Origin of the sequence: Nonomuraea sp. JJY05 (assembly GCF_043496855.1) — a bacterium.
Classification (GTDB): Bacteria; Actinomycetota; Actinomycetes; order Streptosporangiales; family Streptosporangiaceae; genus Nonomuraea.
The window spans coordinates 1-57,671 of the sequence record NZ_JBIEIS010000003.1 but is presented as its reverse complement, the minus strand read 5'-3'; the positions used below and the strand labels follow the sequence as shown (position 1 = coordinate 57,671).

The window sequence follows — 57,671 nt, the reverse complement described above, 5'->3', positions numbered from 1 at the left end:
GCCTGCAGGGCCTGACCGAGCTGCGCGAGCTGTTCGCGCCGCTGGTCCAGGTGCCCGCCGGCCAGCTCGTCGTGGGCGGCAACTCCAGCCTGGCCCTGATGCACGACACGATCGTGCACGCGCTGCTGACCAAGGTGCCGGGCGCCGCGCGGCGGTGGGTGGAGGAGCCGGAGGTCACGTTCCTGTGCCCGGTCCCCGGATACGACCGGCACTTCACGATCACCGAGCGGTTCGGGATCAAGATGGTGCCCGTCCCGATGAACGCCGAGGGCCCCGACATGGACGTGGTCGAGCGCCTGGTGGCCGCCGACGCGAGCGTCAAGGGCATCTGGTGCGTGCCGAAGTACAGCAACCCGTCCGGCGTCACCTACAGCGACGAGACGGTCCGCCGGCTGGCCGCCATGCCGGCCGCCGCGCCCGACTTCCGCATCTTCTGGGACAACGCGTACGCGGTCCACCACCTCACCGACACCCCCGACGAGCTGGCCGACCTGCTGGCGCTCGCCGCCGGGCACGGCAACGCCGACCGGGTGTTCGTCTACGCCTCCACCTCCAAGGTGACGCTGGCGGGCTCCGGCGTGTCGTTCTTCGGCTCCTCGCCCGCGAACGTCGAGTGGTTCCTGCACAACACGGGCAAGCAGTCCATCGGCCCCGACAAGCTCAACCAGCTCCGCCACGTCGAGTTCCTGGGCGACCCGGCGGGCGTGGCCGCGCACATGCGGCGGCACGCGGAGCTGATCGGGCCGAAGTTCGAGCTGGTCGACAAGGTGCTGACCGAGCGGCTCGGCGACCTCGGCACGTGGACGAGCCCCGCGGGCGGCTACTTCATCAGCCTGGAGGTGCCGCACGCCGCCGAGGTGGTGGCCAGGGCCAAGGCCGCGGGCATCGCGCTGACGCCCGCGGGCGCGACGCACCCGTACGGCAAGGACGCCGCCGACCGCACCATCCGGATCGCCCCCACCTTCCCCGAGCTGGAGGAGCTGGAGCAGGCCATCGAGGGCCTGGCCGTCTGCGCCCGCGCGGTGGCGGAGGAGCTGGGCTGAACTAGCGGCCGTTCCTGAAGCCGAAGATGTACTCGCGCGTCTCGCTCGGATGGAACGAGACGCCGACCCCCGGCTCGAACACGACGTTGTCGCGCGCGCAGTAATAGAGGCCCTCCCACACGGCCAGGGCTTTCTCCCTGGCCGGGGCCTCGATGGTGTCGCGCTTCCTGGCGCCGTACGAGCCGAGCACGTTCAGCAGCCCGAGCCCCCAGAACAGGCCGGTCAGGCAGAACGGGGCGAGCAGCACCTCGCCCCACTTGGGGTCCTGGCCCATGGCGATGACCAGCGACACGACCAGGTGCACCAGGGCCGCCAGCAGGAGCAGGAGATAGCCCTGGTTCCTGGCCCACGGGGTGTAGTGGCGGCTGGGGAACGACAGCCAGACCGCGAGCTGCGTACGGCTCATGACGTGCTTCGACGCGCCCAGCGCAGCCGCCGTGGGCAGGTCGGCGACCTCGCGCACGCCGGGCAGCCGCACTCTGCCGATCTTGTACGTGGTCCCGGCGGCCACCGCTCCGGGGACCGCGACGACCTGGTCGGTCTCCGAACACACCGGGCACCTGACTTCCACCTGGGCAGTTTGGCCTTAAGTAACGACCTGCGCAAACCGGGAGGCGGAGCGTGTCCGCCCGGCCGGCTCGGCCGAGGGATCTGCACCTAAAGTGCATGGTGTGAAGCCGATTGATGCTTTGGTGAGCTCCCTGCCCGAAGGCCGCGTCCTGACCGACCCGGACGTGATCGACTCCTACGCCCGCGACCGGACGTTCGTGGCGCCGGGCAAGCCGCTCGGCGTGGTGCTGGCCGCCTCGCGCGACGACGTGGTCACCACGATGAGGTGGGCCACCGAGCACCGGGTGCCCGTGGTGCCGCGGGGCGGCGGCTCGGGCCTGGCGGGGGCCGCCGTCGCCGGCGACAGCTCGATCGTGCTGTCGCTGGCCAGGATGAACGCGATCAGGGAGCTCTCCCCAGCCGACGAGATCGCCGTCGTCGAGCCGGGCGTCATCACCGCCGACCTCGACAGGGCCGCCAGGGAGCACGGGCTCATGTACGCGCCGGATCCCTCGTCGTACGAGATCTCCACGATCGGCGGCAACCTGGCCACGAACGCGGGCGGGCTGCGGTGCGTGAAGTACGGCGTGACCAGGGACTCGGCGCTCGGGCTCGAGGTGGTGCTGGCCGACGGCCGCGTGATCGGCACCGGCCGGCGCACGATGAAGGGCGTCACGGGCTACGACCTGACCGGCCTGTTCGTCGGCTCCGAGGGCACGCTCGGCGTCATCACCGCGGCCACGGTCCGGCTCAGGCGGGCGCCCGCGGCGCCGCCGGCCACGTTCGCGGCGGAGTTCGGCTCGCTCCGGGACGCGGGCGCGGCGGTCTCGGCGATCATGGCGGCGGGCTGCCAGCCGTCCCTCATGGAGCTGATCGACCGCGCCTCCCTGGAGGCCCTGGACGACTGGCTCAACATCGGGCTCGAACCCGGAACGCAGGCCACGCTGATCGGCCAGTCCGACGCCACCGACAGCCAGGCCATGGTCGAGCGCATGGAGCGGCTGTGCCTGGAGAACGGCGCCTCGTTCGTGGCCGTGTCCTCGAGCCCGCAGGAGGCCGAGGAGCTGATCAGGCTGCGCCGGCTGGACTACCAGGCCAAGGAGCGGCTCGGGGCGTGCCTGGTGGAGGACGTGTGCGTGCCCCGGTCCCTGCTGCCCGACATGATCACCGCCATCGAGGAGACGTCCGCGCGGCACGGGGTGAAGATCCTCACGGTGGCGCACGCGGGGGACGGGAACCTGCACCCGGTCTTCATCTTCGACCGGGGCATGGCCGAGCCGCCGGCGGAGGTGTGGGCGGCGGCGGACGAGGTGTTCACGCGCGCGCTGGAGCTCGGGGGCACCCTGACCGGGGAGCACGGGGTGGGCCTGCTGAAGCGGCGCTGGCTCGACCTGGAGTCGGGGCCGGTGGTCACCGAGGTCCAGCAGGGCATCAAGGCGGTCTTCGACCCCCTGGGCATCCTCAACCCGGGCAAGGCGATCTAGCTCTGGCCTGGCGGATCTCGCACCGTGGGCACCTTGACCAAGCCGTGACATTGGGGCCGGATGCCCGTCCGACCTGCGAAGAAGGGCTGACAGCGGCCTGACTTTCCTCGTCAGAACATGAAACTTCTGACAGGTCCGGCAGACGTCCCAACCATCACGCTGGTAGCGTTTTGCCCCATCTAATGGCTTGTAATGGGGGTCCGACGTGAATCAGTTCCAGCCGCTGGCGGCGGACGATCCGCGGCGGCTGGGGGCGTATGAAATCGTCGCCCGGCTCGGCGAGGGCGGCCAGGGTGTTGTCTATCTGGGCAAGAGCGACTCCGGGGAACAGGTAGCGGTCAAGCTGCTGCACCACGCCCTGGTGGCCGACGCCGACGCCAGGACCAGGTTCCTGCGCGAGGTGGCGGTGGCGCAGCGGGTGGCCAGGTTCTGCACCGCCCCGGTGCTGCACGCCGACCTGGACGGGAGCCGGCCGTACATCGTGAGCGAGTACGTCCCGGGGCCGTCGCTGCGTGAGATGGTCATCAACGAGGGGCCGCGGCGGGGTGCGGCACTCGAACGGCTCGCGATCAGCACGGCCACGGCGCTGGCGGCCATCCACCGCGCCGGCATCCTGCACCGCGACTTCAAGCCCGCCAACGTGCTGATGGGGCCCGAGGGTCCCGTCGTGATCGACTTCGGCATCGCCCGCGCCCTGGACTCGCCCGGCGCGACGGCCACGGGGATGGCCATGGGCACGCCCTCGTACCTGGCACCCGAGCAGCTCAGCGGGGCGGCGGTGTCGGAGGCGGCCGACGTGTTCGCGTGGGGCGTCACGATGGTGTTCGCGGCGACGGGCAAGCCCGCCTTCGGCGCCGACTCCATCCCCGTGGTGATGAACCGGATCCTCAACGAGGAGCCGGAGCTCGGGCGGATGGAGGGCGAGCTCGGGGAGCTGGTCGGCCTCTGCCTCTCCAAGGACCCCACGCAGCGGCCCAGCGCGGACGAGCTCATCGTCCGCCTCACCGGCCAGCCGGCCCCGAAGTCCGCCATCGAGCCGGTGACGGGCCAGCAACTGATCGGCGGCGCCGCCGCCGCGGCCAATGCGGGCGTCGAGGCCGGCGCCTCCGCGCCGAAGGGCCAGGACATCTACCCGGGCCCCTGGACCCAGCCCACCGGCCCCGCGGCGCCTCCGCAGACGGGCCCGTACGGCCGTCCCGCGGCGGCCGGCCCCCAGGCCGCATCGCCCATGCCGGGCACCCAGCCCCAGGGCGGCCCGCAGCCGGGAATGCCCGGCGGCGGCGCGCAGGCGGGGACGCCTGGCAGCGGCCCGCAGGCAGGGACGCCTGGTATGCCGGGAATGCCCGCCGGACCTGCCGGCTCCCAGCCCGGGATGCCCGCCGGCCCCCAGCCGGGGATGCCCGGCGGCGGGCCGCAGGCGGGAGTGCCCCAGGGAGGCCCTCACGCGCCTCAGGGCGGCCTCCAGGGCGCCGCCGCGTCCGGAATGCCGCCGCACGGCCCCGGCACGCCTCAGGGCCGGCCACCCTTCCAGGCGGGTACTCCGGGCGGACCGGGCAGGCCCGGCACGCAGGGCGGCCCCGCCCGTCCCGGCGGACCGTCCCGCCCCGATGACGCCGCGCCCGCGAAGCAGCGCCGCACGCTGACGCTCGCCCTGTCCGGAGCCGCGGCCGCCGCACTCCTCGTGGTCGTCGGCGCCGTGGTGGTGCAGGCGAACTCCAAAGAGGTCCCGGTGGTGGCCGTCGGCAACTCCTCCAACAAGACCAACGGCGAAGGCTCGGGCGGAGGCCAGCCCGTCGACCCACCGCCCGGCGACCAGACCCCGCTGCCGCTGCCCACGGACACCTCGGTCTCGGTGCCGACGCTGAGCATCGAGCCGACGGAGAGCAAGAAGGCCAAGCACACCAAGCAGCCGGAACCCATCTCCCAGGTCCCGAACCCGGTCACCCAGGTACCCCAGCCCCAGACCACCACCAAGCGGCCGCAGCCCACGCCCAAGCCGTCCGAGACCAAGACGAAGAAGAAGTCGTCCGACATGGTCGACCCCGCGGTGGAGCCGTCGGTCAACGACTTGCCGGGCCAGCCGAGCACCGGCGCGACGGTCCCGACGCGTCCCAGCAGCAAGCCGACCAAGACCTACGGCCCGCGCAAGCCGAACACGTTCAACCCGGCGTCCGTGTGCGGTGCCGGCTACAAGGTCATCGACTCGCGCTCCTTCGCCGGCGGCAACGCCAAGGTCTACCTCCTGTACAACTCCGGTGCGGGCAAGAACTGCGTGGTCACGATGTCGGCGATGCTGTACCCGGAGAAGGTGCAGATGAACGCCATCCTCCAGGTGAAGGGCGGCTCCAGCGCCGGCAACCCGGGCAGCTTCACCGCGTACGCGGGCCCGGTCCGCCTGCCCGGAAAGCAGAAGTGCGTGATCTGGGGTGGCACGTGGGGCAGGCAGAGCTGGAAGTCCGGCTGGAGCCACTGCACCTGACCTGACGGCGACATCCGATGAAAAGGGCCCCTTGTACGGGGCCCTTTTTGCGTTAGCGTAGTTGACGTGATCGTCAGGTCTTCGGTGCCGACGTCCAGGGGCAGGCGGACGCGGGCCGCGCTCCTGCAGGCTGGGCGGGAGGCGTTCGAGGAGCACGGGTACGACGCCGTGCGGATCGACGACGTGTGCGGCCGGGCCCGGGTGTCCCATGGCACGTTCTACACCTACTTCGACTCCAAGGAAGCGCTGTTCGGCGAGGTCGCGGCGGCCGTGGTCGGGGAGATGTTCGCGGCCAGCGTGGTCGGCGCGGCGGCGGCCCCGGACGATCCGTACGCCCGGATCGAGGCGGCCAACCGGCTCTACCTGCGGGCCTGGGCGGCCAACTCGCGGCTGGTGCGGATGGTGGAGCAGGCGGCCACGTCCGAGGAGAGGTTCGGGCGGTTGCTGCTCGAGCTGCGGGAGGTGTTCGTGCGGCGGGGCGCGGAGGGGCTGAAGCGGCTGCAGGAGCAGGGGCTGGCCGATCCGGAGCTGGATCCGCGGCTGACCGCCGTCATGCTGGGCGGGATGGTGGAGCACTTCGCCCACGTGTGGCTGGATCTCGGGGAGCGGGCCGGCGAGCAGGTGGCGGTCGATCACCTGACGCGGCTGTGGGCCAGGGCCATCGGGTTGACGAGGGCGTCAGGTTCGCCGGAGGAGGGCGCGTGATCAGGAGCAGGCTCGACACCGGGGGCGACGACTACCGCGGGCGCCGCGAGGCCATGCTCGCCAAGCTGCGCGAGCTCGACGCCGAGCACGCCAAGGCGGTGGCCGGGGGCGGGGAGAAGTACGTCGAACGGCACCGCGGGCGCGGCAAGCTCCTGGCCAGGGAGCGGATCGAGCTGCTGGTCGACCCCGACTCCCCCTTCCTGGAGTTGTCGCCGCTGGCCGCCTGGGGCAGCGAGTTCCCGGTCGGGGCCGCCATGGTGTCGGGGATCGGGGTGATCGAGGGCGTCGAGTGCGTGATCACGGCCAACGACCCCACCGTCCGCGGCGGCGCGTCGAACCCCTGGACGCTGAAGAAGTCCCTCCGGGCGGCCGACATCGCGCTGCGCAACAGGCTCCCGTACGTGAACCTGGTCGAGAGCGGCGGCGCGGACCTGCCGACGCAGAAGGAGATCTTCATCCCGGGTGGCCAGATATTTCGTGACCTGACCCGGTTGTCGGCGGCGGGCGTTCCGACCATCGCGTTGGTGTTCGGTAACTCCACGGCAGGCGGCGCGTACGTGCCCGGCATGAGCGACTACGTGGTGATGGTGCGGGAACGAGCGAAAGTGTTCCTGGGCGGCCCGCCCCTCGTGAAGATGGCCACCGGGGAGGAATCCGACGACGAGTCCCTGGGCGGGGCCGAGATGCACGCCAGGACCAGCGGCCTCGCCGACTACCTGGCCCAGGACGAGCACGATGCGCTGCGGATCGGCCGGCGGATCGTCCGCTCCCTCGGCTGGCGCAAGCAGGGCATGAGCCCGCAGGCGGCGCGGGAACCCCGCTATCCGGCCGAGGAGCTGCTGGGGATCGTCCCCGAGGACCTGAAGGTGCCGTTCGACCCCCGCGAGGTGATCGCGCGGGTGGTGGACGGGAGCGAGTTCGAGGAGTTCAAGCCGCTGTACGGCGCCTCCCTCGTGACCGGCTGGGCGCGCATCCACGGCTACCCGGTGGGGGTGCTGGCGAACGCGCGGGGCGTGCTGTTCAGCGAGGAGTCGCAGAAGGCCACCCAGTTCATCCAGCTCGCGAACCAGTCGCGCACTCCGCTCCTGTTCCTCCAGAACACGACCGGTTACATGGTCGGCAAGGACTACGAGCAGGGCGGCATCATCAAGCACGGCGCCATGATGATCAACGCGGTGTCCAACTCGACCGTCCCCCACCTCACCGTCGTCATGGGCGCCTCGTACGGGGCGGGCAACTACGGCATGTGCGGGCGCGCGTACGAGCCTCGCTTCCTGTTCAGCTGGCCGAGCGCCAAGTCGGCGGTGATGGGTCCGGCGCAGCTCGCCGGGGTGCTGTCCATCGTGGGCCGCGCGTCCGCGCAGGCCAAGGGGCAGGTGTACGACGAGGAGGCCGACGCGGCGATGCGCGCGATGGTGGAGGCCCAGATCGAGGCGGAGTCGCTGCCGTTCTTCCTGTCGGGGCGCCTGTACGACGACGGGGTCATCGACCCGCGCGACACCCGCACCGTCCTGGGCCTGTGCCTGTCCGCCGTCAACAGCGCGCCGGTGCCCGAACCGGCGGGATTCGGGGTGTTCCGGCCATGATCACCCGTCTGCTCGTCGCGAACCGGGGCGAGATCGCCCGCCGCGTCTTCCGCACCTGCGGGCCGCTCGGCATCTCGACGGTCGCCGTCTTCTCCGACCCCGACGCGGACGCGCCGCACGTGGCCGAGGCCGACCTGGCCGTACGGCTGCCGGGCGCCCGCCCGTCCGACACGTACCTGGACATCGGCCGCATCCTGGACGCCTGCCGCGCCTCCGGTGCGGACGCCGTGCATCCCGGATACGGCTTCCTGTCCGAGAACGCGGAGTTCGCGCGGGCCGTGCTGGACGCCGGGCTGGTGTGGGTGGGGCCGCCGCCCGAGGCCGTCGCGGCCATGGGGTCCAAGGTCGAGGCGAAGCGGCTGATGGCGGAGGCGGGGGTGCCCGTGCTTCCCTCGCTCGACCCGGAGGCGCCCGGGGAGTTCCCGGTGCTGGTCAAGGCGTCCGCCGGTGGCGGCGGGCGCGGCATGCGGATCGTCCGCGAGGCCGGGGAGCTGGCGCGGGAGGTCGAGTCGGCGCGGCGCGAGTCGGCGGCGGCGTTCGGCGACGGGACCGTGTTCGTGGAGCCGCTGCTGGAGCACGCCCGGCACGTCGAGGTGCAGGTGCTGGCCGACCGGCACGGCACGGTGTGGACGCTGGGCGAGCGCGAGTGCAGCGTGCAGCGGCGGCACCAGAAGGTCGTCGAGGAGTGCCCGTCGCCGGGGATCTCGGCCGAGCTGCGGGAGCGGCTGTGCGCGGCTGCGGTCAGGGCCGCGCGGAAGATCGGCTATGTCGGGGCCGGGACCGTGGAGTTCCTGGTCAAGGGGGAACGGGTGGCGTTCCTGGAGATGAACACCCGGCTCCAGGTCGAGCATCCGGTCACCGAGCTGGTCTACGGGGTCGACCTCGTGCGGCTGCAGCTGGAGGTGGCCGAGGGGGCCGCCCTGCCCGCCACGCCGCCCGAACCTGCCGGGCATGCCGTGGAGGTGCGGCTTTATGCGGAGGACGGGGATTATCTGCCGCAGAGCGGGGTGTTGCGGCGGTTCGAGGTCTTCGGGGACGTGCGGGTGGATTCGGGGGTGGAGTCCGGGTCGGTGATCTCGCCGTACTACGACCCGATGCTGGCGAAGGTGATCGGGCACGGGCGGGTACGGGCGGAGGCGGTGCGGAAGCTGGTCACGGCACTGCGGAGGGCGAAGCTCCACGGACTCGCGACAAATCGCGATTTACTGGTAAAAATCCTGACGAATCCGGCTTTTGGGGCGGGCGACACCCACACCGGCTTCCTCGCGCCCGACGGCCCTCTTGACGGCAGCTCCCCGGACGGGCCTGGCGAGCTCCCGGTGCTGGCCGCCGCCCTCGCCATGGCCGCCGCCAACCGCCGCCGGGCGAAGGTGCTGGGGGACCTCCCGAGCGGCTGGCGCAACGTGCGCTCCCAGCCGCGCCGGGCGCGCTTCGAGGAGGCCGAGGTCGTCTACGACCCGCTCCCCCAAAGTGTGACCGTGATCAGCGCGGAGCCGTACGAGGTGATCCTGGAACGCGACGGCGTCCGGCACACCTTCCAGGTGGCCCGCTACGACGAGGACGGCAAGGTCTACGTCGACCACGTCGGCGGGTGCGCCGAGCTGACCCCGCTCCCCCACCTCCCCGAGCCGGTCGAGCACGTCGCCCCCGGCTCCCTGCTGGCCCCCATGCCGGGCAGCGTGCTCCGGGTCGAGGTGGAGCCCGGCGACCGGGTGGCGAAGGGGCAGCCGGTGCTGGTGCTGGAGGCGATGAAGATGGAGCATCGGATCGTGGCGCCGTCCGACGGCGTGGTGTCGGACGTACACGTCGAAAAGGGCCGGCAGGTCGAAGCGGGCGCGGTGCTGGCGATCATCCAGGAGGGGACTTCATGACGAGCCTGGTGCACAAGGACCTGGCGGGGGGCGTCGCCACCGTCACGCTGGACTCGCCGCCCAACCGCAATGCCCTGTCCGCACGGCTCCTCGCCGACCTGTCCGACCGGCTCCACTGGGCGCTGGCCGAGCCGGAGGCCAGGGTGATCGTGCTCACCGGCACCGGCAACGTGTTCTGCTCGGGCGCCGACCTCAAGGAGCAGAAGGCCTCGGGCGCGGCGGTGACGGCGTCGTTCCCCGACGTCCTCACGCTGATCTGGGAGAGCCCGAAGCCGGTCGTCTGCCGCCTGAACGGCACGGCGCGGGCGGGCGGGCTCGGCCTGGTGGCGGCATGCGACTTCGCCATCGCGCCGCTGACGGCGTCCTTCGCCTTCTCCGAGGTACGGCTCGGCGTCGTGCCCGCCATGATCTCGGTGCCCGTGCTGCGCCGGGTCGAGCCCCGGGCGGCGGCCGAGTACTTCCTGACCGGCGAGGTGTTCGACGCGGCCAGGGCTGCGGAGATCGGGCTGCTCACGCGGGCGGTGCCCGAGGACGAGCTGGACGCGACGGTCGCGCACTACGCCGAACTGCTGATCAAGGGCGGCCCCGAGGCGCTGGCCATCACGAAGCGGATGGTGCGGGAGGTGCCCGCGCTGTCGTTCGAGGAGGGGCTGCGGCGGATGACCGAGTTGTCCGCCGAGCGCTTCACCTCGGAGGAGGGGCAGGAGGGCATCGCGGCGTTCAGGGAGAAGCGGCCGCCCAAGTGGACCTCCCGATGACGCTGCGGATCGCGAACTGCAGCGGCTTCTACGGCGACCGCCTCTCGGCCGCCAGGGAGATGGTCGAGGGCGGGCCGATCGACGTGCTCACCGGCGACTGGCTGGCCGAGCTGACCATGCTCATCCTCGCCGGCAACCGCCTCAAGGGCCGCCCCGGGTACGCGCCGACGTTCCTCCGGCAGTTGGAGGACGTCCTGGGCCCTTGTCTCGATAAGTCCATCAAAATCGTGACCAACGCCGGCGGCCTGGATCCGGCCGGCTGCGCGGAGGCGGTCCACGACCTGGCCACCCGCCTCGGCCTGTCCCCCACGATCGCCCACATAACCGGCGACGACCTCACCGGCCGCCCCCTGGACCTGACCAACGCCGACACCGGCGAACCCCTCACGGCGACCCCCCTGACCGCGAACGCCTATCTCGGCGGCCGCCCGATCGCCACCGCCCTCGCGGCGGGCGCGGACGTGGTGGTGACCGGCCGCGTCACGGACGCCGCCCTGGTGACCGGCCCCGGCATCTGGCGCCACGGGTGGGGGCCCGAGGACCTGGACCAGCTCGCGGGCTCGGTGGTGGCGGGGCACGTCATCGAGTGCGGCTGCCAGGCGACCGGCGGGAACTACGCGTTCTTCCAGGACGTACCGGACCTGGCGCACTGCGGCTTCCCCATCGCCGAGCTGAACGCGGACGGCTCCGCCGTGATCACCAAGCATCCCGGCACCGGCGGGCTGGTCTCGGTCGGCACGGTCACGGCGCAGCTCGTGTACGAGCTCGGAGGCCCGCGCTACCTGGGACCTGACGCGGTGGCCCGCTTCGACACGATCACCCTCACGGACGACGGCCCCGACCGCGTCCTGATCTCGGGCGTCCGGGGAGAGCCGCCACCCGACACCCTCAAGGTGGCCGTCAACTACCTGGCGGGCTACCGCAACACGATGACCCTGGTGCTGACGGGCCTGGACGTGCCTGCCAAGGCCCGGGCCGCCGAGGACGCCCTCTGGGCCCGCGTCCCCCGGGACTCGTTCGACCGGGTGGACGTGGAGCTGACGGACTCGGGCCTGCTGCGGATCACCGTCATGGACGCCGACGAACGCCGGGCGGGGCGGGCGTTCTCCTCCGCCGTCGTGGAGACGGGGCTCGCCAGCTACCCGGGCTTCTACGCCCTCACCCCGCCGGGCAATGCCACGCCGTACGGGGTCTACTGGCCCGTCCTCGTCCCCGCCTCGGAGGTCCACCCCCAGATCTTCCTCAACGGCAACCCACTTCCTCCCGCCGCACCCGACGCGCCAGACCCGCAGCAGGCCGCCAATGCCATCACCCCGTACTCCGTCCCAGCACCGGAGGCGCCTCGCGCGACGGAAGCGCCTCCCGCGACGAAGGTGACCAGCGCAGCGGAGACGGCCCGCCCGACAGAGGCGACCGGCCCAGTGGAAACGGCCCGCCCGACGGAGACGCCCGGCCCAGCGGAAACGACCCGCGCGACGCGCGCGGCGGAGACGGCGGACGTAGCGCAAGCGATCGGCGCGGCGCAGGCGGTGAAGGCGGCAGGCGACGTAGCCGAAGCCGCCACGCCGCACCCCGCACCGGCCCTCCTCCCAGCGCCGGGTCGGCGGGAGGCGGCACGGAGCGGCTCGGCGCCCGCGAACGGCGATCAAGTGGCCGAACTTCCAACCGGAAACGACGGGCAAGGGGCCGAGCGCGGCGGTGAGGAACTCCGACCTCCAGGCGCAGGGCAGCCCTCCGTGGTCGGGCCTCGGGCGGGGGTGCGGGTGCCGTTGGGGTGGATTGCCGGGGCGCGGTCCGGGGACAAGGGCGGGAACGCGAACCTGGGCGTCTGGACCGACACCCGGGAGCGGTACGACTGGCTGGCCGCCCACCTCACCCCCGACACCCTCAAACGCCTCCTCCCGGTCCTGGCCCCGCACCGCGTCGACCGCTACGAACTCCCCAACATCAAGGCGCTCAACTTCGTCATCCACGGCCTCCTCGGCAGGGGGGTGGCGGCGAGCCCGAGGATGGACCCGCAGGCGAAGGCGTTGGGCGAGGAACTGCGGGCGAAGGAGGTGGACATACCCCCGCACCTACGTGACTGACCGCCAGCCCAGCAGCCCCGCCCCGAGGAGCCCGGCCCGGACGCCGAGGGTCGACGCCACCACCTCCGGCGCCCGCCGGAACGCCGGCCGCCCCGCCAGCCGTTCCCGCAGCGGCCCCAGCAGCGCGTCCCCCGCCTGAGAGACCCCGCCCCCGATGACGATGCGGGCCGGGTCGAGCAGCAGGGTGTACGTGGCCAGCGCCAGGGCGAGCGCGTCCACGGCCGACGACCACACCTCCGCCGCCCGCGCGTCCCCCTCGGCGGCCAGGCGCACCACGTCCGCGGCGGTGCCGGAGCCGTACCGTGCCGCGATGGCCCCGCCCGACGCGTACGCGGCCAGGCAGCCCCGCTGCCCGCACCCGCACGGCAGCCCGTCGGGCCGGACCGGGATGTGACCGATCTGCCCGGAGAATCCCCCGGCTCCCCCGTACAGCGAGCCCGACAGGACGACCGCGCCTGCGATACCCGTACCGATGGGGAGGAACAGGACGTCCTCCCCGCCTGCCCCGTAGGCCAGCTCGGCCTCCCCGGCCGAGCGGACGTCGTGACCGAGCGCCACCGGCAGGTCCACGTCCGCGAACGACGAGACGGGCACGTCCCGCCACCCGAAGGCCGCGGAGTAGACGGCGTGGGTGGGCGTGACCAGCCCCGGCACCGCAAGCCCCACGGCGAGCGGGCGGCGCCCGGCGCGCGGCCGCGCCAGGTCGGCGACGAAGCCGGAGACGGCCGCGATCACCTGATCGGCGCCACGAGGCGTCACACGCTGCTCGAAATGAAGAATTGTCCCGTCACGGGCGACAAATCCGCCTTTGAAGGTGGTACCGCCTACATCGACCGCAACGACGTAATCCATCGGGCCATCGTCCCCTAGGGTGCCACCATGACCATTCGCCGACTCACCCCAGAGGACCTGGACGACTGCGCCCGCCTGGCCAAGGACCGCGGCTGGCCTCCCGAGCGCCACAAGTGGCGCCTCCTGCTCGAGGCCGGCGAGGCGTACGGCATCGACGCCCCCGACGGCGACGGCCTGGCCGCCACGAACGTCCTGACCCTCTACGGCGACGACCTCGGCGTGGTCAGCATGGTCCTCACGGCGTCCAGGTACGCCAGGCAGGGGCTGGCCCGGCGGCTCATGGAGCACGTGATGGAGCGGGCCGGCGGCCGTACGGTCTCGCTCTTCGCCACCGACTACGGCCGCCCCCTGTACGAGCAGATGGGATTCCGGGTCGTCGGCGGGGTCGTCAAGCACACGGGCGTGTTCGAGGGCGAGCCGTCGGGCCGGACCCGCCCGGCCACTGAGGCCGACCTGGACGAGATCGTGAAGCTGGACGCTGAGCTGTTCGGGACGGACAGGTCGGCGCTGCTGCGGCGGATGTTCGACTTCGGCGAGCGGGTACGGATCGCGGACGGCGGCTTCGGCCACTGCTGGCGCAACGACGACAACACCGTGATCGGCCCGGTCGTCGCGCGGGACGAGGAGACCGCGCGGGCGCTGATCGGGGATCTGGCGCTGGACGTGGGCGGCGAGGTGCGGATGGACCTGGACGAGGCGATGACCGGCCTGGTCGCGTGGGCGGTCGCGCACGGCATGGGCAGCCCGTGGAGGACCGCGAGGATGGTGCACGGAGGCGACCTGCCGGGCGAGCGAGCCTGCCAGTTCCTGCCGTTCATGCAGGCGCTGGGCTGACCCGCACAGCGCCAGGCGCGGCGGCCCCACGATGTCGCCGTACGGTGCCGGGCTGACCGCACAGCGCCAGGCGACGGGAAGACGCCGGGCGGCCGCACGATGTCGCCGTACGGTGCCGGGTTGACCGGGTGTGCGGCGCTCTCGTAGGGTCGGGCGACCAGAATATGATTCTGCCGAAGGGCGATCATGACCTCCACCCACATCGACGTCAGCGCCATCGACCTCGCCGCGCTCGGCACGTGGATGGACGCCCAGGGCCTGCCCGGCGGCCCGATCACGGGCGTCACGCCGGTCCTGGGCGGCACGCAGAACGTCATGGTCCGCTTCGAGCGCGGCGGCCGCCCGTACATCCTGCGCCGCCCTCCCCTGCACGCCCGCAGCAGGAGCAACGAGGTGCTGCGCCGCGAGGCGCGGGTGCTGGCGGCGCTGCGCGGCACGCCCGTGCCCGCGCCCAGGCTGGTGGCCGCGCAGACCGAGCGGGAGCCGGTGTTCTACCTGATGGAGCCGGTCGACGGGTTCAACCCCTCGACGGGCCTGCCGGAGCCGCACGCCTCCGACGCCGCGATCAGGCACCGCATGGGGCTGGAGGCCGCCGCCGCGCTGGCCGAGCTGGGGCGGGTCGATCCGGGGGTGCTGCCGGGGTTCGGCAGGCCGGAGGGGTTCCTGGAGCGGCAGGTGCCGCGCTGGCTCAAGGAGCTCGACTCGTACGGCGAGCTGGACGGCTATCCGGGCCCCGACATTCCGGGGCTGCCCGAGACGGCCGACTGGCTGGCGCGCAACCTGCCCCGGACGTTCACCCCGGGGATCATGCACGGCGACTACCACTTCGCGAACCTGATGTTCGCCTGCGACGGCCCCCGCGTGGCCGCGATCGTGGACTGGGAGATGAGCACGATCGGCGACCCGCTGCTCGACCTCGGCTGGCTGCTGGCCACCTGGCCCAGCAACAACGACCACGTCCCCGGGCTGCCGGAGCCGCGCGAGCTCATCGAGTACTACGCGGCGCTGTCCGAGCGCGACCTGTCGGCCATCGGCTGGTACGCGGTGATGGCCTGCTTCAAGCTCGGCATCGTCCTGGAGGGCTCGCACGCGCGGGCGTTCGCGGGAAAGGCACCAAAGGACATAGGGGACGTACTACACGAAACCACCCTGCAACTGTTCGAACGGGCACATCAGTTTATGGACGGTGTTCTCGGCTGATTTCCGGAAAAACGATCACTTCTTAATCCCCGAGTCGTACAATTGCGCGCAATTGCACCTGTTATCGGGGAAGGATCGTCATGCGAATGCGGTTCCTCGGCTCCACCTCGGAGGCGGGCGCCTGTCCCACCCTGTACGAGACCGACCGCGGCACCATCGTCGTGCAAGGTCTGCAAGTCACCGACGCGGAGGCGCTCGCGGACCTCCGTGACGTGCTCGACGGCGAGACCGCGGTCGAGGTTCCGCGCGAGCTCATCACCGAAATCGCCCGGCGGGTCCTCCCCGACGGCTCGGCAACCGCTTTCCCGACCAGCGGAGGAACACCCTCGGCAACCGCTTGATCACAATTGCGACTGATGCTGGCATGATCGACGCAAGCAGGGCTAGCCTCTTGCGGCGTGACGTCGTTTCAGCAGGCGCGCATCGACCTGGGCGGCCAATTACGACAGTTGCGCGAGGCCGCGCACCTGTCGGGCAAGGAGCTGGCCCAGCGGCTGGGCTGGCAGCCGTCCAAGGTCTCCCGCCTGGAGAACGCCCGGCAGACCGCCACGGAGGATGACGTGGTCGTGTGGGCGCAGGCCGTACGCGCCTCGCCCGACACGACCGACGAGCTCATCCGGCAGGCCATCGCGCTGCTCGAACGGCACGACGACTGGAAGCAGCGCCACCGCAGCGGCCTGGCCGCCCTCCAGGAGGACATCCGCGACCTGGAGGCACGCACCAAGCTCTTCCGCGTGTTCGAGCCCGGCATCATCGTGGGCCTGCTGCAGACCTCCGAATACGCCAGGCACGTCTTCCGCAAGGTCAAGCGCCTCTACAGCGCGGCCGACCAGATCGACGCGGCGGTGCGGGTGCGGATGCAGCGCCAGGAGATCCTGTACGACCGGACGCGCACGTTCAGGTTCGTGGTGACGGAGGCGGCACTGCGCACCGCCCTCGCCCCGCCGGAGGTGATGCGCGGCCAGCTCGACCGATTACTCGCCGTCAGCACGCTGCCGAACGTCGAGTTCGGCGTGATCCCGTTCAGCTCGGAGCTGCCGTCGAGCCCGATCAACGGCTTCTGGATCTACAACGAGGCCATGGTCGCGGTGGCCACCATGACGAAGGACCTGATCCTTCGCGATCCCGATGACATCGCCTTCTACGTCCGGGCCTTCGATGACTACGCGAAGGTGGCGGAGTTCGACGAGCCGGGGCGGGAGGTCATCATCGGAATTCTTCACGATTACCGCAAACAAACGTCACATTAACCGCAGCAATTGCTTGCCTCCCTACCCAAGATCGTGCAATTCTGTCGCGAGACGTTGCGGAGGTGACGCATGATGCTTGATACCGCGCTCTGCCTCGAGCGATTCGCCTGGCACGCAGGTCGTCACGCTGACCTGACCGTCCAGAGCCTCGCCCTGTCGAGCGACCCGGCCTACGTGTCGGTCCGCAATCGCTTCTCGGCCACGCTGACGGAGACGGTGACGTGCTCGGACGAGGGCGCGTACATCACCTCGTGGGGCTACCGCCTGGGCACCGCCGAAGACGTCGAGTCAGCCGCCGCCCGCCTCGCCTTCCTCCTCGCCGCCCTCCCCGCCTGACCCGGCCGCCCCGCATCACGCCCGGCCCGCACGACGCCCGGCCCGCATCACGCCCGGCCCGAAACACGGCTTACGGCCCCCGGCACCGATTTTCGGCCCGCACGCCCTACATCCCTGCGACGGGCAGCCCTCACCGCCGCAGCACCGCCCGCCTCAGCATCGTCCCCCTCAGCACCCTCCGCCGCCGCAGCACCCCCCGGCCTCAGCGCCGAGCGGAGCGCCAGGGCGGTCAGCAGCCGGCCTTGTAGAGGACCTTCTGCACCTCCGGCTGGTCCACGTTCTGCGCGGTGACGATGGTGGCATCCGTCGGGATCGAGGGCGTGACCTGCTGCCCCTTGACCGCCGCGACCGCCTGCTCCACCCCCTTGGCCCCGATGTCCCCGGGCAGCTGGGCGATGAGCGCCTGTACGACGCCGTCCTTGAGCTGCTTCACCTGCGCGGGCCCCGCGTCGAAGCCCACCATCTTGACCTGCCCCAGCTTGCCCGCCTGCTGGAGGGCGGACCCGGCGCCGGTGGCGGAGTTGAGGTTCGCGGCGAAGATCCCGGTCAGGTCGGAATCCTTGGCCAGAGCGGCGTTGACGATCTTGGAAGCCTCGCCGACGTCGTTGTGCGAGTACTGCACGCCCAGGTACGTGATCCCGGGATGCGAAGCCTTGATCTCCTCCTCGAATCCCTTGACGCGCGCGTCAACGGTACTCACACCCGGATCCGTGGAGATGACCAGCACCTTGCCCTTGTCGTCGATCTGCTCCGCCAGCGCCTTGGCCGCCGCCGCCCCGCCCTTGACGTTGTCGGTGCTGATCCGTGACAGGCCGATGCCCGGGTCCTCGACCACCGTGTCCACCAAGATGATCTTGATGCCCTGCTGCTTGGCCTGGGTCAGCGGCGCGATCATGGCCTTGACGTCGGTCGGCGCGATGAGCATGGCGTCCGGCTTGCTCGCCACCACGGAGTTGACGATCGGCGTCTGCAACGTCGGGTCGAACTTCTGCGGCCCCTGGACGTCCAGCGCCACGCCCAGCTCCTTGGCCTTGGCCTTCGCCCCGCAGGCCATGGTCTCGTAGAACTCCTCGCCCGCCAGCCCCTGCACGAGCGTCACCCTGACCTGGCCGCCGCCTCCGCTCTGCCCGCCCTGCCCGCCGCAGGCGGCGATGGTCAACAGCAGCGTTCCCAGAGCTGCCACAGCCTTGCGCATCGTGGTGCCTCCTCCTACTGGTCCCGGGCCCTGCGCCTCCACTGGTCGACGTAGACGGCGGCGACGAGCACGGCGCCCACCACCACCTGCTGCCAGAACGGCCGCACGCCCAGGATCTGGAAGCCGTTCTGCAGCACGACCGGGATGAACACCCCGATGACCGTCCCGGCCACCGTCCCCACGCCACCGAACAGCGAGGTGCCGCCGATCACCACGGCGGCGATGGCCTGCAGGTTGTCGGTGGAGTGGGCGGACACGCCGGTGATGCCGTACTTGGCGAGCGACAGCTGCCCGGCCAGCCCGGCCAGCAGGCCCGCCAGGCCGTACACCTTGATCAGGTGCCGGCGCACGGCCACGCCGCCGCGCCGGGCGGCCTCGGCGTTGGACCCGATCGCGTACGTGTGCCGCCCGAAGCGGGTCCAGGCGAGCATGAGCGCGAGCGCGGCGGTGATGGCGGCGCAGATCCACACGATCAGCGGTACGCCCAGCCAGCGCGCCAGCCCCAGGCCGAGGTTCAGGTCCGTGGGGGCGCGCAGATCGACCCCGCCGGTGAGCAGCAGGGCCCCGCCGAGCGACATGCCGAGCGTCCCGAGCGTCACGATCAGCGCGGGGATGCGGCCCAGGGCGATCAGCACGCCGTTCAGCGCCCCCCACGCCAGCCCCGTCACCAGGGCGGCCAGGGTGCCGAGCGCGAGCGAGCCGGTGGCGTCCATGACCTCGGCGGCCGCCACGGCCGAGAACACCAGGACCCCGCCCACCGACAGGTCGATCCCCGCCGTGATGATCACATACGTCATGCCGGTGGCGAGCAGCAGCAGGATGGCCGCGTCGCTGACGAGGTTGAGCAGGTTGAACGAGGTCGGGAACGTGGTGGGCGCCAGGATCGAGAACGCCGCCAGCAACGCCGCCAGCACCAGGCCGATCCACACGACCTGCAGCTCACCCGGCCGCACACCCTTCACACGCCGCCCTCCCGCCCGTGCCCCCCGCCGTCCTCCTGGCCGTCCTCCTGGCCACAACCGGCGCCATCCCGCCCATCGGAATCCGCGCCCTCCCGCCCGCCGTCCTCCTGCGCTTCGAGCGCTCCGGTCATGGCCCCGACCAGCTCCTCCATCGAGACGCGCGCGGTCTCGAAGCGGGCCACCCGGCGTCCGAGCCGCAGCACCTCCACCCGGTCGGACACCGCCATCACGTCCTGCATGTTGTGGCTGATCAGCACCACGGACACGCCCGAGTCGCGCACGCCGCGGATGAGGTCGAGCACGCGCCGGGTCTGCACGACCCCGAGCGCGGCCGTGGGCTCGTCCATGAACACCGCCCGCCGCGCCCACGTCACCGCCCTGGCCACCGCCACGCCCTGCCGCTGACCGCCGGACAGCGCGGAGACCGGCGCGGTCTGGGACGCGAGCCGCACGCCGAGCCGTTCGCACGCCTCGCGCGCGGCCCGGCGCATGGCGGCGTTGTCCAGCACGCCCAGCAGGCCGAGGAGGCCGGGCCTGAGCAGCTCTCTGCCGAGGAAGAAGTTGGCCGCGGGGCTGAGGTCGGCGCAGAGCGCGAGATCCTGGTAGACGGTCTCGATCCCGGCGCCCCTGGCCTCCTCGGCGGAGCCGAACGCCACCGGTTCGCCGTCGACCTCGACCGTCCCGGCGTCCGGCCGTTCGACGCCCGAGAGGATCTTCGCGAGCGTGGACTTCCCCGCGCCGTTGTCGCCGATCAGCGCGACCACCTCGCCGGGCCGCAGGGTGAAGTCCGCGCCGCGCAGCGCCTCGACGTGGCCGTAGCTCTTCATGATCCCGCGGGCGGCGATCAGTGGTGCGGCCATAAGAACATCAAGAAGGCGATTGACATCGTTGTCAAGGCCGCGCGGCCGTCAGGGCACCCGAGACGCCCCCGCGAAGTCGTGGTACGCGTCCCACAACTCGCCCAGGAACAGCCGGCCGAACCGCACCATCCCCGCCGCCCCGTCGGGCCCCCACGTGCGGAACGTCGTCAGCTGGTGCATGAAGTCCGGCAGGTGGATCCGGATGATCCCCGCGGCGACCACCTCGGCCTCCGCGTCGTCCGCCGGGCGGGTGTGCCCGCGCAGCACCCGGACGTACAGGGTGGAGGTGTCGGACCACACGTCGGCCCCGGGGTCGTCGTGCACGTCCTTGAACCCGGTGAGCGTCAGCGGGGCGTCCCCGTCGCCGGTGAAGTGCAGGCGGTAGAGCATGCGCCGGCGCGCCGGCTCCTCGCCTGCCACGAACAGGTTGAACGACCCGTCCTCCACCCGCAGGCGGCCGCCGCCGAGCACGGGACAGCTCACCCATCCGGCGGCGGACGCCTCGTGCCCGGCGTCGGCCACGAACCGCTCGACGTCGCCGGCGGTGATGGTCAGGTGGACCGCCAGCGGGTGCCCGTTCGCGCGGCCGAGCCGCTCGCCCTCCTCCGGGTCGGCGGAGCCCGGCATGACGTGGCCGCGCATCTCCTCGGTGAAGCTCAGGCCCGACGGGACCGCGGCGTGCCGCGCCGTCCGGGGCGCGGTCTCCAGGACGTGCTCGCAGGCGCGGTCCGAGAGCGCGGCGATGGTCAGCGAGGGGTTGACGCCGACCGGGCCGGGCACGCACGCCCCGTCCAGCACGTACAGCCCCGGATGCCCGAACACCTCGCCGTACTCGTCCACGACGCCCTCCGCGGGGTGGCGGCCCATCGGGGCGCCGCCGACCGGGTGCACCGTGATCACCTTGCGGGCCAGCCACAGGGGGTTGTCGCGGTAGCCGGCCCGCAGGACCCGGGCCATGTCCCGCATGGCGGCGCGCATCGTGGTGAAGTACGGCATGGACGTGCTGGTCGTCCAGTCGACGTCGAGGTAGCCGCGGCGCAGGCGCATGACGCCGTCGGGGATGTCGCGGCCCATGCCGAGCAGGCCCAGCGACCCGTCGGACAGGTGCCCGTCGCCGAGCAGCGCGGCCAGTTCGGCGTTGATCCGGGTCCGCGGCGAGTGGCTCAGCAGGGCCCCGATCCTGTGCAGCACGAACCGGCCGGCCCTCCTGACCTGGCCGCGCACCCCCGCGAACTCCCCCAGCCACTCGGCGAAGGGCGGGTAGCCCGCGTCCTCGATCAGGAAGCCCCGGCGGTCCCCGTGCCCGGAGTCGGCCGCGTCCGGCACCCGGATGGCGCTGGTGATCACCGGGCCGCGGCTGCCCTCCAGCGAGCGGTGGCGGCCCGCGCCGTCGCGGGCGTCCGTGATCACGGTGAGCAGGTCGCCGTTGCCGCTGAAGCGGGCCCCGAGCATGGGGCTCAGGCCGGGGAACTTCGATCTGCAGGTCAGCAGCAGGTACGTCGTCCCGAGCGTGCCCGCGGCCAGGACGAGCCGGTCACAGGTGATCGTGCGCTGGGGCAGCCGCCGGGTGTTGACCCGCCGCCGCTCCTCGCCCGGTTCGTGCACCACGTAGCTCACGGCGTAGCCGCCGCCGGGCGCGGGGGCGAGCCACCGTACCTCGTGCAGGGTGCGCAGGTCCGCGCCGGCGTGCCGAGCCGCCGACAGGTAGGTGTGGTCGAGGGAGTTCTTGGCGCCGTCGTTGCAGCCGAGGTCGCACTCGCCGCGCAGCCGGCACGTCGTACGCGGCAGGCCGTGCAGGTTGCCGTACTCCGGGTCCGGGATGGGCAGGCCGGGAGCGGGATGGCCGCCGGGCTCCGGGGCGAAGGCGACGGCCAGCGGCGGCAGCTCCCACTCCAGCCCCAGCCGCCCGGCCGCCTCGCGCATGGCGAGGGTCTTGGCCGTCGTGTCGTACGGCGGCTGGCCGAGGGGGTAGCGCTGGGGCTGGAGCATCCGCTCCACGGCGTCGTAGTGCGGATCGAGGTCGGCCCGCGTGACGGGCCAGTGTTCGTAGCCGCCGCCGGGCAGCGGGCTCTCCTTGACGAACCACCGCTCCGGCTTGCGCAGCAGGACATTGGCGTAGATGAGAGAGCCGCCACCGAGCCCGCTGGAGACGGCCGCGCCGAGCCCGCGGAAGCTCCACAGGTCGAACAGGCCGTACAGGCCCTCGCTCGGGTCCCACAGGTTGCGCGCCATCGCGGCGGGCGCGCGCGGGAACGAGCCCGGCGGGTACGGCCGGCCGCGCTCCAGCACGACCACCCGCAGCCCCGCTTCGGCGAACCGGTAGGCCGCCACGGCGCCGCCGAACCCCGAGCCCACCACCACGACGTCGGCGTGCTCGCGGGCCGGGCGTCTAGCCTGGTCAGAACCGTTATGGCGCATTGTCTCTCCCTCGTCCGGAAGGGTCCGAAAAGTGGGGAGAGGTAGAATGTAAGAGTAACCGATCGGTGAGCTGAGCACCGGAACCAGAAGTCCAGGAGTCTTAGACCAGGTCTGCCGGCCCGCGGCCGGCAGCGACCCGAGATCGTGGCGATCGGTATGCATGGACGACCCGCAACACACGAACGCGTCGTACCCTTCACCGCCGGAGACGGCAAGAACCTGCGCCTCGTCAACGTGCGCGGGCACGCCCCGCCGACGAAGGCCCCGGTCATCCTCGTGCACGGCGCCGGGGTCCGGTCGAAGGTCTTCCGGGCGCCGGTGCCCGCCAACGTCGTCGACATGCTCGTCTCGCAGGGCTACGACGTCTGGCTGGAGGACTGGCGGGCCAGCATCGACCTGCCGCCCAACCCGTGGACCCTGGACCAGGCGGCGGGATACGACCACCCCGCCGCGGTGCGCAAGGTCGTCGAGGAGACCGGGGCGGACCGGATCAAGGCGATCATCCATTGCCAGGGCTCGACCTCGTTCATGATGTCCGCGTGCGCGGGCCTGGTGCCCCAGGTTGACACGATCATCACGAACGCGGTGTCCCTGCACCCGGTCGTCCCCCGCTGGTCGCGGGCCAAGCTCCGGTACGCGGTGCCGGTCACGCGCCGGTTCCTGACCTATCTCGACCCGTCCTGGGGCGACCACCCGCCGCCGGGCGCGCCCGCGCTGATCACCCAGCTGGTGAAGGCCGCGCACGCCGAGTGCGGGAGCACGGTCTGCAAGCTGGTCAGTTTCACGTACGGCAGCGGCTTCCCCGCGTTGTGGCGGCACGAGAACCTCGGCGCCGCCACGCACGACCTCTGGATCCCGCACGAGTTCGGCCCGGTGCCGCTGACCTTCTTCCGGCAGATGGACAAATGCGTGCGCAGCGGCCGGCTGGTCGCCTACGAGCACATCGCCGGCCTGCCGGAGGACTACACGGCGCAGGAGCCGCGTACCGACGCCCGGGTCGTCTTCCTGGCGGGCGAGCTCAACCGCTGCTTCCTCCCGGAGAGCCAGCGCCGGTCCTACGATTTCTTCTCCCGCTTCGCCCCCCACCACTCCCTGCACCTCCTCTGCGGATACAGCCATCTGGACGTGTTCTTCGGCGAGCGCGCCCACCGCGACGTCTTTCCGCTGATCATCGAGGAGCTGGCCGGCACGCCGGCCCGGCACAGGGGGGACCGATGACCTTCACCGCACGACGCCGGCGCGTGGCCGGCCGATTCGCCAATGTGGACGGCATCCCGTTCCGGATGCCAGTGGGGACGCGGGGCAGCCCGGCGCTGATCGCCGCCTACCCGATCGACCCGCGCGGCGCTCGTGAGGCGCTGCCGGAGGAGCTGAGCCCGTACCGGATCCGCGGCGAGGGGGTGCTGCTGATCGCGGTCGTGGACTACCAGGACACCCCGATCGGCACGTACGTGGAGCTCTGCACCGGGATCCTGTGCACGCCGGGCGACCGGCCCGCCCCGCCGCTGCTCCCGCTGCTGCTGCGCTCGGCCTTCGGCACCGGCGTCCACCTCGGCGACATGCCGGTGAGCACCGAGATCTCCGTCAAGGGCGGCCTCGGCATCTGGGGCATGCCCAAGCGGCGCGCCTCGCTCGACTTCCTCACCGGCGAGTCCACGGTCAGCAGCCAGTACGACCTCGACGGGCAACTGGTCATGCGCGTGGACGTGCCGCGCCCGGCTCGGGCCTGGCTGCCGATGCGCTTCACCGCCACCGGCTACTCCTCCTTCCGCGGGATGCTCTGGAAGTGGTCCGCCACGCTCTGCGGGCGGATGGGCCTGACATGGGGCGGCGGCCCGGAGAGCCGGCTCCTCCTCGGCGACCACGAGCGGGCGGCGTGGCTGAAGCGGCTGGACATCCGCGACCGGCCGTTCCTGACCGCCTTCATCCCCTCCGTGCGCGGGGTGGTCCACGACCGCGTGGAGGGCTGGTTCCACACCTCGGCCACGCCTCCCCCGCCGCCCGTGCCGGGCCTGGAGGCCGTGGTCGGGCTGGGGCTCGGGCAGGACCGGCTGCCGCCTCCCGACCGTGCGGCGACGGACCGCCTGCTGGGCCTGCCCGGGCCGCGCGAGTACGCCGCGCCGCTGCCGTAACCGCCCGCTCACCGCCGAAAACCGCAGCCGACCGTCCACAGTCGACCGCTCACGGGGAGATCTCATGAAGCACCGCCTCCGTATCGCCGCGCGCCTGACGGCCGCCTCCACCCACGCCACCGCGCCCGCGCCCGAGCGCACCGAAGCGCCCGAGCGCGCCCGGCCGGCCGTCGGCCGGGAACCGCCGGTCGCCGGGGCGGGCTATCGCCGCTCGTGGTTCTGGACGGCCTACGAGGCCGTGGCCCAGGCGCTCGACCACCGGTTCGGCTGGGACCGGCTGCCCACCCCGCTCGGTCTGGCGGTCCTGGTGGGCATCCGCAACCGGCTGCGCAAACAGAACCTGTACGACACCGGCCGCCTGCCCTCCGTGGGCACGCCGCCACCCGCCCTGGACCCGAAGGGCCACAACGTACGGCGGACCGCCAACGGCTCGTACAACGACGTGGACCATCCGGCCATGGGCATGGCCGGGACACGGTTCGGGCGGAACGTCCCGTTCGACCACGCGTTCGCCGAGACTCCCGAGCGGGTCATGACGCCGAACCCGCGCATGATCAGCCGGCGGCTCATGACGCGCACCGAGTTCCAGCCCGCGCGCTCCCTCAACGTCCTGGCCGCGACCTGGCTGCAGTTCATGATCAGAGACTGGTTCAGCCACGGGATCAGCCCGTCGGAGGACCCGTGGACCATCCCGCTGGAGCCGGGCGACGACTGGCCCGAACCCCTGCTGACGATCCCGCGGGTCCCTCCCGACCCGACCCGACCGCCCGGCTACGACGGGCCCGCGACCTCGCTCAACACGCTCACCCACTGGTGGGACCTGTCGCTGGTCTACGGCCTCAGCGACGAGGAGCAGCGTACCCTGCGCACCGGGACCAGGGGGAGGATCCGCCATCGTCCGTCCGGAACGCGGGCGATGGCCGGCGGCAAGGCCGACCCGGCCCGCGAGCCGGGCTTCTGGCTCGGCCTGGTGATGATGCAGGGGCTGTTCGAGCGCGAGCACAACGCCATCTGCGAACGGCTCCACGCCGAGTATCCGACCTGGGGCGACGACGAGCTGTTCGAACGCGCCAGGCTGATCAACGCCGCGCTCGTCGCCAAGATCCACACCGTGGAGTGGACGCCCGCGGTCATCAGCCACCCCACGGCGGTGACCGGCCTGCGAAGCAACTGGTGGGGCCTGGCCTCCGAGCCGATCAACAGAGCGCTGGGCAGGATCAGCCGGAGCGAGACGATCAGCGGCATCCCGGGTTCGCGCACCGACCACTTCGGGGTGCCGTTCAGCCTCACCGAGGAGTTCGCGGCCGTCTACCGGATGCACCCGCTGATCCCCGACGACTACAGCCTGCGCCACCTGCGCGACGACTCCGGGATCCGTAGCACCACGCTGCGGGAGCTGTCCGGCCCCGCGGCGCTGCGGGTCGCCTCGGCCATCTCACCGGCCGACCTGCTGTACTCCTTCGGGACCGAGCACCCGGGCGCGATCGTCCTGCACAACTTCCCGCGCCTGCTGCAGGAGTTCGAACGCCCCGACGGCAAGCTCGTGGACCTCGCGGCCACGGACCTGATCCGCTGCCGGGAGCTGGGCGTGCCCCGCTACAACGAGTTCCGCAGGCTGCTCAACCTGCCGCCGGCGAGCGGGTTCGACACGCTCACGGACGACCCTGCGCTGGCGGAGGAGCTGCGCGAGGTGTACGCGGACCGGCTCGAGGACGTCGACCTGATCGTGGGCATGTTCGCCGAGAAGCGCCCGGAAGGGTTCGCCTTCAGCGACACGGCCTTCCGGGTCTTCATTCTCATGGCCTCGCGCAGGCTCAACAGCGACAGGTTCTTCACGCCTGACTACGCCGAGCGGGTCTACACGAGGGCAGGGCTGGACTGGATCGCGAACGGCAGCATGGCCTCCGTGATCCTGCGCCACCATCCGGAGCTGCGCCCGGCCCTGCACCGCGTGGGGAACGCGTTCGCGCCGTGGCGCAGGTCCGGCGCCACGGCCTGAGGTGCCGTCCCCGCCGCGTCAGGCGAGCCGGTCGTCGTCCGACGGCAGATCGGCGCCCGCCGCGGCGGGGACCGGCATGCCGGCCTCCACCCAGGCCAGCAGCTTCGAGCCTGGACAGTCGGTGTTGCCCACGTGAAGGTGGGCGAGCTTTTCCAGCGGGCGGCCGGCCTTGGCGCAGGCCTCGTCATACACGGCGCGGATCGCCATCTTCACGGCGTCGGTCGGGTTGTCCATGCCGATGTAGGAGCATCCGATGGCCTTGACGTTGTGATTCGTGGCGTGGGCTCCACGCACGTTCCAGCCGCGGCCCTCGTACACGGTGCCGTCGTCCCGGACGAGGAAGTTGTAGCCGATGTCGTTCCAGCCCCGCTCGTCTATGTGGAAGTCCTGGATCTGCCGCGGCGTCTGGGTCGTCGGTCCCTCGGTGTGGTGGACGACGAACTCCGTACGCTTCTCCCACGGGACCTTGACGACGGCGTCCGGGTCTCTCGGCGGGCGGGCGTTCCATTCACTGCGCTTGACGATGTTGATCGCCATGTCTCCCCCTTGTTAGTGCTCGACTTTCCGCAGGTTAAGTGGCAGGCGAGCGGGAGAGCGGGGTGCGGCGCGCGGGCATGCCGCGATCGTTGGCCATATTTCATCCTGTCTTGGGCGACTTCAGCCTTGATGGGCAGCTGGGCCGAGAATGAGCCGGTTGATGGGTAGGGGCGCCGTCAAGGCACCCCTTGCCCGGTTACGCGGCGCAGTCGTAGAGGCCGTCCTGGCCGTCCACGGCCTTGCAGTTCTGCTGGACCCAGGTGGTCACCTCGGTGTCGCCCCGGCCCGGCCCGCCGCGGTCGCCGCCCGACAGAACGTAGCGGAGTTGCCCGGAGGAGGTGAGCTCTTTGAGGCGATCCACGGTCATGGCGGCGTCGCTGCCGGTGAAGCCGCCCATGGCGAGCACGGGCCTGCCGGTGGACAGGATGGTCGGCGAGGCCTGCATGGCGCTGTTCACCGCGACCAGCCAGGTGGCCTTGCCCTGGTTCGCCAGGAGGTACTTGACCATGGAGTCGCTGATCCCGCCGCCGGGGCCGCCGCCCATGAAGCCCGCCCGGCCGAACCTTCCCGTGCCGGAGCCCGCGTCCTGCCCGCCGGGCTGTCCCTGACCGCCGGGCGTCTGGCCGTTGGGGACCTGGCCGTCGGGCGTCTCGCCGCCGGGCGTCTCACCGTTCGGCGCCTGGCCGCCGGGGAGGTCGCGGCCGGGGAACTGGCCGCCCGGGAACTGACCGCCCCGGAACTGGCCGCCCATCCGGCCGAAGCCCATCTGCCCCGCGTTCGGCCCGGCGGTCGGGTTCGTCCCGTTCACCTGCGACCCCAGCGGCGTGACGGCGTACGCGGCGGGGCCGGCCAGGCCGGCGACCACCGTGGCCGCCAGCGCGACGGCCGCGATCCTGACCGTCACCTGCGCCCGTACCCTGGCCAGCACCAGCACCACCACAGCGGCCAAGGTCGCCCCGAGCACGACCCAGGCCAGCCACGGCGCCCAGTCGGGCGTGCGGCGCAGCACCACGAACGACCAGCCGCCCGTCAGGGCCACCGCCGGCGGCAGCGCCCAGGCCCAGGTCCGCGACCGCCGGTACTCCTGCCACATGGCCGCCCCGCCCAGCCCGCACAGGGCGGCCACGGCGGGCGCCATCGCGGTCGTGTAGTACGGGTGGAAGGTGCCGCTGGAGAAGCTGAACACGACGTAGTGGACGACCAGCCAGCCGCCCCACAGCAGCCACGCCGCCCCGGACGGGCCCTCGATCCGGCGCGCCCGCATGACCGCGGCGAACGCCAGCGCCACCACGCAGAACGGCAGCAGCCAGGAGATCTGCCCCGCCAGGACGTCGTTGAACAGCCGCCCGGCCCCGGACTCCCCGCCGAAGCCGCCGCCACCACCGGGCCCGCCACCGGCTCCGCCACCTGGTCCGCCGCCCTGGCCGAAGATCCGGCCGAGCCCGTTGTAGCCGATCACCAGGTCCCAGACGGAGTTGTCCGTGGAGCCGCCGACGTAGGGCCGCGAGCCGGCGGGCCAGAGGTCGACGATCACCATCCACCAGGCGCTCGACGCCAGCATGACCAGGCCGGCCGCCAGCAGGCGCCCCACCCGCCTGAGCCACGGCACGCGGGCGCACAGCAGGTACGCCAGGGCGAAGGCCGGCACCACCAGATACGCCTGGAGCATCTTCGCGTTGAAGGCCAGCCCCACGAAGAGCGCGCACACCAGCAGCGACCGCAGGCGCCCGGTACGCAGCGACTCCAGGCAGAACCAGGCCGCCAGCACGAGCAGCAGCACGAGGATCGTGTCGGGGTTGTTGTCCCGGTTGATCGCCACGGTGATCGGGGTGAGCGTCATGACCACGGCCGCGACCAGGGCCGCCGCGTCGGCGTACGTCCTGCCGGAGCAGGCGCGGCGCACGGCCGAGTAGACCAGGCCGACGGCGGCCACCCCGGCCAGGGCCTGCGGGAGCAGCATGCTCCACGTGCCGTAACCGAAGATCCGCGCGGACAGCCCCATCACCCACAGCGCCAGCGGCGGCTTGTCCACGGTGATGAACGACCCGGCGTCCAGTGCGCCGAAGAAGAACGCCTTCCAGCTCTGCGTGCCGGACAGGATGGCGGCGGCGTAGTACTCGTTGGCGTTGCCGCTCAGCCCCCACGCGTACAGGACGAACGCGACGGCGAGCACCGCCCACATGGCGGGCCGCGACCAGCGCGGGTCCTCCGCGGCGCCCAGGAGGACGCGTGCGGGCAGGCTGCGGCTCGTTGCGGCCCGGCGCCCGGGCCGCATGGCGGTGGCGGTCATCGTGCCATCCTCCGCTTGGGGTTGAAGACCCACACGCGCAGCAGCAGGAAGCGGACGAGCGTGGCCGCCGCGTTGGCGATGATGACCGCGATCAGCTCAACCCCGTGCGAGACGCCCACGGGCAGCAGCGCCAGGCTCCCCGAGGTGAGCGCCAGCCCGACGAAGAACGCGATCAGGCCCTCGAACTGGTGCCGCATCGCCCCGGCCGAGCCCTTGACGCCGAACGTGAAGCGGCGGTTCGCGGCGGTGTTGGCCACGGCCGTGACCAGCAGCGCGATCGCGTTGGCGGCCAGCGGGGAGACGATCTGGCGCAGCAGCGAGAACAGCGCCAGGTACGCCAGCGTGCTGACCACGCCGACGATCGCGAACCTGGGCAGCTGCTTGGCCATCCCCTTCGGCAGCTCGGCCCGCTGGACCCGGGCCGGCACCGGGATGCGGGCCGCTCCCGACAGCGTCTTACGCGCGACCCTGGCCAGGCCGCGCAGGTCGTCGAGCGCGGTCCGGATGATGTCGACCCGGCTGTCCGGATCGTCCACCCAGTCCACGGGCACCTCGTGGATGCGCAGCCCGTGCCGTTCGGCGAGCAGCAGCAGCTCGGTGTCGAAGAACCACTGCTCGTCCTCGACGCCGGGCAGCAGCGCCTGCGCGATCTCCGTACGGACGGCCTTGAAGCCGCACTGCGCGTCCGAGAACCCGGCCCCCATCACCGAGCGCAGCAGCAGGTTGTAGGAGCGGGAGATGAACTCGCGCTTCGGCCCCCGCTCGACCCGCGACGCCCTGGCCAGGCGGGTGCCGATGGCCAGGTCGCTGTGACCGGAAAGGAGCGGCGCGACCAGCGGAAGGAACGCGTCGAGGTCGGTGGACAGGTCCACGTCCATGTAGCTCACGACGTCGGCCTCGCTCTGCGACCACACCCGCCGCAGCGCCCGTCCGCGACCCTTCTCGTCGAGGTGCACGGCCCGCACGTGCGGGAGCTCCTGGGCGAGCTCCGTGGCGATCTGCCAGGTGTTGTCGCTGCTGGCGTTGTCGGCGATCGTGATGCGGAAGCCGTAGGGGAAGTTCCCGGTGAGGTACGTGTGCAGCCGGGTGATGCTCCCACGGAGCGCCCGCTGCTCGTTGTAGACCGGGACGACCACCTCGACCAGGCGCGTCCTTACTGCTGTTATCTCCATGCAGCCAGCTCACGGGTCGGGTCTTTAACGGGACTTATCCGATTCTGAGTTACGCATGAGAGTTCCGGGAAGGTCCATTGTCGCGATCGCTCCGCCACCGGGCGCATTCGCCAGACGTACCTCTCCCCCGGCCTCCGCGACGGCCTGCGCCACGATCGCCAGGCCCAGCCCGGATCCGGGCAGGCCACGGGCGGACGGGGAGCGCCAGAAGCGCTCGAAGACGTGCGGCAGCTCCTCCTCCGGCAGCCCCGGGCCGTGGTCGCGCACGGACAACCGGCCTTCCCACAACGACACCTCGACCTGGCCGCCAGGACTGAACTTGGCGGCGTTGTCGATGAGATTGAGGACGGCGCGTTCGAGGGAGGTGGTGCTGCCGACGACGTACCAGGGCCTGAGGTCGCTGACCACCTCGGCGCCGCGCAGCCTGGCCCGCTCGACGGCCGCCGTCACGACCTCGTGGAAGGCCAGCTCGACGTGCGGCTCGTGCTCGGTGTCGCCCCTGGCCAGCTGGAGGAGGTCGGCGACGAGCGTGGACAGCTCGGCGAACTGGGCCTTGACGTTGGTGAGCAGGCGTTTCTTGGCCTCGGGGTCGAGGCTGCGGCCCGTCTGCTCGCTGCGGAGGAGGAGGTCGATGTTGGTGCGCAGGGTGGTCAGGGGGGTGCGCAGCTCGTGGCCGGCGTCGGCGACGAGCTGTTTCTGACGCTCGCGGGAGCCGGCCAGGGCGGTGGTCATGGCGTTGAAGGATGATGAGAGCCGGGCGATCTCGTCGTTGCCGGTGACGGGGATGCGGGTGTCGAGGTCCTCGGTCTGCGCGATGTGCTCGACGGCTCTGGTGAGCCTGCCCACCGGGCGCAGTGCGGCGCGGGCGATGAGCAACCCTGCCGTGGCGGCACCCAGCACGCCGAGCGCCGACACGAATCCGAGCAGCAACGCCACGTTCTGCAACGTAGTCTGCAGACGGCCCATCGGCCGGGCGTCCATGACGGCGATGCCGGGGCCGACGTTGGCCGTGACGATGCGCATGGGCGAGCCGTCCTCGGCCAGCCCGTTGTGGACGTGCGGCCTGCCGCCCTCCGACGCCACGCTGAGGTCCTCCGGCGTTATCTTCAACGCCGCGCCCAGATAGCAGGTGGGGCGGCCGTCGCTGTAGATGATCTGCGTCGCCTGCGGCGGACCGTAAGGTCCGGCGGGCTCGGGAGTGGGGCGGCAGTGCTCCATGAGCCAGGGCAGGTTGTTCTCGCCGGGACGTGGCTTCAGCTCCCGGTCCACCTGGTCGTAGAGCTGTCCCCGCACGATCATGAAGCACGCACCCGCGCTGATCGCGATGGCAAGTGCTACAGCCGCCGTGACCAGGAGTGTGATGCGGGTGCGGAGGCTGCGCCAGATCACTGCGTGGCCCGTAGGACGTACCCCACCCCGCGCACCGTGTGGATCACGCGGGGCTCACCCCCGGCCTCGGTCTTGCGCCGCAGGTACATGACGTACACGTCGAGCGAGTTGGACGTCGGCTCGAAGTCGAACCCCCACACCTCGCTGAGGATCTGGTCCCGGGTGAGCACCTGGCGCGGGTGCGCCAGGAACAGCTCCATCAGCAGGTACTCGGTCCGCGTCAGGTCCAGCCGGCGATCGCCGCGCATGACCTCCCTGGTCGCCAGGTCCATGCGCAGGTCGCCGTACGTGAGCGTGTCGGCGCCCTCGTCGGGGCTCGCGCTCAGCGCGCCCCGCCGCAGCAGCGCGCGGACCCGGGCCAGCAGCTCGTCCAGCTCGAACGGCTTGACGAGGTAGTCGTCGGCCCCCGCGTCGAGCCCCGAGACCCGGTCGCCCACCGCGTCGCGGGCGGTGAGCATGAGGACCGGGATGTGGTTGCCCGAGGCGCGCAGCCGCCGGCACGCGGTCAGGCCGTCGAGGCGGGGCATCATGACGTCGAGCAGCACCGCGTCGTAGGTGTCGGCCGCGACCGCGTCCAGCGCCGCCTGCCCGTCGTTGGCCGTGACGACCTTGTAGCCCTCGAACTCCAAGCTCGACTGCAGCGCTTCGCGCAACGCGGGCTCGTCGTCCACTACCAGCAACCGTGCGGGCTCACTCATGCGACAAACGCTAGAGGCTCATCATGAAAACCTGATAAACGCCGTCATGCGCGTTCCATGAGGATCACCACGCGACCGGCATCGCCTTGAGGCCGAAGATGGGGCCGTCGCTCTTGATCGGCAGCTGCTCGTCCGGCACGGTGACCCGCAGGCCGGGGATGCGCTCGAACAGCGTGCGCAGCGCGATCTCCATCTCGGCCCTGGCCAGGTTCTGGCCGAGGCACTGGTGCACACCGTACCCGAACGCCACGTGGTGGCGGGCCCCGCGCTCGACGTCGAACTCGTCCGGCCGCTCGAACGCCCGCTCGTCCCTGTTGGCGGAGGCGCCGAGCACGAAGATCCCCTCGCCCTTCCTGACGAGCTGTCCGTCGATCTCCTGGTCCTCGACGGCCACCCGGTCGAAGGCCACCCAGTCCACGATCGAGTGGTAGCGCAGCAGCTCGTCCACCGCCATGGGCCACTTGTCCGGGCTCTCGCGCAGCGCGGCGAGCTGGGCGGGGTGGCGCAGGAGGGTGAGGGCGGCGAGCGGGATCATGTTCGCGGTGGTCTCGTGGCCCGCGACGAGCAGCAGGAAGGTCACGCCCACCAGCTCGGCGTGCGTGAGCCGGCCGCTCTGGATCAGCCGTCCGAGCAGGTCGTCCTTGGGCTGTCGCGCCGCCTTGGTGACCAGGGTGTCGAGGAAGTCCTTGAGCTCCATGATCGCGGTGTGGCTCGCGGTGGGGCCGTCGGCGGTGGAGAGCATCTCGCGGGTGCGCGACTGGAAGAACTCGCGGTCGTCGACGGGGACGCCGAGCAGCTGGCAGATGACCAGCGACGGCAGCGCCAGCCCGAACGCCTCCACCAGCTCCGCCTCGTCGCCCTTGGCCAGCATGTCGTCGATGAGCTCGTCCACCGTGCGCTGGATGCCGGGCCGCAGCTCCTTGACGCGCCTGACGGTGAACTCGGGGATGAGCAGCCGCCGGAACCGGCCGTGCTCGGGCGGGTCGAGGTCGATGAAGTGGCCGACCGCGAACTCCCGTGCCGCGGCCAGCTCCTCGGGGGTGGGCGGCTCCGGTCTGAACTTCCAGTTGGGGTGACCGGGGGTCGCCGGGTTGGTGCTGATGCCCGTGCCCGACAGGACCTGTTGGGCCGCGGCGTGCCGGGTGACGAGCCAGATGTCCCCGCCGGGGAGCGAGGCTCGGACGAGGGGGGCCTGCTCGCGCATCCGCTCGTACTCGGGCGGGGGCGCGAACGGGCAGGTGCGCTGGACAGGGAAGGTTTCGGCCATAGTCTGCTCCCTACACGCCGGATCGCATTACTTACTTACGCGAAAGTAAGCAATCGCGGCCCGGCCGTCAAGTGATGGGAGCGGAATGGCAGGGCGGCGGACGGACACCAGGGATCGGATCCGGCAGGTGGCGCTGGAGCTGTTCGCCGAGCAGGGGTACGAGCAGACCACGCTGCAGGAGGTGGCGGAGCGGCTGCAGATCACCAGGCCGGCGCTCTACTACCACTTCAGCACCAAAGAGGCGATCCTGGAGAGCGTCGGGGAGCGGCTGGCCGAGTCGATCGACGAGCTGGTGGAGTGGGGGCACGCGCAGCCCAGGACGCCTGAGTCCAGGCGGGAGATCCTGCGGCGCATCGCCGAGCTGCTGGAGGGGCAGTGGCGTCCCCTGTTCAAGTTCGCGCAGGTGAACCAGGGCGTGATGCAGGGCCTGCCGGCCGGCGAGCGGATGCAGGCCGGGATCGTCAAGATGGTGTCCCTGCTGGAGGATCCGGAGGCCGGTCCGGTGCGGAAGTTCGAGGCCCGGCTGGCGGTGTTCGCGGTGATCCTGGGCAGCGTGCCGTTCCTGTTCGACCTGGACGTGCCGGAGGCGGAGCGGGCCTCCGTGGCCATGGAGGTGGCCACGAGGCTGATCGCCGAGGATTGAGCCCAGCAGATCAGCACAGGGAATCAGCGCGGGGCATCAGCGCGGGGGATCAGCGCTTCAGGACCGCCATGGCCGCGTTGTGGCCGGCGATCCCGCTCACGCCGCCGCCCCTGCGGGCGCCCGCGCCGCACATCAGGATGCGCTCGTGCTCGGTCTCGACGCCCCACCTCTCGCCCTCTTCGGCGTACGGCCAGCTCAGGCCGGTGTGGAAGATGTGGCCGCCCGGCAGCCCGGCCTCGTTCTCGAGGTCGACCGGGGTCCTGGCCTCGGCGCACGGGGTGCCGTCGGGGGCTCTGAGCAGGCATCCCTCGATGGGCTCAGCGAGGACGGAGTTGACGGAGGCGAAGGTGGCGTCCAGAGCGGCCTTCCTCGCCTTATCAGGATTTTTCCGGAAAAGGCGGGCGGGCATGTGGAGGCCGAACAGCGTCATCGTCTCGGCTTCGCCCCTGAGCCCGGCCCCGAGGATGGACGGGTCGGTCAGCGAATGGCAGTAGACCTCGGCCGGCGGCAGCTCCGGGATCTCCCCGCGCGCCGCCTGCTCGTAGGCCGCGGCGAGCTGGTCGCGGCTCTCGTTGATGTGGAAGGTGCCGCTGAAGGCCGCCCGCGGGTCCACGGACGCGTCCTTCAGCCGGGGCAGCCTCGTCAGCACCATGTTGACCTTCAGCTGCGCCCCCTCCGGCACCTCACCGGGCCTGCCCAGCACCCGGTCGAGCACAGCCGGCGGCAGGTTGACCAGCACGTGGCCGCCGTTCACCGTGTGCTCGCCGCCCTCGTCCGCGAACGTGATCTCGCCGGACGGCGAGATCCCGACGATCTCGGCCCCGGTCCTGATCTCGGCGCCCGCCCGCCTGGCCGCCGCCTCGAGCGCCCCCGAGACGGCGCCCATGCCGCCGACGGGGACGTTCCACTCGCCGGTGCCGTCGCCGATCACGTGGTAGAGGAAGCACCGGTTGGCCGACAGATCGGTGTCGGGGTCGGCGAACGTGCCGATGAGCGCGTCGGTCAGCACGACGCCGCGCACGGTGTCGTCCCCGAACCGCTCCTCCACGGTCCGGCCGATCGGCCGCTGGAACAGATCTCGCCACGCCTCCGGGCCGACGAGCCGTTCGACCTCGGCGGCGGACGGGAGGGGTTCGAGCAGCGTGGGCGCCAGCGCCCGCGCCACGCGCGCGGTCATGCCGTAGAAGTCCCGCCATGCCTCGTGGTCGGCCTCGCCGCCGGTGACGCCCCTGAACGAGGCCGCCGTCGCCGCCGCGTCCTCGTTGTCGACGAGCAGGCCGGTGTCGCCCTTGGGCGTGTACGAGGCGTAGCGCCGGCGGCGCAGCTCCAGGTCCAGCCCCAGGTCCCGGACGATCGCGGAGGGCAGGAGGCTGACGAGGTAGGAGTAGCGCGACAGCCGTACGTCGACGCCGGGGAAGGCCCGCGCGGAGATCGCCAGGCCGCCCACGTGGTCCTGCCGCTCCAGGACGAGCACGCTGCGCCCCGCTCCGGCCAGGTAAGCGGCCGCCACCAGCCCGTTGTGCCCGCCTCCGGCCACGATCACGTCGTACGACCCCATCTCCGCACCATACGACCCCACCCACACCACCCGTCAACGCTCACTCTCGGACATTTCTCCCGATCCGCCGGGGCGCTGGCGGAGGCCGTACCCCCTGTGTGATCCTCAGGTGGACCGCCGCCCGATCAGCGCCGCAGCCTGCTGCGTTCCACAACAAATCCCGTAAAATACGCTTTTCGCCCTAGTAGGCCAGGACCACCCAAGGAGCACGAAACTCACCATGCGCAGCACCCCCGACTCCGTTCTGCAGCCGTCCGACGAGGTCGCCGAGGCCCTGGCGAGTGGCGCGCCCGTCGTCGCCCTGGAGTCCACGATCATCTCCCACGGGCTGCCGCAGCCGCGCAACCTGGAGGTGGCGCGCGAGCTGGAGGGGATCGTACGGGCGGCCGGCGCCGTCCCGGCCACGATCGCCGTGCTGGACGGCGTGCCCCGCATCGGCCTCAACGAGGTGGAGCTGGAGCGCATCGCGACCGAGTCCGGCCTGCGCAAGCTGGGGCAGCGTGACCTGCCCGTGGCGGCGGCGCTCAAGGCCAGCGGCGCGACCACCGTGTCGGCCACGTCGTTCCTGGCCGCCCGCGCCGGCATCCGCGTCTTCGCCACCGGCGGCCTCGGCGGCGTGCACCGCGGCTGGACCGAGGACCAGGACGAGTCCGCCGACCTCGACACGCTGGCCCGCACCCGCATCACCGTCGTCTGCGCCGGCGTCAAGTCGATCCTCGACGTGCCCGCGACGCTGCAGCGCCTGGAGACGCGCGGCGTGACCGTGGCGGGCTACCGTACAGACACCTTCCCCGGCTTCTACCTGCACTCCTCCGGCCAGCCGATCGAATGGCGGATCGAGTCGCCGGCCGACGCGGCGGAGATCATGCGGGGCCAGGACGCGCTCGGCGGCCAGGAGACGGCGCTGATCGTCGCCAACCCCGTCCCCGTGGACCAGCAGCTCGACCCCGAGCTCCACGACCGCGTGCTGGCCGAGGCGCTGGCCGCCGCCGAGCGGCAGGGCGTCAAGGGGCAGGCGATCACGCCGTTCCTGCTCGGCTACCTGGTGGACGGCACCGGCGGGGCCTCCCTGGAGGCCAACCTGGCCGCCGTGCGCGGCAACGTCGCCCTGGCCTCCCGGATCGCCCTGTCGTGGGCGCGACCGTGACGGACGGCGCCCTGCTGGTCATCGGCGACGTGGTCACCGACGTGGTGGCGTTGCACGGTTCGCCGGTCATGTCGGGCACCGACACGGCGGCCGACATCGTCCTGCGCCCCGGCGGCTCCGGCGCGAACACCGCCGCCTGGGCCGCCCGCCTCGGCGTCGACGTGCGCCTGCTGGCCAGGCTCGGCTACGACAGCAGCGAGTGGCACACCACCGAGCTGGCCAAGACGGGGGTCCGGCCGCACGTCACGGTCGATCCCGACCGCCCCACCGCCGTCGTGATCGCGATGGTGGACCGGAGCGGCGAGCGTACGATGCTCACCAACCGCGGCGCGGGCGGCCTGATCTCCGAGGCCGACTGGGACCCGGCCCTGCTCGACGGCGTCGCCCGGCTCCACGTGTCGGGCTACCTGCTGTTCGCCGAGGGCGGGCTGCGGCTGGCCAGGCTGGCGATGGCCGAGGCCGCCGCGGCCGGGATCGCGATCAGCATCGACCCGGCCTCCACCGGCCCGCTGCGCGACTTCGGGGTTGAACGTTTCATCCGCGAATCCGCCCCTGCCGGCCTGATCCTCCCGAATCTTGATGAGGCCCTCTTGCTGAGTGGGGCCACGACGGCGGAGCGCGCCGCCATACTCTTGAGTGAGACATACGGCACAGCGATCGTGAAGCTGGGAGCACGGGGCGCGTTGGCCGCCGTGGACGGCGAGGTCGTCGCGGCGGCGGCAGGCGTGTCCACCGAGGTCGTGGACTCGACGGGAGCGGGTGACGCCTTCGCCGCCGGGTACCTCACCGGGGTCTTGCAGGGTGTCGGCGAGGAGGCGGCTTTGGAGGCAGGTTGCCGTGCTGGTGCCGCATGTGTGGCCCAGGTGGGCGGTCGGCCACGGTACGGTTTGGATCTGAACCGTCTTTACCCTATTCACACTGATTGATAGCTTGCCGCGTAAGCTGCACCATTAGCCACACGCGTTTCGGTCAGCACCACGCGGCTCACTGGGGAGGATAAGGTCCGCCGATGGAAGTCGAGTCATCGATCTGCCTGAGCGACCTAGTCCCTGCGCTGCGCTGGAGCCGCCCGCAGCAGGTGGCCGAAGCGCTGGGCGATCCGCGACTGCCGGCGGGATGGTGGCACTCCCTCGCGCTGTCGAGGGCGCTCGGCACGGCGGGGCTCGACTGGATCTGCGAGCGGCTGGCGCGGCTGGCCTCCTCCCGGTGGGACCACCTGCCGCTGGCCGACCTGCTGCCGGCGCTGACCGTCCACCACATCGATCCGGCGCTGCCGGGCTGGCCCGAGGACACCCGTACGGCGATCACCGGGCTCGGCGGCTGGCAGCGGCTGCGCCGCCTGTCCCCCAGCGACCTGGGCACGCCCTCGGCGACGCCCGAAGTGGTGATCGGCTCGGTCTTCCGCGAGATCCTGGGCCGCATCCCGGCCCAGCGTGAGGCACCGGCGGCCGATCATCCCGAGGTCACCCGGCCGCTCATCCGAGGCACGGACTCCTTCCCCGTCCAGGCCGATCCGGTGCCCCAGACCGGCATGTTCGCCGCCCAGAGCGGCGCCACCGAACAGCGCCCCCTCCCCAACCAGGGCCAGCCCGACGCCGCGCCGCAGCGCCCGGCCGCCGCCGCGGACCAGCGCCAGACGGGCTCGTTCCCGGCCCAGCAGCCCTCGGGGACCGGGCCCCTGGCCGCCCAGGGGCAGGACAGCGGCCGCCAGACCGGTGCTTTCCCGGCGCAGCCCGCGGCGGAGGCCGGCGGGCCACAGCGCCAGACCGGCTCCTTCCCGGCACAACCGGCGCCGGACGCCCCGCAGCGGCAGACGGGGTCGTTCCCCGCGCAGACCGGCTCGTTCTCCGCGCAGCCGCAGAGCGGCTCGTTCCCGGCGCAGCCGCAGGGGTTCGCCGGCGAGGGCCTGCCGCCGCGCCCGGCCCCCGGCCAGTCCGACCGCGCCCCGCAGCGCCCCACGGGCCCCCAATCCGGCCCCCAATCCGGCCCTCAATCCGGTCCCCAATCAGGTCCTCAGTCCGGCCCCCAGCCTGTTCCTCAGGCCGGCGCCCAGCCTGTTCCTCAGCCCGGCGCCCAGCCCGGCCGCCAGGACCACGCCTCGGCCCCCGGCGGCCCCGTGCCCCCGGGCGGTCCCAGCACCGGTTCCATGCCTGCGATCCCGGGCGGTCCCAGCACGGGTTCCATGCCTGCCGTCCCCGGCGGTCCCAGCACCGGGTCGATGCCCGCGGTCCCCGGCGGCCCCAGCACGGGATCCATGCCCGCCGTCCCCGGCGCGGCCAACGCCGCCAAGAGCAACGGCACCCCGAGCTACGCGGCGCCCGTTCCCATCGCTCCACCGGCCCCCAGCAGCCCCGTGCCGACCGACGCCGACCACGCGATGGTCCGGGTCGTGGACAACCTGTTCCGCAGCCTGGACAAGCTGGAGCTGGCGGTGGCCGTGCACCGGCTGTTCGCCGAGGACCCGGTCAGCCTGCGGACGCTCGCCCACAAGATGCTGGTCGACCGGGACGCGCTCTCCCAGGCCCAGCGCACGGCCGAGGAGCGCGTCCTGCACTGGCTGCGCTCCTCGGAGTCCGCGCCGGTCACGGGCCACATGTTCCGCCTGACCGAATGGCTCGGCGCGGCGGCCACCGAGGACCAGCTCATTGGCGCCGACCCCGCCCACCCCGTGACGGTCCCCTCGCTGCGTACCCCGCTCTGGCGCGTGCTGGTGACGCTCATGCCCGACCGGCGCCTCCAGGACGGCTGGCTGGTCGTCGGCGACCTGCACCGCCTGCAGGACCGTACGAGGCAGCTGCTGGCCTCGAGCCCGCCCGACGCGGACGTCGTGGAGCTGATGGGCGAGCTGGGCATCCGCGCCCACTCCGCCAGGGCCTGGTACGACGCCCTGCCCCAGGAGACGGGCGCCGACCCGATGGCCTCGGCACCGTCGCCCGCCCAGCCCCTGCCCCGCCGCACGCCGGGCGCCAACGGTCACCACCATCGGGGCGGCCAGCCCATCCCACCGGCCCCGGCGAACTCGATCGACCCGTCCGCGGCCCTGGCGACGCTGTCGGCGCTGTCAGGCGGCCGTTCGCCGATGCTGGCGGGCGCTCCCCCGACGCCGCCTCCGCCGCTGCCGGGCCCCTCCTCGGACCCGCGCCGCTGGCAGCGCATCGAGGTGACCCCTGAGCATCTCAGGGGCGGCCCCGTGCCGGTGCCGGAGGGCTACGCGGCCCAGCTCGGCATGCGCCCCGGCACCCTGCTGTCGGTGACCGGCCCCGGGGACAACGCGATCGTCCTGGTCTGGCAGGGCCACCAGCCGGTCTTCGACTCCCTCCAGCCGGTGCTGATGCGGCTGAACGCCCGCCCCGGCGACCAGGTCTACGTCACGGTGGACGGCTACCGCCTGGAAGCCCAGCTGACGGGCTGAGCCTCACCCTGCCGCTTACAGGGCCGCTTACAGGGCCGCGTCGAACAGCCGCAGCCGGTAGGCGGTGGCGGCGGCCTCGCCCCGGGTGGCGACGCCCAGCTTGGCCAGAATGTTGGAGACGTGCACGCTCACCGTCTTCGCCGAGATGAACAGCGCCTCGGCGATCTCCCGGTTGCTCCGCCCGTTCGTCACCTCCCGCAGCACCTCCAGCTCGCGGGCCGTCAGCCCCAGCGGGAGCCCGTCGGCCGCCTCCTCGATGCCCCCGATCCTGGCCCGCCGCCCGAAGGCGTCGAGCTGTTCCAGCAGCGGCGTCGCGCCCAGCCGGCCGGCCAGCTCCCGCGCGCGGTCCAGCCGCGCCCCGGCCTCCTGCCGGTCGCCGCACGCCAGCGCCGCCTGCGCCGCGCCCACCAGGACCCGTGCCTCGGCGTACGGCTGCCGCAGCGCCGCCCACGCCCCCGCCGCCCGGTCCCAGGCCTCCAACTGCCATACGGCGGGCTCGGCGGCGCCGTCGTCCGGCTCGGGACCCATCAGCGCCGTGAAGGTGAGGTGCTGCGCCTGCTGGAGGTCGCCGTCGACCTCGAGCTCCCGTCCCAGCGCCCGCAGCCGCGCCAGCGGGGCTTCCACATCCATGGCGGCGTGCCCGTGATGCGGCGCCACGGAGCCGAGCAGGTCGGCGATGGTCACCAGCACCGGCCAGGAGTAACGCGGGGTCTCCAGCAGATCCCGCTCCTCCATGGCCCGGGCGGCCACCTCCACCGCGGCCTCCGGCTCCCCGCGCGCCTGCCGCAGCCGCACCTCCCTGCACAGGTGCGGCAGGACCGACTGGTCGCGGAAGGTCCCGCGCGACAGCACGCTCCGCGACGACCCCAGCAGCCGCTCCGCCCGGTCGAGCTCCCCGCGCGCCAGCGCGATGTCCACGGCGAACCCCTGCAGGCTGGCTTGGGTGGGCGCCGGCGGCGCGAGGTCGAGCGCGTGCTCGATCACCTCCAGCGCCTCGTCCCACTGCCCCAGTGACACCAGCGGCTCGGCCAGGTTGATCGCCAGGAACGCGCCGGACGTGCGGGCCAGCCCGTACTGGCGGGCCTCCTCGATGCCGTCGCGGGCCACCCGCGCGGCCCGCTCGTGGCGGCCCGCCCCCTCCAGCGCGTCGGACTCGGAGATCGCGCAGCGCATCAGCGCGTTGAACGCCTCGTCGCCGCCGGCGATCCTGCGCGCCTCCGCGAACGCCTCCATCTGCGCCTCGATCTCGGAGAAGCCGAATCGCGCCCAGGCGAGGTCGATCAGCGCGTGCGCCTCCACCCTGTGGTCGCCCAGCTCGTGGGCGATCTCCATCGCGAGCCGGCCCGTGGTGAGCCGCTCCGACAAGGCCTCGCGCCCGTGGAGCATGCGGGACAGGGTCTCCAGAACCTGGGCCCGGAGGCTGGTCGGCTTGTCGGAGGCGACCAGCACGGCCGCCTCGCGCAGGTCGTCGAGGAAGCCGGGACGGCCCAGGTCGTAGCGGGTCAGGCCGCGCTGGCGCAGCAGCTTGGCCGCCCTGACCGGGTCGGCGTCGCGGTCGATCTCGGCGAGGGCGGCGCTCACCAGGGCGGCGGCCCGTTCGTACTCGCCGGCGAGGTGCGCGACCGTGGCCGTGTTCCTGAGCACGTCGATGCGGTCGCGGCCGATGCGCTCGGACGCGTCGGGCACCTGGTCCCACAGCTCCAGCACCCTGGACAGCATCCCGAGCTGCTCGTCGTAGGCGGTGGACCGGCGGGCGACGCCGGCCGCCTGCCAGGCGCTGACCAGCGCCCAGGTGGCGTCGTGGGCGGAGTGCCAGTGGTGGGCCAGCTCGATCGCGCCGCGCGGGGCGGGCAGGATCGACAGGTCGCGCTCCAGCGCCTCGGCGTAGCGGGTGTGCAGGCGGGTGTGCTCGCCGGGCAGCAGGTCGTCGTGGAGCGCCTCGCGGATCAGCGCGTGCCGGAAGCAGTAGCCCTCGCCGTCGACGGTGAGCACGTTTCCCGCCACGGCGGGCCGCAGCGCGCCGGAGAGCGCGCTCTCGTCGAGCCCGGCGACGGCGGAGAGCAGGTCGTGCTCGATGCGCTGCCCACCTGCGCTGGCCACGCGCAGCAGCTCCTGCGTCTCGGGGGGCAGCCGCTCGACGCTGGCCAGCAGCAGGTCGCGCAGCGACTCCGGCAGCGCGACGCCGCCTCCGTCGCTGAGCAGCGCCTCCACGAACAGCGGGTTTCCCTCGCTGCGCGCGTAGATCAGGTCCATGTCCGCGGCGGACGGCTCCCGCTCCAGGATGCCGGCCGCCTGCGCGACGGCCTCCCTGCGGGTGAGCCTGCGCAGCTCGATCCGGTGCACCCGCTCGACCCGGCCCAGCTCGGCGAGGAGCGGGCGCAGGGGGTGGGTGCGGTGCAGCTCGTCGGTGCGGTACGTGACCACGATCAGCAGGCCCGCCGCGGTCGGCTGGTAACGGACCAGGAACGACAGCAGGTCGCGGGTGGACCGGTCGGCCCAGTGGGCGTCCTCGACGATCAGCAGCACGGGACGCTCTTCGGCCAGCCGCTCCAGCAGCCCCAGCACCTGCTCGAACAGCCGCGCCCTGGCCTCGGGCCCGTCTCCGTCCGGCTCACCGAACTCGGGCAGCAGCCGCGCCAGCCCGCGCGTCGTGCCGCCGGGCACGAGCGCCGCCACCCCGTCGCGGCCCAGCTCGCGCACGAGCCCCCGCAGCACGGCGGTGAACGGCGCGAACGGCAGGCCCTCGGTGCCCAGCTCCAGGCACCCGCCGACGAGCACCAGCGCGTCGTCGGCCCGATCGGTGAACTCCTTGATCAGCCGGGTCTTGCCGACCCCTGCCTCGCCGCCGACGAGCACGGCCGACGACGCCCCGGCACGTGCCCCGGCCAGCGCGTCGCCGAGGGCGGCGAGCTCACGGGCACGCCCGACGAAGCGGGGACTGACGGCATGGATACTCACGCCCTAAGAATGCCATCAGATCAGGACAGAATTCCCGGCCGGCCGCGCCGGCGCAGGACCTCGCGCAAGGACGGGCCGGCGCGGGACCTCGCGCAAGGACGGGCCGGCGCGGGACCTCGCGACAGGACGGGCTAGCGCAGGACCTTGCGGAAGAACGTGGCGGAGGCCTCGTAGCCCAGCGCGTGGTAGAACTCGGGCGCCCGCCGCGTGGCCATCGCCACGTAGCCCGCCTCCCGCGAGCGCGCCCACCGCTCGAACTCCTCCAGCAGGGCCCGCCCGATCCCCTGGCGGCGCGACCCGGAGCCGACCATGGCCTCCTCGACCCAGGCCACCGGCCCGTTGGCGAACAGCGTCAGATGCACGAACCCCAGCAGGTAGCCATGAACGCGCCCGCCCACGACGGCCGCGAGCAGCAGGGCGTCCTCGTTCGCCAGCAGCTCGGGGAGGGCGGCGTCGAAGGCCCTGCGCTCCGGCCTGAACGTCAGACCGAACTCGCGCGCCAGCGCGAACACCTCGTCCGCGTCCGCCTTCTCCGCCCTCCTGATGAGAAGATCGTCAGCCGTCATGACTGACGACACTAGATCGTCCGAGGTCGCGGACGCAAACTCCGTCGATCCGGCGTCCCGCAGAAAACGCTCAGAGGTCGCCCAGACCGAGCTGGCGGGCGATGAGCATGCGCTGGACCTCGCTCGTGCCCTCCCCGATCTCCAGCACCTTGGCGTCGCGGTAGAAGCGCCCCACGGGGAACTCGTTCATGAACCCGTATCCGCCGAAGACCTGCGTGGCGTCGCGCGCGTTGTCCATGGCCGCGTTCGACGAGACCAGCTTGGCGATCGCGGCCTCCTTCTTGAAGGGCGCCCCGGTCAGCATCTTCTCGGCGGCGTGGTAGTAGGCCAGGCGGGCGGTGTGGGCGCGGGCCTCCATGTCGGCGATCTTGAACTGGATGGCCTGGTAGTGGCCGATCGGGTGGCCGAACGCCTTCCGGTCCCTGACGTACTTGAGGCTTTCGTCCACGCACCCCTGGGCCAGTCCCACGCTGAGCGCGGCGATCGCGATGCGGCCCTCGTCGAGGGTCTGCAGGAACTGGGCGTAGCCGCGGCCGCGCTCGCCCAGCAGGTTGGCGGCGGGGACGCGGCAGTCGCTGAAGGACAGCTCGCGGGTGTCGGAGGCGTTCCAGCCGACCTTGGAGTACTTCTTCGACACCGTGAACCCGGGCGTGCCGCTCGGCACGAGGATCGTGGAGATCTCCCGCTCGCCGGTGATCGCGGCCACGCCGACGACGGCCGTGATGTCGGTGCCGGAGTTCGTGATGAAGGCCTTCGTCCCGTTGATCACCCATTCGGCCCCGTCCAGCACGGCCGTGGTGCGCATCCCGCCCGGCACGTCGGACCCGCCGCCCGGCTCCGTCAGGCCGAACGCGCCCAGGGCCGAACCCGAGGTCAGCTTGGGCAGCCAGTGTTCGCGCTGCTCGTCGGTGCCGAACCGGTAGATCGGCATCGCGCCCAGCGACACCGCGGCCTCCAGGGTGATCGCCACGCTGGAGTCGACGCGGGCCAGCTCCTCCAGCGCCACGCACAGCGCGAAGTAGTCGCCGCCCATGCCGCCGTACTCCTCCGGGAACGGCAGCCCGAACAGCCCCATGGCGCCCATCTGCCGCACGATGCCGTACGGGAACTCCTCCCGTTCGTAGTAGTCGCCGATCACCGGCGCGACCACCTCGCGGGCGAACGACTCGACGGTCTTGCGCAGCTCTTCGTACTCGTCCTTGAGCATGGTCAGCCTTTCGACAGCGCCTGTACGACGCGGGAGGGGCTGGGCCGGCCGAGCAGCCGCGCCAGCCAGGTGCTGGTGGACACGAGCTTGTCCAGGTCGAGCCCGGTCTCGATGCCGAGCCCCCGCAACATCCAGACCAGGTCTTCGGTCGCGAGGTTGCCGGTGGCGGACTCGGCGTAGGGGCAGCCGCCGATGCCGCCGGTGGAGGCGTCGATCGTGGTCACGCCCGCTCTCAACGCGGCCAGGGTGTTGCCGAGCGCCTGGCCGTAGGTGTCGTGGAAGTGCACGGCGAGCCGCTCGGGGTGGCGGAACGCCTTGATCAGCGCGGTCACGTGCCCGGGCGTGCCGACCCCGATGGTGTCGCCGAGCGACAGCTCGTAGCAGCCGAGCCCGAGCAGCCGCTCCCCCACCGAGACGACCTGGGCGATCGGCGTCGGCCCCTCCCAGGGATCGCCGAAGCACATCGACACGTACGCGCGCACCCGCACGCCGTTGTCCAGCGCCCTGGCCACGACCGGCTCGAACATCTCGAACTGGCTCTCCAGGCTGCGGTTGAGGTTCTTGGCGGCGAACGTCTCGGTGGCGCTGGCGAAGACGGCGATCTCGTCCACGCCGCGTTCCAGGGCCCGGTCGAGTCCGCGCAGGTTGGGCACGAGGACCGGGTAGCGCACGCCCGGTTTCCTGCGCAGCCGGGCCAGCAGCTCGTCGGAGTCGGCGAGCTGCGGCACCCATTTCGGGTGCACGAAGCTGGTCGCCTCGATCACCTTGTGCCCGGCGTCGGCGAGGCGGTCGATGAACTCGGCCTTCACCTCGACGGGCACGATCGAGGACTCGTTCTGCAGGCCGTCGCGCGGGCCGACCTCGTAGATCGTGACCTGCTGCGGCAACCCTTCCATCGGGTAAGGCATCACGTCTCCCTGCTCATGGCCTCACTCCGTGAGGCGGGTTCGGTCGCCCTCGATGCCGTCGTCTTCCCCCGCTGCGCTCCCGCCGCTCCTCCAGGCGACGGCGCTCCCTCACCGGTGACCACGGCCAGGACGGCATCCATGTCGACCGGCCGGCCCGCCTGGACCGCCAGCTCGGAGAGCACGCCGTCGCGCGGGGCGGTGACCGTGTGCTCCATCTTCATCGCCTCGACGATCATCAGCGGCTGGCCTGCGGTGACCCGGTCGCCGGCCTGGGCCTTGACCACCAGGACGGTGCCGGGCATGGGACTCCTGACGACGCCGTCGCCCGTGGCCGCCGCGCCGGGCCGGTCGCCGGGGTCGCCGATGAGGTGCCGGGTGAGCGCCCACGCCGCGCCGTCCCTGCCGAGCCAGAGCGTGTCGGCGTGGCGTACGCGCAGGTAGTGCTCGGTACGGCCGCCGATCGTGACGGTCAGCTCCCCGTCGCCGAGCCGGATGCGCGCGGGCACGATCTCCTCGTTCATCTGGACTTCCGCGGCTTCTTCGGGCAGGCCGCGGACCTGGACCGCGTGCACGCCGTCCCTCGACTCCAGCCGCCACGTCGTCCACGCCCGCTCGCCCACCCGCCAGCCGTCCGTGACCTCCCACGGGTCGTCGCCCTGGGGCAGGGCGTGGAAGGCGAGCGCCGCCGCCGCGAGCACCTCGGCGGGCACGTCCGCGGACGGGACCAGCTCGGGGAGCACGCGCTCGACCAGCCCGGTGTCCAGCTCGCCCGCTTTGACGGCCGGATGCTCGGCGAGGGCCCGCAGGAACGGGATGTTGGTGACCACGCCGAGGACGGCCGTGCGGGCCAGGGCGCGGTCGAGCGTCCTGAGCGCCGAGGCCCGGTCCGGCGCCCAGGCGACGATCTTGGAGAGCATCGGGTCGAACTCGCTGCCGACGACGCCGCCCTCGACCAGCCCGGAGTCCACCCGGACGACGGGCGCGGGGCCGCCCTGGGCGCCGCCGTCCGGCTCGCGCAACGCCAGCACGTGGCCGCCCGTCGGCAGGAAGCCGCGGGCCGGGTCCTCGGCGTAGACGCGGGCCTCGACGGCGTGCCCGTCGAGGCGCACGTCCTCCTGCCCGAACGGCAGCGGCTCCCCGGCGGCGACCCGGAGCTGCAGCTCGACCAGGTCGAGCCCGGTCACCAGCTCGGTGACGGGGTGTTCCACCTGCAGCCGGGTGTTCATCTCCATGAAGTGGTAGGACCCGGTGGTCCCGTCCACGATGAACTCGACCGTGCCCGCCCCCACGTAGCCCACGGAGCGAGCGGCCTCCACCGCGGCCGAGCCCATGCGGGCGCGCGTCTCGGGGCCGACGAACGGCGAGGGCGCCTCCTCGATGATCTTCTGGTGCCGGCGCTGCAGGCTGCACTCGCGTTCGCCCAGGTGTACGACGTTGCCGTGGGTGTCGGCCAGGATCTGCAGCTCGATGTGGCGCGGGCTCTCGACGTACCGCTCGATCAGCAGGGTCGCGTCGCCGAACGCCGCCCGCGCCGTGCGCCGGGCCGACTCCAGGGCGTCGGGCAGCTCGGCGGCCGACCGTACGAGCACCATGCCCTTGCCCCCGCCGCCCGCGGAGGGCTTGATCAGCGCGGGGAAGTCGCGCCAGGACTCCAGCGCGTCGCCGGGCTCGGCCCCGCCGGGCACGACGGGCACCCCGGCCGCCGACACCGTGGCCTTGGCGCGGATCTTGTCGCCCATGGCGTCGATGGCCTCGGGCGGCGGGCCGACGAACACCAGCCCGGCCTGCGCGCACCGCCGCGCGAACGCGGCGTTCTCGGCGAGGAACCCGTATCCGGGGTGGACGGCCTGCGCCCCCGACGCCAGCGCCGCCTCGACAATTGCCTCAATATCCAGATATTTCGGCACTTGGTGGGAGAGGTCGGCCTCCAGCACGTGCCGGGCTCCGGCGTCCGACGCCGTGTGCACGGCCACCGACGTGATGCCGAGCCGGCGCAGCGTGCGGATGACCCGTACGGCGATCTCGCCCCTGTTGGCGATCAGAACACGGTCGAACAACATGCGTCACATCCGGAAGACGCCGTAACCGGCGGGCTCGAGCGGGGCGTTGGCCGCCGCGGACAGCGCCAGGCCGAGGACGGTGCGGGTGTCGAGCGGGTCGATCACGCCGTCGTCCCACAGCCTGGCCGTGGAGTAGTACGGGTTGCCCTGGTGCTCGTACTGGGCCCTGATCGCGTCGGCGTCGGCGGTGCCGACCGTGGTGAGCACGTTCGCGGCCTGCTCGCCGCCCATGACCGAGATGCGGGCGTTCGGCCACATCCACAGGAACCTGGGCGAGTACGCCCGCCCGGCCATCGCGTAGTTCCCCGCCCCGAAGGACCCGCCGATCACGACGGTGAACTTGGGCACCCGCGCGCACGAGACGGCGGTGACCATCTTGGCGCCGTGCTTGGCGATGCCGCCCGCCTCGTAGGCCTTGCCGACCATGAAGCCGCTGATGTTCTGCAGGAAGACGAGCGGGATCCGGCGCTGGTCGCACAGCTCGATGAAGTGGGCGCCCTTCATGGCGGACTCGCTGAACAGGATGCCGTTGTTCGCCACGATCCCCACCGGATGGCCGTGCAGGTGGGCGAACCCGGTCACGAGGGTCGAGCCGTACTCGGCCTTGAACTCCAGGAACCGCGAGCCGTCCACGATCCTGGCGATCACCTCGCGCACGTCGTACGGCTGGCGCGTGTCGGCGGGCACGATCCCGTACAGGTCGCGCGGGTCGTGCCGGGGCGGCTCGGGCGCGACCGTGTCCCAGGGCCGCGAAGCACGCGGGGCGAGGGTGGAGACGATGTCACGGACGATGGCCAGCGCGTGCGCGTCGTCCTCGGCCAGGTGGTCGGTGACGCCGCTGACCCGCGCGTGCAGGTCGCCGCCGCCCAGCTCCTCGGCCGTGACCTCCTCGCCGGTGGCCGCCTTCACCAGCGGCGGGCCGCCCAGGAAGATCGTGCCCTGGCCGCGCACGATGACGGCCTCGTCGCTCATGGCCGGCACGTACGCGCCGCCCGCCGTGCACGAGCCGAGCACGGCGGCGATCTGCGGGATGCCGCGGGCGGACATGGTGGCCTGGTTGTAGAAGATGCGGCCGAAGTGCTCGCGGTCGGGGAACACCTCGTCCTGCCTGGGCAGGAACGCCCCGCCCGAGTCGACGAGGTAGACGCACGGCAGGTGGTTGTGCAAGGCCACCTCCTGCGCGCGCAGGTGCTTCTTGACCGTGATCGGGTAGTACGTGCCGCCCTTCACGGTGGCGTCGTTGGCGACGATCACGCACTCGCGGCCGGAGACCCGGCCGACCCCGGTGATGATCCCCGCGGCGGGCGCCTGGTCGTCGTAGAGGCCGTTCGCGGCCAGCGGCGACAGCTCCAGGAAGCGGGAGCCGGGGTCGAGCAGGCCGTCGACGCGGTCGCGCGGCAGCAGCTTGCCGCGCTCGACGTGGCGCAGGCGCGAGCGCTCGGGGCCGCCCCGGGCGGCGACCTCCAGCCGCTCCAGCAGCTCGGCGGCCAGCCGCTCGTTGAGCTCGGCGTTGCGCTTGTACGCCTCGCCGCCGGGATCGGCGGACGACTTCAGCACCGGCCACTCGCTCATGGCGTCCCTCTCATGGCACGAGATGTTAGTCATCATTAACGTAACCGTCTAGCATGTGAGACGTGACCACTGCCCCTGTACCTATCCGACCTACCCGCAATCGCGGCAACCGGCGCGGGGAAATCCTGGCGGCGGCGGCCCGGCTGTTCGCCGCGCGCGGTTTCCACGGCGTCTCGATCGAGGACATCGGCGCCGCGGTCGGCGTCTCGGGCCCCGCGCTCTACCGGCACTTCAGCGGCAAGGACGCGCTGCTGTCGGAGATGCTGCTCGACGTCAGCTCGCGGCTGCGCGAGTCGGCCGCCGCGGTGGTCACCTCGTACCCGGATCCCCAGGAGACCCTGGACGCGCTGCTCAACGTCCAGATCACGTTCGCGCTCGAGCAGCCGGCGCTGATCACCGTGCACGACAGGGAGCTGGGCAACGTGCCCGAGCCCGAGCGGCGCCAGATCAGGCGGCTGCAGCGGCTCTACGTCGAGGAGTGGGTGACCGTGCTGGCCGAGCTGCACCCGGCCTGCCCGGCCGCGCGGCTGCGGGCCGCCACGCACGCCGTGTTCGGGCTGCTCAACTCCACTCCGCACAGCGCGGGTGAGCTGGGCGAGGGGGACATGCGACCGCTGCTGCACGCCATGGCACGGGCGGCCATTGCCGCCGCTGTTAGCGCTCGCTAACTTCCAGGGACATACCCGGAACGCCCTAGCCATGCCAACTATCTAGATATATCGTCAAGATATCTCGATAGTTGGAGGTAAACCGTGGAAGAACCGGACCTCTGGGATCACCCCCACTCACGACCCCCCTTCCCGCCCGGCCCGCCACCGGGCCCACCACCGGGCCCACCACCGGGGCCGGGCGACTTCGGACCGCCGTTCGCGCCGCCCCCGCCGGGGCCCCACTTCGGCACCGTGGTCCACTGGGAGACGCCCGCTCCGCGGGTGCGCCGCGGCGACGTCCGGGCCGCCCTGCTGGCGCTGCTCCTCGAAGGGCCGCAGAACGGCTACCAGATGATCCAGAGCATCGAGGAGCGCAGCCGCGGCGTCTGGCGGCCCAGCCCCGGCTCCGTCTACCCGGCGCTGCAGCAGCTCGAGGACGAGGGCCTGGTGTCCGGCGACGAGTCCGGCGGGAGCCGCGCGTACCGGCTGACGGAGGAGGGCCGCCGCCAGGCGGCCAGGTACGCCGACGAGGCGCCGTGGGAGGAGGTCGCCCGCACGGCCGTGCCGCCGGACCACCACGAGCTGCGCCTGCTCTGGGCCCAGCTCAACGAGGCGTTCTCCCATCTGGTCCGCACGGGCGACGAGCGTCAGATCGCGGCGGCCAAGGAGCTGGTCAAGAAGACCCGCAAGTCCATGTTCCAGATCCTGGCGGAGGGCTGAGATGGCGGCGGACGCGGCGGTCGCCGTGCGCGGCCTGCGCAAGACGTACGGGAAGGTCGAGGCCGTCAAGGGCGTCGACTTCGAGGTGCGCCCGGGCGAGGTGTTCGGCTTCCTCGGCCCCAACGGCGCCGGCAAGACCACCACCATCAGCATGCTCTGCACGCTGGTGAACCCCACCGGCGGCAGCGCCACCGTGGCGGGCCACGACGTGGTCAAGGACCGTGACGAGGTCCGCAGGAACATCGGCCTCGTCTTCCAGGACCCCACCCTCGACGGCTACCTGAGCGCCGAGCAGAACCTGCGCTTCCACGCCGAGCTGTACGGCGTGCCCAAGAGCGTGGTCGCCGACCGGATCCGGCAGGTCATGGAGATGGTCGCGCTGTGGGACCGCAAGGACGCCAAGGTGATGACGTTCTCGGGCGGCATGAAGCGGCGGCTGGAGATCGCCCGCGGCCTGCTGCACTCCCCGCGCGTGCTCTTCCTCGACGAGCCCACCGTGGGGCTCGACCCGCAGACCCGCTCGGCCATCTGGGGCTACATCAACCAGCTGCGGCTCCTGGAGGACATCACCATCTTCATGACCACGCACTACATGGACGAGGCCGAGTACTGCGACCGGATCGCGATCATCGACCACGGCGAGATCGTCGTCATCGACTCGCCCGAGGCGCTGAAGGCCAGCATCGGCAAGGACCGGGTGCAGATCCAGACCTCCGACGACACGGAGGCGATCAAGGCGCTGCGGGAGCGGTTCGGGCTGGAGGCGGCCGTGCACGAGGGCGCGGTGACGTTCGCGGTGGCCTCGGGCGAGGAGTTCGTGCCGAGGCTGTTCGCCGAGCTCGGCATGCCGATCAGGTCGGTGAGCGTGTCGCGGCCGTCCCTGGACGACGTGTTCATGTCGTACACCGGCTCCACGATCCGCGACGCCGAGGCCGGCGACGGCAACATGGCGTTCATGAGAGCGATGGCGAGGCGATAGTCATGGCGACAGAGGCCATCAGCGTCCGCGTGCCGGTCCGCAGCGCCGGTCACGACCTGCGGGCGATCAAGGTCGTGCTCCACCGGGAGATGCTGCGCTTCGTCAACGACCGCACCCGCATGGCGTCCATGCTGGTGCAGCCGGTGCTCTGGCTGTTCGTGATGGGCACGGGGCTCGGGTCGCTGGTGCGGGGGACGATCCCCGGGATCGACTACCGCACGTTCATGTACCCCGGCATGATCTCCATGACCGTGATCATGACCGGGATGTTCTCGGCCGGTTCCATCGTGTGGGACCGCGAGTTCGGCTTCCTCAGGGAGATGCTGGTCGCGCCCGTCTCGCGCGGGGCGATCGTGGTCGGCAAGTGCCTGGGCGGCGCCATCGTGGCCACCGGGCAGGGCATCCTCATCCTGGCCATGGCGGGGCTGGTGGGCGTCCCCTACTCGCCGACGCTCTTCGTGACGCTGCTGGCGGAGATGTTCCTCGCGGCGTTCACGATCACGGCCTTCGGGGTGATGCTGGCCGCCCGGATGAAGAACATGCAGACCTTCTTCGGTCTCATGCAGATGGCGATCATGCCGATGATGTTCCTGTCGGGGGCGATGTTCCCGCTGGCCAACCTGCCGTCGTGGCTGCACGTGCTGACCGTGGTCAACCCGATGACCTACGCGGTGGACCCGCTGCGCGAGGCGGTCTTCTCGCACCTCGACGTGCCGGCGCAGGTGAACGCGGTGCTGAACCCCGGGGTCCGGTGGTTCGACTTCCAGGTGCCGGTGGCCCTCGAGCTCGGCCTCGTCGCGGCCCTGGGGCTGGTGCTGCTGGGGGTGGGGATCGCGGAGTTCCGGCGGGCGGAGTAGACGGAACGAGGCCCGGGGCGGTGTTCCCCGGGCCTCGTCCGCACATCAGATCAGCGCTTGACCCGGACGTAGTCCGAGCCGCTGGTGGCGCCGTAGGTGTCGTCGTCACCGCCGAACACGAACCGCCAGCGGCCCGAGTTCCAGCCCTTGACCTTGGTGTAGAGCCCGCCGCCGTCGTTGGACCAGGTCGTCTTCACGTACTGCCACTTCTTCGAGCCCGCGGGCTTGAAGAACAGCGCGACCTTGCCCGAGTAGCCCTCCCAGGAGCCCTCGTCGAAGACCTGCAGGCGGCCCTTGAACTTCAGGTACTTGCCGCGCTTGACCGGCTCCGGGTACGCGTTGAACTTGATCAGCCGCGTGTCCGCCTTGGACGCCGTGGGAGGCGGCGCCGGCTCGTTGACCTTGACCCAGTCGGCGTCGCTGACCGAGCCGCGGACACCGCGGGTGCCCTCGTACTCGGCCCGCCACCAGCCCGAGGTCTGCGCGGAGGCGGAGGCCCAGAAGCGGCCGTTGCGGCCGGTCACGTCACTGGTGACGTACTCCCACCTGGACGAGCGGTCGGCCTTGAAGAAGATCGAGACCCGCTCGCCGGCCACGCCGCCGCGGTCCTCGACCAGCAGCGCGCCGCTGAACGTGAGCCGGTCACCCTTGTCCACGGGCTCCGGGCGGGCGTCGAAGCCGGCGATCCTGCTGCTCAGGACGCCTCGCCTGACGTCGACCCGGTCGGTGTCGCTGACCGAGCCCTTGGCCGCGGACGTGGCCGCGAACTCGGCCCGCCACCAGCCCGTCTCGTCCGCGCGCACGTTCGCGCTGAACCAGCCGTTGCCACCGGTCGTCACCTTGGCGACATGGCGGTAGGCGTCGGTGCCCCGCTCGCGGAAGGTGATGGTGACGCTCTGGCCGCCGTACCCCTTGCCGTCGGCGAGGAGCCGGCCGGTGACCTTGATCAGGTCACCCTTGTCCACGGAGTCGGGACTGGCGTCGAAGTCGACGATCTTGGTGTCGAGCACCTTCTTGACCGAGACCTCGAACGTGCCGCCGCGGGAGGCGCCTCCGGCGATGGCGAGCCAGCTCCACGTTCCGACGTTCGTGGAGTCGAAGGACTTGGTGCCGGACCACTTCGTCCAGTCGCCGTCCTTGGTGGACGTCAGGTCGACGGGCTTGCCGACGCTGACGTCGCCCGGGGGCTTGAGCTGGAGCTCGGCCTTGTCGGCCCCCTTGGTGGCGAAGCTGAACGTGGCCGTGACCGCGCCGTTGGTGACGTCGATCGGAGAATTGGGACTGATCCCGACTCGGGTGATGACGGGATCCGCGGCCGCCGTCGCAGCGGAGGGAGCCATGACCAGGGCTCCGGCTCCGAGCGCTATGGCAAGGGCGGCCACACGAATGCGTTGTAACATGCGGGTTCCTTTCAGAGACCCCAGTACGTTCAACGCGGCATTGAGGGTGCCACGTGTGTCAATTAAGTAGACGTACGGGGGAACCGGAAAGTTTAGGATTCTGACAAACCGTTATATGTCGGGGTCAAACGGACCGGTCCACAACATGTCAGCCACGTCCGGCAGACGCCGGCGCCGATGGAAGACATAATCGAGGTGTGGCGCGCGACACAGTTGAGACTCATTTCACCCAGGCGGTTGCGACGCTGAAGGCGGGCCCCGCGCGAGATCCGGGGCTGCCGGTCCGTGAGGGCAGCTCGCTGACCGGCGAGCAGTGCATGAAGCTGTTCCTGCGCCAGCTCGACAGCCGCCTGCTGGACATCGCGGCCCGCTGGCTGCGCGAGCGCGACGAGGGCTACTACACGATCGGCTCCGCCGGCCACGAGGGCAACGCGGCCGTCGCCGCCGCCCTGCGGCCCACCGACCCGGCCCTGCTCCACTACCGCTCCGGCGCGTTCTACCTGACCCGCTCCGAGCAGGCGGGCAGGCTGCCCGAGCAGGGCATCCGCGACGTGCTGATGGGCCTGACCGCGGCGGCCGACGAGCCGATCGCGGGCGGCCGGCACAAGGTGTTCGGCCATCCCGACCTGGCCGTCATCCCCCAGACCTCGACGATCGCCAGCCACCTGCCCAGGTCGGTCGGCGTGGCGTTCGCCATCGAGCGCGCGGCGGCCACGATCGGCTCGCAGGCTCGCTGGCCCGCCGACGCGATCGCGGTGTGCAGCTTCGGCGACGCCTCGATCAACCACGCGAGCGCCCTGAGCGGCTTCAACACCGCCTCCTACGCCACCTACCAGGGCCAGGCGCTGCCGCTGCTGTTCGTGTGCGAGGACAACGGCATCGGCATCAGCGTCCGCACGCCCAAGGGCTGGGTGGAGTCGGCCCTGCGGCGCCCCGGCATCGAATACTTCGCCGCCGACGGCTGCGACCTCGCCGCGGCGTACGACGCCGCCGTCCGCGCGGCCCGGCACGTACGCGAGCGCCGCTCCCCCGCCTTCCTCCACCTGAGCACCGTGCGGCTCATGGGGCACGCCGGCTCCGACGTCGAGCAGGCCTACCGCACGCAGCGCGAGATCAGGGCCGACCTGGAGCGCGACCCGCTGGTGCGCACGGCGGAGCTGCTCCTGCGGGCCGGGCAGAGCACGCCGGAAGAGCTGCTCAAGGCGTACGAGTCCCAGCGCGAGCACGTGCTGCGGCTCGCCCTGGAGACGACGCGCAGCCCGCGGCTCGGCTCCGCCAAGGAGGTCATGGAGCCGATCGCGCCGCGCAAGCCGGAGCTGATCGCCAAGATCAGCCCGATGGCGGCCTCGGCCCCGGAGCGGGAGAAGGCGTTCGCCGGGGCGCTGCCCGAGCACGACAAGCCGATGACGCTCTCGCAGGCCGTCAACCGCACGCTCGCCGACGCGCTGACCGTCTACCCGGAGATGACCGTGTTCGGCGAGGACGTCGCCAAGAAGGGCGGCGTGTACGGCGTGACGAGGGGGCTGCAGAAGCGGTTCGGCGCCGGCCGGGTGTTCGACACGTTGCTGGACGAGCAGGCCATCCTGGGGCTGGCGCTCGGCGCCGGCGTGTCGGGGCTGCTGCCCGTGCCGGAGATCCAGTACCTCGCCTACCTGCACAACGCGCTCGACCAGATCCGGGGCGAGGCGGCCACGCTGTCGTTCTTCTCGCGCGGCTCCTACACCAACCCGATGGTGGTCCGGGTGGCCGGGTACGCCTACCAGAAGGGGTTCGGCGGCCACTTCCACAACGACAACGCGGTGGGCGCGCTGCGGGACATCCCCGGCCTGGTCATCGCCTCGCCCTCGCGCCCCGACGACGCGGCCGCCATGCTGCGCACGTGCCTGGCGGCGGCCCGCACGTCCGGGTCGGTGTGCGTGTTCCTGGAGCCGATCGCGCTCTACCACACGCGTGACCTGTTCGAGGAGGGCGACGGGGGCTGGCTCGCGCCGTACGCGCCGCCCGGGCGCTGGCCGGAGACCCACGTGCCGGTCGGGCAGGCGCGCTCCTACGGCGACGGGCGCGACCTGACGATCGTGACGTTCGGCAACGGCGTGCGGATGAGCCTGCGGGCCGCGGTGCGGCTGACCCAGGAGGGCTACGGGTGCCGCGTGCTCGACCTGCGCTGGCTGGCGCCGCTCCCGATGGAGGACCTGCTGCGGGCGGCCGAGCTGACCGGCAACGTGCTGATCGCCGACGAGACCCGGCACACCGGCGGCGTGTCGGAGGGCGTCATGGCGGAGCTGGCCGACGCCGGGTTCAGCGGGAAGCTCGCGCGGGTGACCTCGTCCGACAGCTTCATCCCCCTGGGCGGGGCGGCCGACCACGTGCTGCTGTCGGAGGCGGAGATCGAGCAGGCGGCGCGCAAGCTCCTGGGGTGAGCGCTACGGGTTCGAGCGGGCGACGGCGCCCCTGATGCACGTCGGCTTCGACCAGGCGACCGTCGAGCTCTCCGAGATGCGCAGCGGGACGCCCACCAGGAAGCAGTAGCCGCTGCCCGGGTCCAGCCCCGCGACGCGGGTGGCGGTGGTGCCCTGGCCCAGGGCGGTGATGGCCTGCTCGCCCTTCTTGATCGGGGAGCGCTGGAGGACCACCGGGTAGCGGCGGGCGCCCGCGGGCAGCGTCCACTTCAGCTCGACCAGGGCGCCCTGGTCGGCGGTCACCTTCAGGCCGCGCGGGGTCAGCTCGGCGACGGACTGCTTGTCGATGGGCTCGGTGTCCTGGGTGCCCGGCTCGGACACCGGGGACTGGGCGGTCTGCGAGCGCTCGTTCTGCCGGAGCGACAGGTAGACGGCCGCGCTGGTGCCGCCCACGACGACGGCCGCCACGGCGGCGCCGATCACGAGACCGCGCGGCAGGCGTCCCCTTCCACCCGGCGCGGTCGTCCCGCCCTGCGCCGGCGGGGTGGTGGCCGAGGCGATGGACGGCGACATGGGCGTCCCCGCCGCGCGATGGCCGGGCACGCCCGGCGCCTGCGGGCCGAACCGCCCGGCCGCGTACCCGCCGTCCGCGCCCGGCGCCTGCGCGCTGCCGGTGCCCGCC

At 72.1% G+C, this 57,671-nt stretch carries 45 protein-coding genes and 1 pseudogene (1 of these 46 running past the window's edge); 25 read left to right on the top strand and 21 right to left on the bottom strand.

Annotation, left to right across the window (positions count from 1 at the left end):
* Positions 1 to 1,043, top strand: the 3' portion of a protein-coding gene (locus tag ACFKCF_RS04385) for an aminotransferase class I/II-fold pyridoxal phosphate-dependent enzyme (RefSeq protein WP_394490850.1). Its footprint begins 163 nt before the window's first position; the window shows 1,043 of its 1,206 coding nt (coding positions 164-1,206); its start codon lies beyond the left edge, outside the window; its stop codon occupies positions 1,041 to 1,043.
* 1 nt (position 1,044) lies between these two features.
* On the opposite strand, the gene ACFKCF_RS04380 is transcribed toward ACFKCF_RS04385, so the two are convergent.
* Positions 1,045 to 1,614 carry a hypothetical protein gene (locus tag ACFKCF_RS04380; RefSeq protein WP_394490848.1) on the bottom strand — a complete coding sequence of 190 codons (570 nt, stop codon included), beginning with the start codon at positions 1,612 to 1,614 and terminating at the stop codon, positions 1,045 to 1,047.
* A 100-nt stretch (positions 1,615 to 1,714) separates the two neighbouring features.
* On the opposite strand from ACFKCF_RS04380, the gene ACFKCF_RS04375 reads away from it, so the two are divergent.
* The 7 genes from ACFKCF_RS04375 (at position 1,715) to ACFKCF_RS04345 (ending at position 12,562) form a co-directional block, all read left to right on the top strand.
* Positions 1,715 to 3,076, top strand: a complete 1,362-nt coding sequence (locus ACFKCF_RS04375) for an FAD-binding oxidoreductase (RefSeq protein WP_394490846.1) — start codon at positions 1,715 to 1,717, stop codon at positions 3,074 to 3,076.
* A 205-nt stretch (positions 3,077 to 3,281) separates the two neighbouring features.
* Positions 3,282 to 5,555 (top strand): protein kinase, encoded by a 2,274-nt coding sequence (locus ACFKCF_RS04370; protein ID WP_394490844.1) that lies wholly within the window; start codon positions 3,282 to 3,284, stop codon positions 5,553 to 5,555.
* Positions 5,556 to 5,621: 66 nt separating this feature from the next.
* The gene (locus tag ACFKCF_RS04365; RefSeq protein ID WP_394490842.1) at positions 5,622 to 6,260 is read left to right on the top strand and encodes a TetR/AcrR family transcriptional regulator; all 639 of its coding nucleotides are present in this window, start codon (positions 5,622 to 5,624) and stop codon (positions 6,258 to 6,260) included.
* A gap of 53 nt (positions 6,261 to 6,313) precedes the next feature.
* Positions 6,314 to 7,846, top strand: a complete 1,533-nt coding sequence (locus tag ACFKCF_RS04360; RefSeq protein WP_394491462.1) for an acyl-CoA carboxylase subunit beta — start codon at positions 6,314 to 6,316, stop codon at positions 7,844 to 7,846.
* On the top strand, positions 7,843 to 9,717 hold the full coding sequence (locus tag ACFKCF_RS04355) for a biotin carboxylase N-terminal domain-containing protein (protein ID WP_394490840.1): 1,875 nt from the start codon (positions 7,843 to 7,845) through the stop codon (positions 9,715 to 9,717). Before ACFKCF_RS04360 ends, ACFKCF_RS04355 begins: the two co-directional genes overlap by 4 nt.
* The gene (locus tag ACFKCF_RS04350; RefSeq protein ID WP_394490838.1) at positions 9,714 to 10,475 is read left to right on the top strand and encodes an enoyl-CoA hydratase-related protein; all 762 of its coding nucleotides are present in this window, start codon (positions 9,714 to 9,716) and stop codon (positions 10,473 to 10,475) included. Before ACFKCF_RS04355 ends, ACFKCF_RS04350 begins: the two co-directional genes overlap by 4 nt.
* Positions 10,472 to 12,562 carry an acyclic terpene utilization AtuA family protein gene (locus tag ACFKCF_RS04345; RefSeq protein WP_394490836.1) on the top strand — a complete coding sequence of 697 codons (2,091 nt, stop codon included), beginning with the start codon at positions 10,472 to 10,474 and terminating at the stop codon, positions 12,560 to 12,562. Before ACFKCF_RS04350 ends, ACFKCF_RS04345 begins: the two co-directional genes overlap by 4 nt.
* On the opposite strand, the gene ACFKCF_RS04340 is transcribed toward ACFKCF_RS04345, so the two are convergent.
* On the bottom strand, positions 12,551 to 13,414 hold the full coding sequence (locus ACFKCF_RS04340; RefSeq protein WP_394490834.1) for an ROK family protein: 864 nt from the start codon (positions 13,412 to 13,414) through the stop codon (positions 12,551 to 12,553). The genes ACFKCF_RS04345 and ACFKCF_RS04340 overlap by 12 nt on opposite strands.
* Positions 13,415 to 13,441: 27 nt before the next feature.
* On the opposite strand from ACFKCF_RS04340, the gene ACFKCF_RS04335 reads away from it, so the two are divergent.
* From ACFKCF_RS04335 to ACFKCF_RS04315, 5 genes are all read left to right on the top strand, one after another.
* Positions 13,442 to 14,248 (top strand): GNAT family N-acetyltransferase, encoded by an 807-nt coding sequence (locus tag ACFKCF_RS04335; protein ID WP_394490832.1) that lies wholly within the window; start codon positions 13,442 to 13,444, stop codon positions 14,246 to 14,248.
* 186 nt (positions 14,249 to 14,434) lie between these two features.
* Positions 14,435 to 15,448, top strand: a complete 1,014-nt coding sequence (locus tag ACFKCF_RS04330; RefSeq protein WP_394490830.1) for a phosphotransferase family protein — start codon at positions 14,435 to 14,437, stop codon at positions 15,446 to 15,448.
* A gap of 86 nt (positions 15,449 to 15,534) precedes the next feature.
* Positions 15,535 to 15,789: a hypothetical protein gene (locus tag ACFKCF_RS04325; protein WP_394490828.1), complete on the top strand. Its 255-nt coding sequence runs from the start codon at positions 15,535 to 15,537 to the stop codon at positions 15,787 to 15,789.
* Positions 15,790 to 15,846: 57 nt separating this feature from the next.
* Entirely contained in the window at positions 15,847 to 16,698 is an 852-nt protein-coding gene (locus ACFKCF_RS04320) for a helix-turn-helix domain-containing protein (RefSeq protein WP_394490826.1), read from the top strand.
* A 69-nt stretch (positions 16,699 to 16,767) separates the two neighbouring features.
* Positions 16,768 to 17,034: a hypothetical protein gene (locus ACFKCF_RS04315; protein WP_394490824.1), complete on the top strand. Its 267-nt coding sequence runs from the start codon at positions 16,768 to 16,770 to the stop codon at positions 17,032 to 17,034.
* Positions 17,035 to 17,263: 229 nt separating this feature from the next.
* Here the strand turns inward: ACFKCF_RS04315 and ACFKCF_RS04310 are convergent, their stop codons facing one another.
* The 4 genes from ACFKCF_RS04310 to ACFKCF_RS04295 are packed head-to-tail and all read right to left on the bottom strand — an operon-like array spanning position 17,264 to position 22,469.
* A complete protein-coding gene (locus tag ACFKCF_RS04310; RefSeq protein WP_394490822.1) occupies positions 17,264 to 18,229 on the bottom strand; it encodes an ABC transporter substrate-binding protein in 966 nt (321 codons plus the stop codon).
* 14 nt (positions 18,230 to 18,243) lie between these two features.
* A complete protein-coding gene (locus ACFKCF_RS04305) occupies positions 18,244 to 19,191 on the bottom strand; it encodes an ABC transporter permease (protein WP_394490820.1) in 948 nt (315 codons plus the stop codon).
* A complete protein-coding gene (locus tag ACFKCF_RS04300) occupies positions 19,188 to 20,051 on the bottom strand; it encodes an ATP-binding cassette domain-containing protein (protein ID WP_394490818.1) in 864 nt (287 codons plus the stop codon). The genes ACFKCF_RS04305 and ACFKCF_RS04300 overlap by 4 nt, the downstream gene beginning before the upstream one ends.
* Before the next feature lie 48 nt (positions 20,052 to 20,099).
* On the bottom strand, positions 20,100 to 22,469 hold the full coding sequence (locus tag ACFKCF_RS04295) for a GMC family oxidoreductase (protein ID WP_394490816.1): 2,370 nt from the start codon (positions 22,467 to 22,469) through the stop codon (positions 20,100 to 20,102).
* 156 nt (positions 22,470 to 22,625) lie between these two features.
* On the opposite strand from ACFKCF_RS04295, the gene ACFKCF_RS04290 reads away from it, so the two are divergent.
* From ACFKCF_RS04290 to ACFKCF_RS04280, 3 genes are all read left to right on the top strand, one after another.
* Positions 22,626 to 23,687 carry a hypothetical protein gene (locus ACFKCF_RS04290; protein ID WP_394490814.1) on the top strand — a complete coding sequence of 354 codons (1,062 nt, stop codon included), beginning with the start codon at positions 22,626 to 22,628 and terminating at the stop codon, positions 23,685 to 23,687.
* Positions 23,684 to 24,601, top strand: coding sequence for an acetoacetate decarboxylase family protein (locus tag ACFKCF_RS04285; protein ID WP_394490812.1), 918 nt, complete (start codon positions 23,684 to 23,686; stop codon positions 24,599 to 24,601). The genes ACFKCF_RS04290 and ACFKCF_RS04285 overlap by 4 nt, the downstream gene beginning before the upstream one ends.
* A gap of 64 nt (positions 24,602 to 24,665) precedes the next feature.
* The gene (locus tag ACFKCF_RS04280) at positions 24,666 to 26,600 is read left to right on the top strand and encodes a peroxidase family protein (RefSeq protein ID WP_394490810.1); all 1,935 of its coding nucleotides are present in this window, start codon (positions 24,666 to 24,668) and stop codon (positions 26,598 to 26,600) included.
* Positions 26,601 to 26,618: 18 nt separating this feature from the next.
* Here ACFKCF_RS04280 and ACFKCF_RS04275 read toward each other — a convergent pair whose 3' ends face one another.
* From ACFKCF_RS04275 to ACFKCF_RS04250, 6 genes are all read right to left on the bottom strand, one after another.
* Positions 26,619 to 27,137 (bottom strand): N-acetylmuramoyl-L-alanine amidase, encoded by a 519-nt coding sequence (locus tag ACFKCF_RS04275; protein WP_394490808.1) that lies wholly within the window; start codon positions 27,135 to 27,137, stop codon positions 26,619 to 26,621.
* Between the two features lie 196 nt (positions 27,138 to 27,333).
* Positions 27,334 to 29,427 (bottom strand): ArnT family glycosyltransferase, encoded by a 2,094-nt coding sequence (locus ACFKCF_RS04270; RefSeq protein ID WP_394490806.1) that lies wholly within the window; start codon positions 29,425 to 29,427, stop codon positions 27,334 to 27,336.
* Entirely contained in the window at positions 29,424 to 30,599 is a 1,176-nt protein-coding gene (locus tag ACFKCF_RS04265) for a glycosyltransferase (protein WP_394490804.1), read from the bottom strand. Before ACFKCF_RS04265 ends, ACFKCF_RS04270 begins: the two co-directional genes overlap by 4 nt.
* 24 nt (positions 30,600 to 30,623) lie before the next feature.
* Positions 30,624 to 31,988, bottom strand: coding sequence for a sensor histidine kinase (locus ACFKCF_RS04260; protein ID WP_394490802.1), 1,365 nt, complete (start codon positions 31,986 to 31,988; stop codon positions 30,624 to 30,626).
* Complete coding sequence (locus ACFKCF_RS04255) at positions 31,985 to 32,686, bottom strand: response regulator transcription factor (protein ID WP_394490800.1); 702 nt, start codon at positions 32,684 to 32,686, stop codon at positions 31,985 to 31,987. Before ACFKCF_RS04255 ends, ACFKCF_RS04260 begins: the two co-directional genes overlap by 4 nt.
* Before the next feature lie 64 nt (positions 32,687 to 32,750).
* Complete coding sequence (locus tag ACFKCF_RS04250) at positions 32,751 to 33,953, bottom strand: cytochrome P450 (protein ID WP_394490798.1); 1,203 nt, start codon at positions 33,951 to 33,953, stop codon at positions 32,751 to 32,753.
* An 85-nt stretch (positions 33,954 to 34,038) separates the two neighbouring features.
* Here ACFKCF_RS04250 and ACFKCF_RS04245 point away from each other — a divergent pair, with 85 nt between their 5' ends.
* Entirely contained in the window at positions 34,039 to 34,596 is a 558-nt protein-coding gene (locus ACFKCF_RS04245; RefSeq protein ID WP_394490796.1) for a TetR/AcrR family transcriptional regulator, read from the top strand.
* Between the two features lie 49 nt (positions 34,597 to 34,645).
* On the opposite strand, the gene ACFKCF_RS04240 is transcribed toward ACFKCF_RS04245, so the two are convergent.
* Positions 34,646 to 36,154 carry a phytoene desaturase family protein gene (locus ACFKCF_RS04240; protein ID WP_394490794.1) on the bottom strand — a complete coding sequence of 503 codons (1,509 nt, stop codon included), beginning with the start codon at positions 36,152 to 36,154 and terminating at the stop codon, positions 34,646 to 34,648.
* 220 nt (positions 36,155 to 36,374) lie between these two features.
* On the opposite strand from ACFKCF_RS04240, the gene ACFKCF_RS04235 reads away from it, so the two are divergent.
* The 3 genes from ACFKCF_RS04235 to ACFKCF_RS04225 all read left to right on the top strand — a co-directional run bounded on the left by ACFKCF_RS04235 (position 36,375) and on the right by ACFKCF_RS04225 (position 40,713).
* Complete coding sequence (locus tag ACFKCF_RS04235) at positions 36,375 to 37,301, top strand: pseudouridine-5'-phosphate glycosidase (protein ID WP_364830434.1); 927 nt, start codon at positions 36,375 to 36,377, stop codon at positions 37,299 to 37,301.
* Positions 37,286 to 38,227, top strand: coding sequence for a carbohydrate kinase family protein (locus ACFKCF_RS04230; protein ID WP_394490792.1), 942 nt, complete (start codon positions 37,286 to 37,288; stop codon positions 38,225 to 38,227). Before ACFKCF_RS04235 ends, ACFKCF_RS04230 begins: the two co-directional genes overlap by 16 nt.
* An 83-nt stretch (positions 38,228 to 38,310) precedes the next feature.
* On the top strand, positions 38,311 to 40,713 hold the full coding sequence (locus ACFKCF_RS04225; RefSeq protein WP_394490790.1) for a hypothetical protein: 2,403 nt from the start codon (positions 38,311 to 38,313) through the stop codon (positions 40,711 to 40,713).
* Positions 40,714 to 40,740: 27 nt separating this feature from the next.
* Here the strand turns inward: ACFKCF_RS04225 and ACFKCF_RS04220 are convergent, their stop codons facing one another.
* The 6 genes from ACFKCF_RS04220 to ACFKCF_RS04195 all read right to left on the bottom strand — a co-directional run bounded on the left by ACFKCF_RS04220 (position 40,741) and on the right by ACFKCF_RS04195 (position 49,984).
* Positions 40,741 to 43,671 (bottom strand): AAA family ATPase, encoded by a 2,931-nt coding sequence (locus tag ACFKCF_RS04220; protein WP_394490788.1) that lies wholly within the window; start codon positions 43,669 to 43,671, stop codon positions 40,741 to 40,743.
* A gap of 131 nt (positions 43,672 to 43,802) precedes the next feature.
* Positions 43,803 to 44,237, bottom strand: coding sequence for a GNAT family N-acetyltransferase (locus tag ACFKCF_RS04215; protein ID WP_394490786.1), 435 nt, complete (start codon positions 44,235 to 44,237; stop codon positions 43,803 to 43,805).
* Between the two features lie 70 nt (positions 44,238 to 44,307).
* Positions 44,308 to 45,444 (bottom strand): acyl-CoA dehydrogenase family protein, encoded by a 1,137-nt coding sequence (locus tag ACFKCF_RS04210; RefSeq protein ID WP_394490784.1) that lies wholly within the window; start codon positions 45,442 to 45,444, stop codon positions 44,308 to 44,310.
* Between the two features lie 2 nt (positions 45,445 to 45,446).
* Positions 45,447 to 46,352, bottom strand: coding sequence for a hydroxymethylglutaryl-CoA lyase (locus ACFKCF_RS04205; protein ID WP_394490782.1), 906 nt, complete (start codon positions 46,350 to 46,352; stop codon positions 45,447 to 45,449).
* Complete coding sequence (locus ACFKCF_RS04200) at positions 46,352 to 48,412, bottom strand: biotin carboxylase N-terminal domain-containing protein (RefSeq protein WP_394490780.1); 2,061 nt, start codon at positions 48,410 to 48,412, stop codon at positions 46,352 to 46,354. The genes ACFKCF_RS04205 and ACFKCF_RS04200 overlap by 1 nt, the downstream gene beginning before the upstream one ends.
* Before the next feature lie 3 nt (positions 48,413 to 48,415).
* Positions 48,416 to 49,984, bottom strand: a complete 1,569-nt coding sequence (locus ACFKCF_RS04195; protein WP_394490778.1) for a carboxyl transferase domain-containing protein — start codon at positions 49,982 to 49,984, stop codon at positions 48,416 to 48,418.
* Positions 49,985 to 50,046: 62 nt separating this feature from the next.
* Between ACFKCF_RS04195 and ACFKCF_RS04190 the strand changes: the two genes are divergently transcribed.
* From ACFKCF_RS04190 to ACFKCF_RS04175, 4 genes are all read left to right on the top strand, one after another.
* A complete protein-coding gene (locus ACFKCF_RS04190) occupies positions 50,047 to 50,652 on the top strand; it encodes a TetR/AcrR family transcriptional regulator (RefSeq protein ID WP_394490776.1) in 606 nt (201 codons plus the stop codon).
* A gap of 234 nt (positions 50,653 to 50,886) precedes the next feature.
* The gene (locus ACFKCF_RS04185) at positions 50,887 to 51,354 is read left to right on the top strand and encodes a PadR family transcriptional regulator (RefSeq protein ID WP_394490774.1); all 468 of its coding nucleotides are present in this window, start codon (positions 50,887 to 50,889) and stop codon (positions 51,352 to 51,354) included.
* A gap of 1 nt (position 51,355) precedes the next feature.
* Positions 51,356 to 52,333: an ATP-binding cassette domain-containing protein gene (locus ACFKCF_RS04180; protein WP_394490772.1), complete on the top strand. Its 978-nt coding sequence runs from the start codon at positions 51,356 to 51,358 to the stop codon at positions 52,331 to 52,333.
* Positions 52,334 to 52,335: 2 nt separating this feature from the next.
* Positions 52,336 to 53,190 carry an ABC transporter permease gene (locus tag ACFKCF_RS04175; protein ID WP_394490770.1) on the top strand — a complete coding sequence of 285 codons (855 nt, stop codon included), beginning with the start codon at positions 52,336 to 52,338 and terminating at the stop codon, positions 53,188 to 53,190.
* Positions 53,191 to 53,240: 50 nt separating this feature from the next.
* Here ACFKCF_RS04175 and ACFKCF_RS04170 read toward each other — a convergent pair whose 3' ends face one another.
* Positions 53,241 to 54,590, bottom strand: a complete 1,350-nt coding sequence (locus ACFKCF_RS04170) for a hypothetical protein (protein ID WP_394490768.1) — start codon at positions 54,588 to 54,590, stop codon at positions 53,241 to 53,243.
* A gap of 197 nt (positions 54,591 to 54,787) precedes the next feature.
* Between ACFKCF_RS04170 and ACFKCF_RS04165 the strand changes: the two genes are divergently transcribed.
* The gene (locus tag ACFKCF_RS04165; RefSeq protein WP_394490767.1) at positions 54,788 to 57,010 is read left to right on the top strand and encodes a thiamine pyrophosphate-dependent enzyme; all 2,223 of its coding nucleotides are present in this window, start codon (positions 54,788 to 54,790) and stop codon (positions 57,008 to 57,010) included.
* Between the two features lie 3 nt (positions 57,011 to 57,013).
* On the opposite strand, the pseudogene ACFKCF_RS04160 reads toward ACFKCF_RS04165, so the two are convergent.
* Positions 57,014 to 57,671: pseudogene (locus tag ACFKCF_RS04160) on the bottom strand (hypothetical protein); the annotation flags it as partial.

Coding starts and splice junctions, on each gene's coding strand:
- ACFKCF_RS04360 (WP_394491462.1), top strand. CDS start 6,314: ATGCTCGCCAAGCTGCGCGAGCTCGACGCCGAGCACGCCAAGGCGGTG.
- ACFKCF_RS04355 (WP_394490840.1), top strand. CDS start 7,843: ATGATCACCCGTCTGCTCGTCGCGAACCGGGGCGAGATCGCCCGCCGC.
- ACFKCF_RS04350 (WP_394490838.1), top strand. CDS start 9,714: ATGACGAGCCTGGTGCACAAGGACCTGGCGGGGGGCGTCGCCACCGTC.
- ACFKCF_RS04345 (WP_394490836.1), top strand. CDS start 10,472: ATGACGCTGCGGATCGCGAACTGCAGCGGCTTCTACGGCGACCGCCTC.
- ACFKCF_RS04340 (WP_394490834.1), bottom strand. CDS start 13,414: ATGGATTACGTCGTTGCGGTCGATGTAGGCGGTACCACCTTCAAAGGC.
- ACFKCF_RS04335 (WP_394490832.1), top strand. CDS start 13,442: ATGACCATTCGCCGACTCACCCCAGAGGACCTGGACGACTGCGCCCGC.
- ACFKCF_RS04330 (WP_394490830.1), top strand. CDS start 14,435: ATGACCTCCACCCACATCGACGTCAGCGCCATCGACCTCGCCGCGCTC.
- ACFKCF_RS04325 (WP_394490828.1), top strand. CDS start 15,535: ATGCGGTTCCTCGGCTCCACCTCGGAGGCGGGCGCCTGTCCCACCCTG.
- ACFKCF_RS04315 (WP_394490824.1), top strand. CDS start 16,768: ATGATGCTTGATACCGCGCTCTGCCTCGAGCGATTCGCCTGGCACGCA.
- ACFKCF_RS04310 (WP_394490822.1), bottom strand. CDS start 18,229: ATGCGCAAGGCTGTGGCAGCTCTGGGAACGCTGCTGTTGACCATCGCC.
- ACFKCF_RS04300 (WP_394490818.1), bottom strand. CDS start 20,051: ATGGCCGCACCACTGATCGCCGCCCGCGGGATCATGAAGAGCTACGGC.
- ACFKCF_RS04295 (WP_394490816.1), bottom strand. CDS start 22,469: ATGCGCCATAACGGTTCTGACCAGGCTAGACGCCCGGCCCGCGAGCAC.
- ACFKCF_RS04290 (WP_394490814.1), top strand. CDS start 22,626: ATGCATGGACGACCCGCAACACACGAACGCGTCGTACCCTTCACCGCC.
- ACFKCF_RS04285 (WP_394490812.1), top strand. CDS start 23,684: ATGACCTTCACCGCACGACGCCGGCGCGTGGCCGGCCGATTCGCCAAT.
- ACFKCF_RS04280 (WP_394490810.1), top strand. CDS start 24,666: ATGAAGCACCGCCTCCGTATCGCCGCGCGCCTGACGGCCGCCTCCACC.
- ACFKCF_RS04275 (WP_394490808.1), bottom strand. CDS start 27,137: ATGGCGATCAACATCGTCAAGCGCAGTGAATGGAACGCCCGCCCGCCG.
- ACFKCF_RS04270 (WP_394490806.1), bottom strand. CDS start 29,427: ATGACCGCCACCGCCATGCGGCCCGGGCGCCGGGCCGCAACGAGCCGC.
- ACFKCF_RS04265 (WP_394490804.1), bottom strand. CDS start 30,599: ATGGAGATAACAGCAGTAAGGACGCGCCTGGTCGAGGTGGTCGTCCCG.
- ACFKCF_RS04255 (WP_394490800.1), bottom strand. CDS start 32,686: ATGAGTGAGCCCGCACGGTTGCTGGTAGTGGACGACGAGCCCGCGTTG.
- ACFKCF_RS04250 (WP_394490798.1), bottom strand. CDS start 33,953: ATGGCCGAAACCTTCCCTGTCCAGCGCACCTGCCCGTTCGCGCCCCCG.
- ACFKCF_RS04245 (WP_394490796.1), top strand. CDS start 34,039: ATGGCAGGGCGGCGGACGGACACCAGGGATCGGATCCGGCAGGTGGCG.
- ACFKCF_RS04240 (WP_394490794.1), bottom strand. CDS start 36,154: ATGGGGTCGTACGACGTGATCGTGGCCGGAGGCGGGCACAACGGGCTG.
- ACFKCF_RS04235 (WP_364830434.1), top strand. CDS start 36,375: ATGCGCAGCACCCCCGACTCCGTTCTGCAGCCGTCCGACGAGGTCGCC.
- ACFKCF_RS04225 (WP_394490790.1), top strand. CDS start 38,311: ATGGAAGTCGAGTCATCGATCTGCCTGAGCGACCTAGTCCCTGCGCTG.
- ACFKCF_RS04215 (WP_394490786.1), bottom strand. CDS start 44,237: ATGACGGCTGACGATCTTCTCATCAGGAGGGCGGAGAAGGCGGACGCG.
- ACFKCF_RS04210 (WP_394490784.1), bottom strand. CDS start 45,444: ATGCTCAAGGACGAGTACGAAGAGCTGCGCAAGACCGTCGAGTCGTTC.
- ACFKCF_RS04205 (WP_394490782.1), bottom strand. CDS start 46,352: ATGCCTTACCCGATGGAAGGGTTGCCGCAGCAGGTCACGATCTACGAG.
- ACFKCF_RS04200 (WP_394490780.1), bottom strand. CDS start 48,412: ATGTTGTTCGACCGTGTTCTGATCGCCAACAGGGGCGAGATCGCCGTA.
- ACFKCF_RS04195 (WP_394490778.1), bottom strand. CDS start 49,984: ATGAGCGAGTGGCCGGTGCTGAAGTCGTCCGCCGATCCCGGCGGCGAG.
- ACFKCF_RS04180 (WP_394490772.1), top strand. CDS start 51,356: ATGGCGGCGGACGCGGCGGTCGCCGTGCGCGGCCTGCGCAAGACGTAC.
- ACFKCF_RS04175 (WP_394490770.1), top strand. CDS start 52,336: ATGGCGACAGAGGCCATCAGCGTCCGCGTGCCGGTCCGCAGCGCCGGT.
- ACFKCF_RS04170 (WP_394490768.1), bottom strand. CDS start 54,590: ATGTTACAACGCATTCGTGTGGCCGCCCTTGCCATAGCGCTCGGAGCC.